This window comes from Streptomyces nymphaeiformis, from assembly GCF_014203895.1.
In the GTDB taxonomy this organism is placed as follows: Bacteria; Actinomycetota; Actinomycetes; order Streptomycetales; family Streptomycetaceae; genus Streptomyces; species Streptomyces nymphaeiformis.
This window is the reverse complement of record NZ_JACHJY010000005.1, coordinates 57,672-114,094: the sequence shown is the minus strand read 5'-3', so window position 1 is coordinate 114,094 and position 56,423 is coordinate 57,672. Positions and strand designations below refer to the sequence as shown.

Here is a 56,423-nt window from a genome sequence, read left to right as displayed (position 1 = left end):
ATATCACCCTGGAGGAACTGCACGCGGTCTTCAGCCAGTTGTCCCTGGCGAACGTGGTCGCCCTGGAGGAGCTGCTGCACGTCGGGGGCGAGGGCGGAGACCGGCTCTCCCTCATGGACACCCTCGAGGACACCGCCGCCGACAACCCCGTCGAGGTCGCCGAGGACCGCGAGCTGCGCCGGCTGCTCGCCCGCGCCATCAACACGCTCCCCGAGCGGGAGAAGACCGTCGTCACGCTCTACTACTACGAGGGCCTGACCCTCGCCGAGATCGGCCACGTCCTCGGGGTCACCGAGAGCCGTGTCAGCCAGATCCACACCAAGTCCGTCCTCCAGCTCCGCGCCAAGCTGGCCGACGTCGGCCGCTGACCCTTGCGGGCCGGTCGTAGAGTGGAGCCGTGCCCAGGATTCGAGCGGCCTCGGTGGCCGAGCACCGGACGATGCAGCGCGGCGCCCTCCTGGACGCCGCGCGTTCCCTGCTCTCCGAGGGGGGTACGGACGCGCTGACCTTCCCCGCCCTCGCCGAGCGCACGGGCCTGGCCCGCTCGTCGGTCTACGAGTACTTCCGGTCGCGCGCCGCCGTCGTGGAAGAGCTGTGCGCCGTCGACTTCCCCGTCTGGGCCGCCGAGGTCGAGGCCGCCATGGCCGGCGCCGAGACGCCGCGCGGCAAGGTCGAGGCGTACGTCCGCACGCAGCTGGACCTCGTCGGGGACCGGCGCCACCGGGCGGTCGTCGCCATCTCGGCGAGCGAGCTGGACGACGGCGCCCGCGAGAAGATCCGCGCGGCCCACGGCGGCCTCGTCGCCATGATCGTCGAAGCCCTCGCCGCCCTCGGCCAGCCCCAGCCCCGCCTGGGCGCCATGCTCCTCCAGGGCGTCGTCGACGCCGCAGTCCGCCGCATCGAACTCGGCGCGGCCGAGGACCCCGCGACCATCGCCGAGGCGGCGGTCACGATGGCCCTCCACGGAGTGGCAGGTCCCCAGACCTGACCTGAAGGAGCACCCCCCGCCCCCCCCGCCCCCCGCCCCCTCCCCTCCCCCCCCGCCCCCCTCCCTCCCCTTTGGTCTCAGTCGTCGTCGAGGGGGAGCAGTCGTGACGGGGCCCTTCTCGTCAGGAGGAGTGGGTTCAGGTACTCCTCCCCCCTGAGCAGGCCCCAGTGGAGGCAGGATCTCGGGCAGTGGGTGCCGGCCGTGACCTCGGCGATCGGGGTGCCCGGTGTGACCACGGTGCCGGGCGGTACCAGTGGGGTCACCGGGGTGAAGGTCGTGCGGAGCGGGGGAGTGCCCGTGTCCGGGAGGGTGAGGGTGACGGCGCCGCGGCCGCCCACCGGGCCCGCGAACGTGACCGTGCCCGCGGCCGGGGCGAGCACCGGGGTGCCCGGGGGCGCGGCGAGGTCCACGCCGCGGTGGCCGGCGGCGTACGGGCCGGGCGGGGGCTGCCAGCCGCGGAGGATCTCCGGCGGGGACGGACTCACCGGCCACACGAGGGCCGGGGGTGGGCCCGCCGGCCACACGGGGACCGGCGGGCCCGGCCACGCGAGGGCCAGGGTCAGGAGCAGAGGGATCAGGTTCAGGTGCATGGGGGAAGGCTCCCCCGGGCGTCCGGATCGGGTGGGTCACGGGCGGTATCCGTGGATTACTCGCCGGTTGTGGACAGCGCCGTCACCCAGCGCTCCCGGGGTCCCGTACACTTCCTATGGCGACTCGGGTCACCGGGTCGACTTCGCACGCCCCGCCACCTGCTCTCAGAGGCGGGCGGCAGCGCCTTTCGGTCCTTCGTGGCACGGCGCGCCGGGGCGTCAGGAACACAACCGAGAAACCCAAGGAGATACGGCCATGGCCGTCGTCACGATGCGGGAGCTGCTGGAGAGCGGCGTCCACTTCGGTCACCAGACCCGTCGCTGGAACCCGAAGATGAAGCGCTTCATCTTCACCGAGCGCAACGGCATCTACATCATCGACCTGCTCCAGTCGCTGTCGTACATCGACCGCGCCTACGAGTTCGTCAAGGAGACCGTCGCGCACGGCGGCTCCATCATGTTCGTCGGTACGAAGAAGCAGGCCCAGGAGGCCATCGCCGAGCAGGCGACGCGTGTCGGCATGCCGTACGTCAACCAGCGTTGGCTCGGTGGCATGCTCACCAACTTCTCCACCGTCTACAAGCGTCTGCAGCGCCTCAAGGAGCTCGAGCAGATCGACTTCGAGGACGTCGCCGCCTCGGGTCTCACCAAGAAGGAGCTCCTGGTCCTCTCCCGCGAGAAGGCCAAGCTGGAGAAGACCCTCGGTGGTATCCGCGAGATGCAGAAGGTGCCGAGCGCCGTCTGGATCGTCGACACCAAGAAGGAGCACATCGCCGTCGGTGAGGCGCGCAAGCTCCACATCCCGGTCGTCGCGATCCTCGACACCAACTGCGACCCCGACGAGGTCGACTACAAGATCCCGGGCAACGACGACGCGATCCGCTCCGTCACCCTGCTCACCCGCGTGATCGCCGACGCCGTCGCCGAGGGCCTCATCGCCCGCTCCGGCGCCGCGACCGGCGACTCGAAGCCGGGCGAGAAGGCCGCCGGCGAGCCGCTCGCCGAGTGGGAGCGCGACCTGCTCGAGGGCGAGAAGAAGGCTGAGGAGGCCCCGGCTGCCGAGGCCCCCGCTGCCGAGGCCCCCGCCGCCGAGGCTCCGGCTGCCGAGGCCCCCGCCGCCGAGGCTCCGGCCGCGGACGCCGAGCAGGCCTGACCCTTCAGGACCTTCGGGTGACGACGGCGGGGGCTCACGAGGCTCCCGCCGTCCACCCGTGGACCCGCCCGATCTTTCAGACTTCGAGAGAGAAACAGACTCATGGCGAACTACACCGCCGCTGACGTCAAGAAGCTCCGCGAGCTCACCGGCGCCGGCATGATGGACTGCAAGAAGGCCCTGGACGAGGCCGACGGCAACGTCGACAAGGCCGTCGAGGCGCTCCGTATCAAGGGCCAGAAGGGCGTCGCCAAGCGCGAGGGCCGCTCTGCCGAGAACGGCGCCGTGGTCTCCCTCATCGCCGACGACAACACCTCCGGCGTCCTCGTCGAGCTGAAGTGCGAGACGGACTTCGTCGCCAAGGGTGACAAGTTCCAGGCCGTCGCCGCCGAGCTGGCCCAGCACGTCGCCGCCACCGCGCCGGCCGACATCGAGGCCCTGCTCGCCTCCGAGATCGAGGCCGGCAAGACCGTCCAGGCGTTCGTCGACGAGGCCAACGCCAACCTCGGCGAGAAGATCGTCCTCGACCGCTTCGCGCAGTACGCCGACGGCTTCGTCTACGCGTACATGCACCGCACGATGCCCGACCTGCCGCCGCAGATCGGTGTCCTCGTCGAGTTCGACAAGGCCGACGCCGACGTCGCCAAGGGCATCGCCCAGCACATCGCCGCCTTCGCGCCGAAGTACCTCACCAAGGAAGAGATTCCGGCCGAGGTCGTCGAGTCCGAGCGTCGCATCGCCGAGGAGACCACCCGCGCCGAGGGCAAGCCCGAGGCCGCGATCGCCAAGATCGTCGAGGGTCGCGTCAACGGCTTCTTCAAGGACGCCACGCTGCTCGGCCAGCCGTACGCCCTGGACAACAAGAAGTCCGTCCAGAAGGTCCTGGACGAGGCCGGTGTCACCCTGAAGCGCTTCACCCGCATCAAGGTCGGCATCTGAGTCCGTACGCAGACGCGACGGACACCGGACCCCGGTAGGGTCTGAGGCAGTCGTCCGCGCCCGCGCAGGACGACCGCAGATCTGACGAGGAGGCCATTGCCGCACGGGATACCGAGAGGACCCAAGGCAATGGCCTCCTTCGTATGTGCACGAGGAGATCTCCATGAATCAGGGCGCCGTACAGGGCGACGACAACAACGGCAAGAAGGCCGGCCGCTACATGCTGAAGCTGTCCGGAGAAGCCTTCTCCGGCGGTACCGGCCTGGGCGTCGACCCCGACGTCGTGCACGCCATCGCGCGTGAGATCGCGGCCGTCGTCCGCGACGGCGCGGAGATCGCGATCGTGATCGGCGGCGGCAACTTCTTCCGCGGCGCCGAGCTCCAGCAGCGCGGCATGGACCGGGCCCGCTCCGACTACATGGGCATGCTCGGCACCGTGATGAACTGCCTCGCGCTCCAGGACTTCCTGGAGAAGGAGGGCATCGACTCCCGCGTCCAGACCGCCATCACCATGGGCCAGGTCGCCGAGCCGTACATCCCGCTGCGCGCCGTGCGCCACCTGGAGAAGGGCCGCGTGGTCATCTTCGGTGCGGGCATGGGCATGCCGTACTTCTCCACGGACACCACCGCCGCCCAGCGCGCCCTGGAGATCGACGCCGAGGCCCTGCTCATGGGCAAGAACGGCGTGGACGGCGTCTACGACTCCGACCCGAAGGCCAACCCCGACGCGGTCAAGTTCGACGCCCTCGAGTACGGCGAGGTGATCTCCCGCGACCTCAAGGTCGCCGACGCCACCGCCATCACCCTGTGCCGGGACAACAACCTCCCGATCCTCGTCTTCGAACTGCTCACCGAGGGCAATATCGCTCGCGCGGTGAAGGGTGAGAAGATCGGCACGCTCGTGAGCGACCAGGGCACCCGGGCCTGACCCGAACCGGGGAACCGCCCCGCAAGGGGATGGACAGAGCCCTGCCGGTCGTACACCGTGCAGGACACAACGCGACGACACGCAGGAGCAAGTGGTGATCGAAGAGACCCTCCTCGAGGCCGAGGAGAAGATGGAGAAGGCCGTCGTGGTCGCCAAGGAGGACTTCGCCGCGATCCGCACCGGCCGTGCGCACCCGGCGATGTTCAACAAGATCGTGGCCGACTACTACGGTGCCATCACCCCCATCAACCAGCTGGCGTCGTTCTCGGTGCCGGAGCCGCGCATGGCCGTGGTGACCCCGTTCGACAAGAGCGCGCTGCGCAACATCGAGCAGGCCATCCGCGACTCGGACCTCGGCGTCAACCCGAGCAACGACGGCAACATCATCCGCGTGGTGTTCCCCGAGCTGACCGAGGAGCGCCGCCGGGAGTACATCAAGGTCGCCAAGGGCAAGGCCGAGGACTCGAAGATCTCGATCCGCTCGGTGCGCCGCAAGGCCAAGGAGACCATCGACAAGCTCGTCAAGGACGGCGAGGTCGGCGAGGACGAGGGCCGCCGCGCCGAGAAGGAGCTCGACGACACCACCGCGAAGTACGTCGCGCAGGTGGACGAGCTGCTCAAGCACAAGGAAGCCGAGCTGCTCGAGGTCTGATGAACGACTCTTCCTGGGGGGCCCCGGCCGGTTCCGGCTACGGGGGACCCGACCAGGGGCCTGCCCCGGCGGGTCCCGCATACGATCGGCAGCAGGCGGCGCAGACTCGGCCCATGCCCATCGTGCCCGACGTTCCCGCCGGCGGATTCCAGGACGGTCACGGTCGGGGGGCCGCTCACCCGAGCGGTCCCCTGTTCCGTGACGAGACGCCGCACGAGCACCCGCAGGAGCCCATGTCCAGCCCCACCCCGCCTCCGCCGCCCGCGCCGTCGCCGGCGCCCCGGCAGAAGAAGAGCGCGGGCCGTGACCTGGGCGCGGCCATAGGGGTCGGGGTCGGGCTCGGCGCCGTCATCATCGCGTCGCTGTTCATCTGGAAGCCGGCGTTCGTCGGAGTGATCGCGGTCGCCGTGGTCGTCGGCCTGTGGGAGCTCACCTCCCGCCTCCAGGAGCGCAAGGCGATCAAGGCTCCGCTGGTGCCGCTCGCGGTCGGCGGCGCGGCGATGGTCGTCGCCGGCTACGTCCGGGGCGCCGAGGGCGCCTGGGTGGCGATGGCCCTGACGGCGCTCGCGGTGCTCGTCTGGCGGATGACGGAGCCGCCCGAGGGCTATCTGAAGGACGTCACGGCGGGGGTCTTCGCCGCGTTCTACGTGCCGTTCCTGGCGACCTTCGTGGCGCTGCTGCTGACCGCGGACGACGGGGCGCAGCGGGTGCTGACGTTCCTGATCCTCACGGTCGTCAGCGACACCGGGGCGTACGCCGTCGGCTGGCGCTTCGGCAAGCACAAGCTGGCCCCGCGGATCAGCCCCGGCAAGACCCGCGAGGGCCTGGTCGGCGCGGTGACGTTCGCGATGGCGGCGGGCGCGCTGTGCATGCAGTTCATGATCGACGACGGTGCCTGGTGGCAGGGCCTGATCCTCGGCCTCGCGGTGGCGGCGAGCGCGACGCTCGGCGACCTCGGCGAGTCCATGATCAAGCGCGACCTCGGCATCAAGGACATGGGCACGCTGCTGCCGGGCCACGGCGGCATCATGGACCGGCTGGACTCCCTGCTGCCGACGGCGCCGGTGGTGTGGCTGCTGCTGGCGCTGTTCGTCGGCACCGGCTGACGGGCCACGGCGCCACGCGGCGGAGCCGCACGTCGATACAGCATGGACCGGCTGGACTCCCTGCTGCCGACGGCGCCGGTGGTGTGGCTGCTGCCGGCCTTGTTCGTCGGAACGGCTTGACGGACAGCGGGTACTCTGGAAGGGCTCGTGGCGCGTGCGCTGCGGGCCCTTCCGTCGTCCCCGCCGCTGCGGGGACGGTCCAGTGAGGTCTCCTGGCTTCGGCATCGTGATGCCGCCCTACCCGCCGCCGCGGGGGTCCCGGACCTCGTGCCGTCTGAGGAGACACCCGATCGTGGCCCGTCCAGTGCCCGGAGAACTCACTTTCGTCGCCCCCCGCGGAGCCAAGAAGCCGCCGCGGCACCTCGCCGACCTCTCGCCCGCCGAGCGGAAGGAGGCCGTCGCCGCGATCGGCGAGAAGCCCTTCCGCGCCAAGCAGCTGTCCACGCACTACTTCGCGCGGTACGCGCACGACCCCGCCGAGTGGACCGACATCCCGGCCGCCTCGCGGGAGAAGCTGGCCGGGGAGCTGCTGCCCGACCTGATGTCCGTGGTGCGGCACATCTCGTGCGACGACGACACCACCCGTAAGACCCTGTGGAAGCTGCACGACGGCACGCTCGTGGAGTCGGTGCTCATGCGCTACCCGGACCGGGTGACCATGTGCATCTCCTCGCAGGCCGGCTGCGGGATGAACTGCCCGTTCTGCGCGACCGGGCAGGCGGGCCTCGACCGGAACCTGTCGACCGCCGAGATCGTGCACCAGATCGTGGACGGGATGCGGTCGCTGCGGGACGGGGAGGTGCCCGGGGGACCGGCGCGGCTCTCCAACATCGTCTTCATGGGCATGGGCGAGCCGCTCGCCAACTACAAGCGGGTCGTCGGAGCCATCCGGCGGCTCACCGACCCCGAGCCGGACGGCCTCGGGCTGTCGCAGCGCGGCATCACCGTCTCCACCGTCGGCCTCGTGCCCGCGATGCTGCGCTTCGCCGACGAGGGCTTCAAGTGCCGTCTCGCCGTCTCGCTGCACGCGCCCGACGACGAGCTCCGCGACACCCTCGTGCCCGTCAACACGCGCTGGAAGGTCCGCGAGGTCCTCGACGCGGCCTGGGAGTACGCGGAGAAGTCCGGGCGCCGGATCTCCATCGAGTACGCCCTCATCCGGGACATCAACGACCAGGCCTGGCGCGGCGACCTCCTCGGCCGCCTCCTCAAGGGCAAGCGGGTGCACGTCAACCTCATCCCGCTGAACCCGACGCCCGGGTCCAAGTGGACGGCGTCCCGCCCCGAGGACGAGAAGGCCTTCGTCGAGGCGATCGCCCGGCACGGCGTGCCGGTGACCGTGCGGGACACCCGCGGTCAGGAGATCGACGGTGCCTGTGGACAGCTCGCGGCCGCCGAGCGCTGACCTTGTAGTCTGAGCTCGAACACATCTCCATATTCCGACAGGGGAGCGCCACAGCGCTGAGAGTGCGGTAACCGTAGACCGCAGACCCTCTGAACCTCGCCCAGGTCATTCTGGGTAGGAAGTTCGGTCGTAACTCAAGCTGTTGCGCCCTGCCCGCGTCCGGTCCGCCGGTCGTGGGCAGGGCCGCGTCTCTTCCTGGTCATACCCAGGAGGAATCCAGTGAGCATCAAGAAGGCCGCCGCCGTCGCGCTCGTCGCGGCGCTCGGCGTCACGAGCCTGGCCGCGTGCGGCACCGACGACGTGCGGGGCGCGGCCGGCAAGACCGACCAGCCCGCGCCGAAGACGGTGACGCTGGTGAGCCACGACTCCTTCAACGCCTCCAAGGAGGTGCTGGCGGACTTCACCAAGCAGACCGGCTTCACGGTCAAGGTGCTGAAGAGCGGCGACGCCGGCGAGGCCGTCAACAAGGAGATCCTGACCAAGGGCTCCCCGCAGGGTGACGTCTTCTTCGGCGTCGACAACACGCTCCTCTCCCGCGCCCTCGACAACGGGATCTTCGTCCCGTACGAGGCGAAGGGCCTGGACCGGGTCCCGGCGACGTACCAGCTCGACAAGGAGCACCGGGTCACCCCGATCGACTCCGGCGACATCTGCGTCAACTATGACAAGAAGTACTTCGCGGACAAGAAGCTCGCGCCGCCGGTCACCTTCGACGACCTCGCGAAGCCCGCGTACAAGAACCTGCTCGTCGTGGAGAACCCCGAGCTGTCCTCCCCGGGCCTCGGCTTCCTGCTCGGCACGGCCGCGAAGTACGGCGACGACGGCTGGCAGGACTACTGGAAGAAGCTCAAGGCCAACGGTGTGAAGACCGTCGACAGCTGGGAGCTCGCCTACAACCAGGAGTTCTCCGGCTCGGCCGGCGGCAAGCAGGCCAAGGGCGACCGCCCGCTGGTCGTGTCGTACGCCTCCAGCCCGCCGGTCGAGGTGCTGTACGGCGAGCCGCAGCCGAAGGTGGCGCCCACCGGCGTCTCCACCGGCACCTGCTTCCGGCAGGTCGAGTTCGCGGGCCTGCTGAACGGCGCGAAGAACCCCGAGGGCGGCAAGGCGCTGATCGACTTCCTGATCTCCAAGAAGTTCCAGGAGGACATGCCGCTCCAGATGTTCGTCAACCCGGTGGCGAAGGACGCGGCCCTGCCGGAGCTGTTCACCAAGCACGGCGTGGTGATCGCCAAGCCGGAGACCATGGCGCCCGAGAAGATCGCCGAGAAGCGTGACCCGTGGATCCAGCAGTGGTCGTCGCTCGTCCTGAAGTAGCGCGTCCTGAGGGAGCGCGTCCTGAGGTGAGGCGCGACCTCAAGGGGGACGCGACGCGGCTCGGGCTCATGGCCCTGCCCGTCGCGTTCTTCGGGGTCTTCTTCGCCTGGCCCGTCGTGTCCATCGTGGACCGGGGGCTCCGGCCCGACGGCGCCTGGCGGTTCGGCCGGATCGGCGAGACGCTGAGCCGGCCGGACATCCTCGACGTGCTCGGCTTCACCGTGTGGCAGGCGCTCGCCTCCACCGGGCTCACCCTGCTGGTCGCGCTGCCCGGGGCGTACGTCTTCGCCCGCTTCGACTTCCCCGGCAAGGGCGTGCTGCGGGCCGTCGTCACGGTGCCGTTCGTGCTGCCGACCGTCCTCGTCGGCACCGCCTTCCTGGCGCTCGTCGGCCGGAACGGGCTCACCGACGAGCTGTGGGGGCTGCGGCTCGACACCAGCGTGTGGGCGATCCTCCTCGCGCACGTCTTCTTCAACTACGCGGTCGTCGTCCGGACCGTCGGCGGACTCTGGTCGCAGCTCGACCCGCGCCAGGAGGAGGCCGCCCGGGTCCTCGGCGCCTCCCGCTGGCGGGCCTGGCGGACGGTCACGCTGCCCGCGCTCGCGCCGTCGGTGGCGGCCGCCGCCCTGATGGTCTTCCTCTTCACCTTCACCTCCTTCGGCGTCGTGCAGATCCTCGGCGGGGACCAGTACTCCACCCTCGAAGCCGAGATCTACCGGCAGACCGCCCGGCTGCTCGACCTGTCGACGGCGGCGGTCCTGACCCTCGTCCAGTTCGCGGCCGTCGGCGCGATCCTGGGCGTGCACGCCTGGACCGTACGGCGGCGGGAGACCGCCCTGCGGCTCGTGGCGCCGGAGCGGACCGCTCGCCGGCCGCGCGGCGCCGGGCAGTGGACGCTGCTCGCCGGCGTGCTGCTCTCCGTGGCGCTGCTGATCCTGCTGCCGCTCGGCGTGCTCGTGGAGCGCTCCTTCGCCGGACCGCACGGGTACGGGCTCGGCTACTACCGGGCGCTCGGCTCGCTCGACGAGTCCGGGACCTTCCTCGTCCCGCCCCTGGAGGCGATCGGGAACTCGCTGCGGTACGCGGTGGCCGCCACCGCCATCGCGGTGCTGATCGGCGGACTCGCGGCGGCGGCGCTGACCAGGCGGGCCGGGCGGCTCGTACGGGGCTTCGACGCGCTGCTCATGCTGCCGCTCGGGGTCTCCGCCGTCACCGTCGGCTTCGGCTTCCTCATCACGCTCGACGAGCCGCCGCTCGACCTGCGGGCCAGCTGGATCCTCGTACCGCTCGCCCAGGCCCTGGTCGGCGTCCCCTTCGTCGTACGGATGATGCTGCCGGTCCTGCGCGCGGTGGACGAGCGGCTGCGGGAGGCGGCGGCCGTGCTCGGCGCCTCGCCGTGGCGGGCCTGGCGGGAGGTGGACCTGCCGATGGTGCGGCGGGCGCTGCTCATCGCGGCCGGGTTCGCCTTCGCGGTGTCGCTCGGCGAGTTCGGGGCGACCGTGTTCATCGCCCGGCCCGACCGCCCGACGCTCCCGGTCGCCGTGGCCCGGCTGCTCGGCCGGCCCGGCGAGCTCAACTACGGCCAGGCCATGGCCCTCTCGACGATTCTGATGGTGGTGTGCGCGGTGTCCCTGCTGCTGCTCGAACGGCTCCGCACCGACCGGACCTCCGGGGAGTTCTGATGCTGTCGATCGAGGACGCGACCGTACGGTTCGGGGAGCGGGCCGTGCTCGACGCCGTGGACCTGGACGTCGCCGAGCACGAGATCGTGTGCGTGCTCGGCCCCAGCGGCAGCGGCAAGTCCACGCTGCTGCGGGCCGTCGCCGGGCTCCAGCCGCTCGACGCGGGCCGGGTGCTGCTCGGCGGCGCCGACCAGGCCGGGGTGCCGGTGCACCGGCGGGGCGTCGGCCTCATGTTCCAGGACCACCAGCTCTTCCCGCAGCGGGACGTCGGCGGCAACGTCGCCTTCGGGCTCCGCATGCGGGGCGCCCGGAAGGCCGAACGGGCCGAGCGGGTAGGGGAGCTGCTCGACCTCGTCGGCCTCCCCGGCGCCGAGCGGCGGTCCGTCGCCGCGCTCTCCGGCGGCGAGCAGCAGCGGGTCGCGCTCGCCCGCGCCCTCGCGCCCTCGCCCCGGCTCCTGATGCTCGACGAACCGCTCGGCCAGCTCGACCGGGGGCTGCGGGAGCGGCTCGTCGTGGAGCTGCGGCAGCTCTTCGGGCGGCTCGGGACGACGGTCCTCGCCGTCACCCACGACCAGGGCGAGGCCTTCGCGCTCGCCGACCGGCTCGTGGTCATGCGGGACGGGCGGATCGCCCAGTCGGGTGCGCCGGCGGACGTGTGGGCGCGGCCCGCGTCGGAGTTCGTGGCCCGGTTCCTCGGCTTCGACAACATCGTGGCGGCGCGGGTGACGGGCGCCGTCGCGCAGACCGCGTGGGGGAAGGTCCCGGTCCCGGACGGCTCACCGGAGGGCGAGCGGCGGCTCCTCGTCCGCCCGGGCGGGGTGCGGCTCGTGGAGGAGGGTCCGGCCTGGACCGTGGAGTCCAGGACCTTCCGGGGCAGCCAGGTCGTCGTACGGCTCCGGCCGGCCGAGGGGCCCGACCTGGAGGCCGAGCTCCCGCTCCGGGAGGCGCCGGAGGAGGGCGCCCGGGTGGGGGTGGAGTTCCGGGTGGAGGACGTGGTGGTGCTGGGGGACGACGGCCCGTAGAAAAATTCTGTGGCGGGTGCGATGAGTTCTCCCGTCCGGGGGAGTCTGCTCTTGTTGATTGACGTCTCTCTGTCGACCACGCAGGAGGAACAGCCATGAGCCAGTTGCTCAAGGTGCAGAACTTCATGGTCTCGTCCGACGGATTCGGTACGGGGGAGGGCCAGAGTCTGGAGCGGCCGTTCGGGCACGCGGATCCCACCGCGATGTTCTCGTGGGCCGGCGCCACGGCGAGCTGGCCGAACCGCACCGACCCCGGCGGCAGCCGGGGCCTCGACGACTACCTGACGCGGGACTTCCACCGGAACATCGGCGCCGAGATCATGGGCCGCAACAAGTTCGGGCCCCAGCGCGGGCCCTGGGAGAACGAGGAGTGGAAGGGCTGGTGGGGTGACGAGCCGCCGTTCCACACGCCGGTGTTCGTCCTGACCCACCACCCGCGCCCGTCGTTCACGCTCTCCGACACCACGTTCCACTTCGTCGACGCCGACCCGGTCACGGCCCTCGGGATGGCGCGGGAGGCGGCGCGGGGGAAGGACGTCCGGCTCGGCGGCGGAGCCACCACCATCCGGGAGTTCCTCGACGCCGATCTCGTCGACACCCTGCACGTCGCGGTCTCGCCGGTGAAGCTCGGGGCGGGGGTGAAGCTCTGGGACTCGCCCGACGAACTGCTCGACCGGTACCACCGCGATGTCGTGCCCAGCCCGGGCGGCAAGGTCACGCACCACCTGTACTGGCGGAAGTGACGGCCGTCCCGCACCGGCCGCACGCCCTCCGGGTCGCCCGCTGGTAGGCGCGGGTGGCCCGGGCGAGGGCGAGGCCGTAGCCGCAGAAGCCGCCGTACGCGACGGCGACCACCCAGGGGGCGTGGTCCGCCATGCCGACGGTGATCGCTCCCGTCCAGGCCAGCAGGCCGAGGGCGGCCAGGAACGCCCCGAACGGGGCGAGCGCGCCCGCCCCGGTCCACCCGAGCGCGAGCAGCGGAAGCCGGGGCAGCCGCCGGCCCCACGGGCGGGTCAGCGCGAGCGCGAGGGCCATGCCGAGGAGCGCCAGGACGGCGGTGACGTCGATCCCGTGGTCGTACAGCCGGATGCCCAGGTCGCTGGTGTACCTCGGGTCGACGCCGGGGCGGCCGGTGCCCGTGTAGCCGGGGGTGACGCCCAGGGCCCAGAGCGTCTTCAGGGCGGCGTACGGGACGAGGGCGGCGACGGCGACGAGACCGGCGCGGGTGGCGGGCCGGGCGGCCGTGGCTCCGGTGCGGTGGCCGCGCCCGCCGCAGTACGGGCACGTGCCCAGCGTCCGGCGCCGATGGGCGAGGGCCGCGCGGCTCCACACCACCGCACCCAGGACGGCGAGGAACTGGTTGACGAGAGCCGCCCAGTCGACCGGGTCCTGGTTGCGGGACAGGAAGAACAGCAGGTGGACGGGGCTGAGGAGGGCCGGGAAGCCCGAGGTCAGGCAGAGCGCGACGACCGCCCACGCCGCCGCCGGGAGCCACCGGACGCCGGGACGGCGCAGCAGGGCGTACGCGAGGACGGCGGCCGCCCCGTACAGCACCGCCGCGCCCGTCTCCGGTCCGGTGCCCGTGCCCTTGCCGAGGAGGGCGTAGCCGAAGGCGGGGCCCGTGAGCGCGGCGAGGGCCGCGCCCGTGGCGTACAGCAGCGACCAGACGAACGCGGCGCGGCCCGCCCAGGACGGCCACGTGGCCAGGAGTGTCTTCGGGGTCATGGTCCGAGACTGCCGCCGGAGGACTACCGGGGGCATCGGCCCCCGGGCGCGTCCGTCTCCGCCGCGCGGCGGAGGCCGGCTACCTCCCGAGTCGCTCCAGTGCCGCCGGGGCCTCGTCGATCGAGTCCACCAGGGCGATCCGGGCCGCCATCGGGCGGTCGGCGGCGAGGGACTCCAGGAGGGGCCAGGCCGGGAGGCGGGTGGTCCAGTGGGCGCGGTTCACCAGGACCATGGGGGTCGGGGTGCCCCGGGAGGCGTAGTAGTTCGGGGTCGCGTTGTCGAAGATCTCCTGGACCGTGCCCGCCGCGCCCGGCAGGAAGACGACGCCCGCCGTCGAGCGGGCGAGGAGGCCGTCCTCCCGGGTGGCGTTGGCGAAGTACTTGGCGATGTGCGCGGCGAAGGGGTTCGGCGGCTCGTGGCCGTAGAACCAGGTGGGGATGCCGACCGAGTCACCGCCGCGCGGCCACAGGGCCCGTACCGCGAAGGCGGCGCGGGCCCAGTCCGTCACCGAGGGCGTGAACGACGGGGCCTTGGAGAGCAGGTCGAGCGAGGCGGCGAGGTCCTCGTCCTCGTACGGGGCGAGGTACGCGCCCAGGTTCGCGGCCTCCATCGCGCCGGGACCGCCGCCGGTCGCCACCGTGAGACCGGCGCGGGCCAGCGTCCTGCCGAGCCGGGCCGCGCCCGCGTACGCCTCCGTGCCCCGGCCCATCGCGTGTCCGCCCATGACGCCGACGACCCGGGCCCCGTCGAGGAGTTCGTCGAGGGCGTCGGAGACGGCGTCGTCGTGGAGGGAGCGGAGGATCGAGGAGAGGATGTCGCCGTCGGCCCTGGTCCGGCCGAACCACGCGTACGAGCGGAAGTCCGGCGTCTGCTCGTAGCCGCCCTCGGTGATCCCCTCGAAGAGTTCCCCGGGCGTGTAGAGCCGCGCCCGGTAGGGGTCGAAGGGCAGCTCGGGGACGGGCGGGAAGACGAGTGCGCCGTCGGCGCGGACCTTGGCGGCGGCCTCCGGCTCCATGGGACAGCCGAGGAAGACGGCTTCGGTGGTGACCGCGGTGAGCAGGGCGAAGGTCCGGCCGGTGAGGTCGATCGACTGGACGCGCTGTCCGGCGAGCGAGCCGGGGCGGGCGACGGCCGCGTCGAACTCGGCGAGGGTGTGGATCTCGCGTGCGTGCCCGCGCGGTCCGGGCGGGCGGTGTGCCGGGGGGAGCGTCGCCATGGGCCCACGATAGGGGCCGCCGTCGTGGGCGGCCCCTCGGCGGGCGCCCGGGGACGTCCCGCCGCTCGCGCCGGGCGGGACGCTCCTGGACGGGGTCCTCACCGGCCCGGGACACCCCTGCCCTGGGTGCTCAGCCGCCTGGGGCGGCCCCGTCCGGGGTGCTCAGCTGCCCCGGGGCACCCCGTCCGGGGTGCTCAGCCGCCTGGGGCACCCCCGTCCCGGGTGCTCAGCCGCTAGGGGCACCCCATCCGGGCCGCTCAGCCGCCCGGGACACCCCCCTCCGGGCCGCTCAGCCGCGCAGTGGTGTGGCCGCCAGTTCCGCGATCGCCCAGGTCAGCGGGAGGAAGACGGCGAGGAGTGCGCCGGCGCGCAGCAGGGCCGCCGTGCGCAGGACGGTCGGCGGGGCGCCGAGGCGCAGCAGGGCCTCGGTGGTGTGGGTGCGGCCCTGCTTGGATTCGAGGGCGGCGGTCAGCAGGGTCGCGGTGGTGCAGGCCAGGACGAGGGCCGCGCCGAGGACGGTGAGCGGGCCGAAGGCCTCGGAGCCTCCGTCCGCCCCGTACAGCTCCGCCGCCGCGAGGGCGCCGGAGAGCACCGCGCTGACCACCCCGAGCGGGCGGCCGATACGGCGGGACTCGTCCATCAGGACGCGGCCGGCGAGCAGCCGGACGGCGCCGGGCCGGACCGCCTGGAGGAGCCGGCCGCAGCCGTGGGTGAGGCCCGGGCCCGCGAGGGCGAGGCCCACGGCGGTGAGGACCCAGCCGGCGAGGACGCCCGCCGGGTTGCCGTCGAAGCCGCCCGGCAGCGGGAGGCCGCCCCGGGAGGCGCCCTGGGCCGCGTACGTCTCGACGGCGAGGCCGACCGCGACCAGGGCGACGCCCCAGGGCAGCCCGGACGGCATCGCCCTCTCGGCGCCCTCGGGTGCGGCGGGCGCGGTGCGGGGCCGCAGCGCGAGGCCGGCCGCGGTGGCGGCGACGACCGGCAGGACGGCGAGCAGGGTGAGGGCGGCGGCGAGCGGGACCGGCTGGTCGGCGGCGAGGAGTTCGGCGGCGGCGCCGTCGAAGGGCAGGCCCGTGATGTCGCCGCGCAGGTGCAGGTAGAACAGGAGCGCGACCACGGAGCCGAGCGTGCAGGCGACGGCCGTCGAGGCGGCGGCGATCGCCGTGAGCCGGGCGGGGCCGAGGCCGATGGCGGAGAGTCCGGGGCGCGGCCGGGTGCTGGGGTCGGTGCGGGCCACCGCGACGGCGAACTGGACGGTCGCGGCGAGCGGCAGGACGCACCAGAGCAGCCGCAGCACGGAGGCCGAGGACTGCGCCGGGTGCCCGACGGCGTATCCGAGGGTGCAGAGCAGGAGGAAGCCCACCCCCGCGGCCGCGGCGGCGACGAGGAGCCGGCGCGTCAGGACGAGGGGGTGGGTCCCGCGGGCTAGACGGAGAGCGAGCACGCGGCGACGCCCTCCGCCCCTGACGCCGGGGGTACGGCGGCGACCCTGCGTCCGTCGAGGAGGGCGACGGTGCGGTCGGCGAGCGCCGCGACCTCGCCGTCGTGGGTGGCGAGGAGCACGGTGATGCCGTGCGAGCGTGCCGCGGCCGCGAGGGTGCGCAGGACCTGCGCGCCGTCGGCCCGGTGCAGGGTGGCCGTCGGTTCGTCGGCGAAGAGGACCGACGGCGTGGTGACCAGGGCGCGGGCGATCGCGATCCGCTGGCGCTGGGACTGGGTGAGGGCGTGCGGCCGCTTGCGGGCGCACCCGCCGATGTCGAGCCGCTCCAGCCACTCCTGGGCGGCGGTCTTCGCGGCCCGGTGGGAGGTGCCGCGGAGCAGCAGCGGCAGGGCGGTGTTCTCCCAGCCGGTGAGCTCGGGGACGAGGCCCGGCTCGGGGTCGATCCAGCCGAAGCGCTCGCGCCGGAGCCGCTCGCGCTGGGCGGGGGCCAGGGTGTGGACGGGGCCGCTGTTGAACCAGACCTCGCCCTGCTGGGCGGTGAGCTGGCCGGAGAGGCAGCGCAGCAGGGTGGTCTTGCCGCTGCCGCGGGGGCCGACGACGGCGAGGATCTCTCCTTCGCGGACGCCGAGGGAGACGCCGCTGAGCGCCTCCGAACCGCCCAGGGTGCAGTGCAGGGAACGCGCCCAGAGCACGTCGTTGTCCGGTGGGGCCATCGCGTACACCTCGATGTCGGATCCGATTCTCGCCTTCCCCCGCCCGGGGGAACGAAGGGACGGGCCTGTCGGTCACTCGGCACCGTAAGGATTCAGATCCGGTTGTACGGACAGCACACGGCCCGGGCCGCCGCCATCCACTCGGATGGCGGCATGCCCGGGCCGTGGGGGTCACGCCGTGAGGGCGGCGTGATGCTCGTCGGAGATCAGAGCTTGGTCCACGCCTCGGTGAGGGTGGCGCGGAGGATCTGCTCGATCTCGTCGAACGTGGACTGGTCCGCGATCAGCGGCGGCGCCAGCTGGATGACCGGGTCGCCACGGTCGTCGGCGCGGCAGTACAGGCCGTTGTCGTACAGCGCCTTGGAGAGGAAGCCGTACAGGACGCGCTCCACCTCCTCGTCGTTGAAGGACTCCTTGGTGACCTTGTCCTTGACGAGCTCGATGCCGTAGAAGAAGCCGTTGCCGCGGACGTCGCCGACGATCGGCAGGTCGTGCAGCTTCTGCAGCGTCGAGAAGAAGTTGCCCTCCTGGTCCAGCACGTGCTGGTTCAGGCCCTCCTTGTCGAAGATGTCGAGGTTCGCCAGGGCCACGGCCGAGGAGACCGGGTGGCCGCCGAAGGTGTAGCCGTGCAGGAAGGTGTTGTCGCCCTTGTAGAACGGCTCGGCGATGCGGTCCGAGACGATGCAGGCACCGATCGGGGAGTAGCCCGAGGTCATGCCCTTGGCGCAGGTGATCATGTCCGGCACGTAGCCGAACTTGTCACAGGCGAACATCGTGCCGAGGCGGCCGAAGGCGCAGATCGTCTCGTCGGAGACGAGCAGCACGTCGTACTGGTCGCAGATCTCGCGGACGCGCTGGAAGTAGCCGGGCGGCGGCGGGAAGCAGCCACCGGCGTTCTGCACGGGCTCCAGGAAGACGGCGGCGACGGTCTCGGGGCCCTCGAAGAGGATCTGCTGCTCGATCTGGTCGGCGGCCCAGCGGCCGAAGGCCTCGGGGTCGTCGCCGTGGATCGGGGCGCGGTAGATGTTGGTGTTCGGCACCTTGTGCGCGCCGGGGACCAGCGGCTCGAAGGGGGCCTTCAGGGCCGGCAGACCGGTGATGGACAGGGCGCCCTGCGGGGTGCCGTGGTAGGCGACCGCACGCGAGATGACCTTGTACTTGGTGTGCTTGCCCTGCAGCTTGAAGTACTGCTTGGCGAGCTTCCAGGCGGTCTCGACGGCCTCGCCGCCACCGGTGGTGAAGAAGACCTTGTTGAGGTCGCCCGGCGCGTAGCCGGCGAGACGCTCGGCGAGCTCGACGGCCTTGGGGTGCGCGTACGACCACACGGGGAAGAACGCGAGCTCCTGGGCCTGCTTGTACGCGACCTCGGCCAGCTCCTGGCGGCCGTGACCGGCGTTGACCACGAAGAGACCCGCGAGACCGTCGAGGTAGCGCTTGCCCTTGTCGTCGAAGATGTAGGTGCCCTCACCGCGGACGATGGTGGGGACGGGGTTGTTCTCGTAGGACGACATGCGGGTGAAGTGCATCCACAGGTGGTCGTACGCGGTCTTGGACAGGTCCTGGGTCACGATTATCGAGTTCCCCACATGTAGGTCTGCTTCTTGAGCTTGAGGTAGACGAAGCTCTCGGTGGAGCGCACGCCGGGGAGGGTGCGGATCCGCTTGTTGATCACGTCCAGCAGGTGGTCGTCGTCCTCGCAGACGACCTCCACCATGAGGTCGAAGGAGCCCGCGGTCATCACCACGTACTCGCACTCGGCCATGGCCGTCAGCGCCTCCGCGACCGGATCCAGGTCACCCTCGACGTTGATGCCGACCATCGCCTGCCGTCGGAAACCCACGGTGAGCGGGTCGGTGACGGCGACGATCTGCATGACGCCCTGGTCGAGCAGCTTCTGGACGCGCTGCCTCACGGCGGCTTCGGAGAGGCCCACGGCCTTTCCTATCGCCGCGTAGGGACGGCGGCCGTCCTCCTGGAGCTGTTCGATGATCGCCAGGGAGACGGCGTCGATCGTCGGGGACGAACCGGTTCCGGTTCTTGAGTGGTTGCTTTGACTTGCCACGACTTCACTGTGCACCGAGATTGTCAGTCGTGCAAGCCCAGACTGATGAAATTCGTTGTGAAGCGCTCTGGATCTCACTGAATCCGAAGGTGCGGGGGGTCGGGGCTGTTGAAAGCGTCAGTGGAGCGACTAGGCTGAGGTGTCTCGCCCATCGGGACACCGCACAAGGACGTGCGAAGACAGAACGTGACAGGAGGGGTGGCAAGTGACCACCGAGCTGCGCCGGCTGCGTAACTACATCAACGGGGAGTTCCGCGACGCGGCCGACGGCCGCACCATCGAGGTGATCAACCCGGCCGTCGGTGAGGTGTACGCCACCTCCCCGCTCTCCGGGCAGGCCGACGTGGACGCCGCCATGGAGGCCGCCGCGGCCGCCTTCCCCGCCTGGCGTGACAGCACGCCGTCCGAGCGCCAGAAGGTGCTCCTCAAGATCGCCGACGCCTTCGAGGAGCGCGCCGAGGAGCTCATCGCGGCCGAGGTCGAGAACACCGGCAAGCCGACGGCCCTCGTCGCCAGCGAAGAGATCCCGCCGATGGTGGACCAGATCCGCTTCTTCGCCGGTGCCGCCCGGCTGCTCGAAGGCCGCTCGGCCGGCGAGTACATGGAGGGCATGACCTCCATCATCCGCCGCGAGCCGGTCGGCGTCTGCGCGCAGGTCGCGCCGTGGAACTACCCGATGATGATGGCCGTGTGGAAGTTCGCCCCGGCCCTCGCCGCGGGCAACACCGTCGTCCTCAAGCCCTCGGACACGACCCCCGCGTCGACGCTCCTGATGGCCGAGATCATCGGGCAGATCGTGCCCAAGGGCGTCTTCAACGTCGTCTGCGGCGACCGCGAGACGGGCAAGGCCATGGTCGAGCACCCGACCCCGGCGATGGCCTCCATCACCGGCTCGGTCCGCGCCGGCATGCAGGTCGCCGAGTCCGCGGCCAAGGACGTCAAGCGCGTCCACCTGGAGCTGGGCGGCAAGGCCCCGGTCGTCGTCTTCGAGGACACCGACATCGAGAAGGCCGTCGAGGACATCGCGGTCGCCGGCTACTTCAACGCCGGCCAGGACTGCACCGCCGCCACCCGCGTGCTCGTGCACGAGTCCATCCACGACGAGTTCGTCGCCGCGCTCGCCAAGGCCGCGTCCGAGACCAAGACCGGCCAGCCGGACGACGAGGACGTGCTCTACGGCCCGCTGAACAACGCCAACCAGCTGAAGCAGGTCGCCGGCTTCATCGAGCGCCTCCCGGCCCACGCCAAGGTCGAGGCCGGCGGTCACCGCGTCGGCGACAAGGGCTACTTCTACGCCCCGACCGTCGTCTCCGGCCTCAAGCAGGACGACGAGATCGTCCAGAACGAGGTCTTCGGCCCGGTCATCACCGTCCAGTCCTTCACGGACGAGGCCCAGGCCCTGGAGTTCGCGAACGGCGTCGAGTACGCCCTCGCCTCCTCCGTCTGGACCAAGGACCACGCGCGCGCGATGCGCATGTCCAAGTCCCTCGACTTCGGCTGCGTGTGGATCAACACCCACATCCCGCTCGTCGCCGAGATGCCCCACGGCGGCTACAAGAAGTCCGGCTACGGCAAGGACCTCTCCGCCTACGGCTTCGAGGACTACACGCGCATCAAGCACGTCATGACCTCGCTGGGCTGATCGCTCCCGGACGCACCGCGCGGCCCCGACACCTTGATCGACAGGGTGTCGGGGCCGCGCGCCGTCGCTCGACGGACCGTCCATTGCCGCAGCTCGCGGCGGGCGGCGATGCTGCCCGTGTGAGAGCGACTGCCAGGAAACACGTGTCCCGCCGGTCCCTGCTGCGCGGTTTCGGCGGTGTCGGGGCCGCGACCCTGCTCGCCGGGTGCGGGGTCCCCGCCGCCTACGTCGAGGAGGGCGACCGGGCCGGCCGCGACCTCTCGGCCCGCGACCGCACGCTCGACTTCGCCAACTGGCCGCTGTACATCGACACCGATGACGACGACACGTCGAAGCGGCCGACCCTCGACGCCTTCCGGAAGCGCACCGGGATCTCCGTCCGGTACACCGAGGAGATCAACGACAACGACGAGTTCTTCGGCAAGATCAGCCCGTCCCTGATGAACCACCAGGAGACCGGGCGCGATCTGATCGTCGTCAGCGACTGGATGGCCGCCCGCTTCGTCCGCCTCGGCTGGGTCCAGGAGATGGACCGCGCCGCCCAGCCGAACGTCGCGAAGCACCTCGACCCGCAGCTGACGTCGCCCGCCTTCGACCCCGGCCGGCTGCACAGCGTGCCCTGGCAGTCCGGGATCACCGGCATCGCGTACAACCGCAAGAAGCTCGGCCGGGAACTGCGCTCCACCAAGGAGCTCTGGGCCGACGACCTGCGCGGCAAGGTCACCCTGCTGTCCGGGCTCGACGAGTCCTTCGTCCTGCTCATGCTGGGCCGGGGCGTCGACGTGACCAAGTGGACCGGCGACGACTTCCACGCCCTGTGCGAGCAGATCGAGGGGCTCGTCCGGAAGAAGCACATCCGGCGCTTCACCGGGAACGACTACATCAAGGACCTGTCCACCGGCGACGTCCTGGCCTGCCAGGCGTACTCCGGCGACGTCATCCAGCTCCAGGCCGACAACCCCGACATCGAGTTCGTCGTCCCCGAGGAGGGCGCCGAACTGTGGGCCGAGTCCCTCATGATCCCCAATCTCGCCCAGCACAAGACCAACGCCGAGAAGCTCGTCGACTACTACTACGAGCCCGAGGTCGCCGCCGAACTCGCCGCCTGGGTCAACTACGTCTGCCCGGTCCCGGCCGCCCAGAAGGTCCTCGCCGACTCCGGCGACGAGGAGCTCGTGGCGCTCGCCGAGGACCCGCTGATCTTCCCGGACGCCGACATGCGCGGCCGGCTCTCCATCGCCCGGGACATCACCACCGAGGAGCGCCAGGAGTTCGCCAAGCGGTGGAACTCCCTCGTGGGCCTGTGAGTTGAAACGATCATGACGGACACACGCCTCGACCCCCTTGTCACCTACGGCCTGTTCCTCGCCTGGGCCGTGCACGACGCCGAAGAGCTCGCACGCGGGCCGCGCTGGCTCCGGGAGAACCTGCCGGGCCTTCGCGAGCGCTTCCCCGGAGTCCCGGAGCGGGTGTGGAAGGCGATGGAGTCCGTCGACGAGCGCGAATTCGCCGCCGCCGTCGGGGTGATGGCGGTGGTCGTCGCCTCGGCGGCCGTCGCGGGCGCGCGCTCCGGCGGCCGGTCCGGCTTCTACCAGGGGGCGGTGACCGGCTTCGGTCTGCACGGGCTCGTCCACCTCGCGCAGGCCGCCGTGGCGCGGGACGTGACGCCCGGCGCGGCGACCTCGCCGCTCGTCGTCATCCCCTTCTCCCTGTGGGCCCGCGGCCGGCTGCGGCGGGCCGGGGTGCTGCGGCCGGTCAGCGCCGGGGGAGTGGCGGCGGGGCTCGCGGTGGCGGCGGGGGCGACGGTGGTGGCGCACGGCCTCGGACGCCGGCTCGCCGCGCGCTTCTGAACGCGCTCAAAAACAACCACCCCTCCTTTCTGAACACGTTCAAGAGGGGTGTACGTTGGTCCCATGAGCGACACGAACGGGCCGAGAGCCCTTCTCACGCGCATCCGCGTCTGGCTGGTCGTCTTCGTCGTCTGCCTGGTCCTGAGCGGGGCCACCGCGTTCCCGCTCGTGACCGAACTCCGGCTCCTCGACTCCGCGTTGACCGGTGGGGCCGCGCCCGTGGCGGACCTCCTCCCCGGGCTCGCCGAATGGATCCACCGGGTACGGGAGGGCGTCGCCACCGCCGACGAGCAGGCCCCGTACCTGCTCTACGGCACCGACTGGCTGGCCTTCGCCCACCTCGTCATCGCGGTCGCCTTCTACGGCCCGTACCGCGATCCGGTCCGCAACATCTGGGTCGTCGAGTTCGGCATGATCGCCTGCGTCGGCATTGTCCCACTGGCCCTGATCTGCGGACCGATCCGGGACATCCCCTTCTGGTGGTCGGTCATCGACATGTCCTTCGGCGTCATCGGGATCCTGCCGCTGCTCCACGTACGCAAGCTGATCAAGCGCCTCGAGGCGGCTCACTCCGGCAGGCCGTAGGCCGCCACCATCAGGCGCAGGGCCGTCTTGTTCATGTCCTGGCCCTTGGCGTCGGTGGCGTTGACGCTGTAGACGAGCGTGCGGGAGCCGTCGCGGGTCGAGGCGATGGCCGTGTTGTAGCCCCAGCGGCCGCCGGTCTTGCCCCAGACCTCGCGGCCGCCGAGCTTCTTCATCGACAGGCCGACGGAGAACGCGGCCGGGTCGCCCGACGGGAAGTCGGGGACCTTCGGGAGCGTGAACATCTCCTCCAGGAGCGGACCGCGCACCACGCGGCCCTTGAATAGGGCCTTCGTGAAGTGCTCCAGGTCGGCGGTGGTCGAGACGAGGTCCCCGGCGGCCCAGGCCTCCGACGTCCCCCACTCCGAGACGTCCCGCAGGCCCGTCGTGCCGTCGTCGAGCCTCATCGTCTGGTAGCCGTGGTTGTACGGGCCGGTGATCGCGGCCGCCCCGCGCGGGAAGTACGTGTTCCGCAGGCCGAGCGGCCTCAGGATCCGCCGCTCCACCTGGTGCTCGTACGAGTCGCCCGTGACCCGCTCCACGATCAGGCCGGCGATCGTGTACCCGATGTTCAGGTAGTGCTGCTTCGTGCCGGGCTCGAACTCGCGCGGCTGCGCCGTCGCCGAGCGGACCAGCTCCTCCGGGGTGTGGACGTCGAACCGGTTCGCGTACCACTCCTCGACCGTCTCTCCCGGCATGTCGGCGGCCGGGATGCCGTGGGTGTGGTTCAGGAGCTGCCGCACGGTCACCGTGGCGTACCGGCCGGGGATCAGGTCGGGGAGGTACGAGCGGGCCGTCCGGTCCAGGTCGATCCGGCCCTCGGCGGCCAGCTGGAGGACGGTCGCCGCCGTGAACACCTTCGTCACTGAACCGGCCCGGAAGCGGGCGGCCGGGTCCGCGGGGGCGTTCGTCTCCAGGTCGTGGACGCCCGCGCTGCCCTGCCAGGAACCCTCGGTGCCGCCGACCCGGACGAGGGCGGCCGTGGCGTCGGCGCGGGGGAGGCCCGCGATGACCGCCGACAGATCGGCGGGGGCGGCCTGAGCGGCCTGCGCGGCGGACACCGCCGGCCGCTCCGCGGCAAAGGCCGGCGTGAGGGCGGGGCCGGCGGCGACGCCCAGGACCAGGGCGGCGGCGAGCAGGGTGCGGGTGGGCTTCCTCATGGTCAACTCCGGTGGTGTGAGCCGTTGTTCTCGATGGCTCCATCCTGCTGACCGGCGGCGATCCGCGGATCGCCCGCACCGGCGGTCTTCGGCGGACCGGTTCCTCACCGGCGCGGGGGAGGAAACCGGCCGGCTCATCCCCCGGGCGGGGGAGAGCCCGCCGCGACCAACCCCGTCTCGTACGCGCAGATCACCGCCTGGATGCGGTCCCGCAGCCCCAGCTTGGCGAGCACGTTCCCCACGTGGGTCTTCACCGTGTGGTCGCTGACCACCAGCTCCGCCGCGATCTCCGCGTTCGACAGGCCCCGCGCGAGCAGCAGCAGGGTCTCGCGCTCCCGCCCGGTGAGGACGTCGAGCCGGGGATCGGTCCTGCGCGGCCCGCCCGCCGTGTACTGCTCCACGAGCCGCCGGGCCACGGACGGCGCGAGCAGCGAATCGCCCGCCGCCACCACCCGTACCGCGTGCACGAGGTCGTCCCGCCGCACGTCCTTCAGGAGGAAACCGCTCGCGCCCGCGTGCAGCGCCTCGTACACGTACGCGTCTGTGTCGAAGGTCGTCAGCATCACCGTCCGGCAGCCGGACTCCGCGCTGATCGCCCGGCAGGCCTCGATGCCGTCCGTCCGGGGCATCCGGATGTCGAGCAGCGCCACGTCCGGGGCGAGCCGGCGCACCGCCTCGACGGCCTCCGTGCCGTCCCCGGCCTCCGCGACCACCTCGATGTCCGGCTGCGCGTCCAGGATCATCGCGAAGCCGCTGCGGACCAGTTCCTGGTCGTCCGCCACCACCACCCGGATCGTCATCCCTCCCCTTCCCGTACGGGCAGCAGCACCCGCACCTCGAACCCCCGGCCGCCCGGCCCCGGGCCCGTCTCCGCCGTCCCGCCGTGCGCGGCGGCCCGCTCCCTGATGCCCACCAGACCGTGCCCGCCCGGACCGCCCTGCGGACCGCGCCCGTCGTCGGTCACCGTGACCCGCAGGACGCCGTCCGCGTGCGCGAGCCGCACGTCGACCGTACGGGCCCGGGCGTGCTTCACCACGTTCGTCAGCGCCTCCTGCACGATCCGGTACACGCTCGCCCCGGTCGCCGCGGGCAGCGCCCGCACCCCGCCCTCCGTCGCGTACCCGACGGACAGGCCGCCCGTCCGCACCCGCTCCAGAAGGCCCGGCAGGTCCGCGAGGTCCGGCTGCGGCTCGCGCGGAGCCGCCGACTCGCCGCCCTCGCGCAGCAGCCCCAGCATCTGCCGCAGCTGCACCATCGCCTCCCGGCCCGTCTCCGAGATCGCCTCGAACGCCGCCTCCGCGCGCTCCGGGGCGGCCCGCACCGCGACCGGGCCCGCCTCCGCCTGCACGACCATCAGGCTCACCGCGTGCGACAGGATGTCGTGCATCTCCCGCGCGATCCTGGCCCGTTCGCGCGCGGCCACCCGCTCGGCCTCCACCCGCTGCGCCCGCTGCCGGGCGTCCGTGAGCCGCCCGAAGACATAGGCCGCGCCGAACACGAAGAGGGAGAAGGTGAGTTCGCGCGCCGACTGGGTGTTGAGCCACACCGAGGCCGGCACCGCGACCACCATGAGCCCCGCCGTCGCGAACCGCTGCCACGCCGGCGAGAGCGCGGCGATCGTGTAGACGCAGACGAGCCCCGTGTACGGCAGCGGCTGCCCGGGACCCTCCACGGCCAGCTTGTACAGCGCGCTCGCCGCCAGGACCGCGAGGAGCACGGCGAGCGGCGCGCGCCGCCGCCACACCAGCGGCACCACGGTCAGCGTCGTCAGACCGTACGCCGGCCAGGTCGCCGGTTCGAGCTCGGGCCCGCGCGGCACCACGAACGGCATCGTCATCGCCGCCTGCACGAGCAGCGCGATCCCGGTGTCCACCGCCCACGGGTTCGCCGCACCCCAGGTCCGCGCCCGCTCCCACCCGCTGCGCACATCCCCCCGTATGCCCATTACGGCTTGCGGCCCACCGCGCCGAACTGCGCCACCACCTGCGACTCCCCGTCGGAGGGCCGCCAGCGCGAGCAGGACACGATGCCCGGCTCCAGGAGGTCGAGGCCGTCGAGGAAGGACGCGAACTCCTCCCGGCTGCGGGCGGTGATCGGCGGGGTCGCGTTCTCGTTCCAGAAGGCCATCGCGGCCTTGTTGCCCTCGCCGCCGAGCTCCGGTTCGAGCGTCGGGTGGGTCAGCACCAGGTGGCTGCCGGAGGGGACGGCGGCCATCAGGGTCCGCACGATCGACCGGGCCTCGTCGGTGTCCTGGACGAAGTTGAGGATGCCGAGCATCAGCACCGCCACCGGGCGGGAGAGGTCAAGGGTTCCGGCGGCCGCCGCGACGATCCGCTCCGGGTCGTGGGCGTCCGCGTCGACGTACTCGGTGACGCCCTCCGGCGCGCTCGTCAGGAGCGCACGCGCGTGCGTGAGGACGATCGGGTCGTTGTCGACGTAGACGATCCGGGCGTCGGGGGCGATCCGCTGCGCCACCTCGTGGGTGTTGTCGGCGGTCGGCAGGCCCGTACCGATGTCGAGGAACTGGCGCATGCCCGCCTCGGCGGCCAGATGCGTCACCGCCCGGCCGAGGAACGCCCGGTCCGCGCGCGCCACTTCGCCGATGCTCGGGTAGAAGCCGGTGACCTGGTCGCCGACCGCGCGGTCCACCGGATAGTTGTCCTTGCCGCCCAGCCAGTAGTTCCACACCCGGGCGTTGTGGGCGATGTCGGTCCTGATCCGGTCGTTCACGCGCGAGCCTTTCGCAGCAGGGCGGCGAGGGTGTCGGGCCGGTTCGTCGTGATCGAGTCGGCTCCGTTCTTGATCAGCTTACGCATCGTCCGCGCGGTGTCCGCCGTCCAGGCCGAGACGAGCAGCCCGTCCCGGTGCACCCGCTCGGCCAGCTCCCGACTCACCAGACCGAAACGGTAGTTGAGCCAGTGCGGCCGCACGGCGTCGAGCAGCACCCGCCGGGGCGGGGCGAGCGAGGTCCAGGTCAGGGCGATCTCCGCGGCCGGGTCGGCGGCCCGCACCTGGAGCATGGCGACGGCGCCCGCGCAGTAGTAGACGCGCTCCCCGGCCCCGCACTCGCGGACCGTGCCGACGATCCGGCGGACCGAGTCCTCGTTCCCGCCCGGCAGGTCCAGCATCAGCCGGTGGTCCCCGGCGGTCAGCAGCGCCTCGCGGAGCGTCGGCACGCCGTCGCCGGTCAGCTCGCGCAGCTGCTCGTACGGGAGCTCCGCGAGCGGCCGGTCGTGGCGCCACAGCCGCTTCAGGGTGTCGTCGTGGAGGAGGACGGGCACGCCGTCCTTCGTCAGCCGGACGTCGATCTCGACGGCGTCCGCCCCCCGCTCGATCGCCGAGGCGATCGAGGGGAGCGTGTTCTCACGGACGCGGTACGGGTCGCCGCGGTGGGCTACGACAGTGACAGGGCGCATGGCCCCATTCTCGTCGGCGTCAGCGCGCCAGCCAGTCGTTCGTGTACGTGTCGATCTCGGCGGCGATCCGGGCCTTGCCCTCCGCGTCGAGGAAGGAGGCCTCCACCGCGTTCTTGGCGAGGGCGGCGACACCGCGCTCGTCGAGGCCGAGGAGACGGGCGGCGACGGCGTACTCGTTGTTGAGGTCCGTGCCGAACATCGGCGGGTCGTCGCTGTTGATCGTGACGAGGACCCCGGCGTCGACGAACTGCCGGATCGGGTGCTCCTCCAGGGTGGCGACGGCCCGGGTCGCGATGTTCGACGTCGGGCACACCTCCAGGGCGATCCGGTGCTCGGCGAGGTACGCGAGGAGCTCGGGGTCCTGGGCGGAGCTGGTGCCGTGGCCGATGCGCTCGGCGCCGAGCTCGCGGATCGCGTCCCAGACGGTCTGGGGGCCGGTCGTCTCGCCGGCGTGCGGGACGGAGTGCAGGCCGGCCGCGCGGGCCAGGTCGAAGTACGGCTTGAACTGCGGGCGCGGCACGCCGATCTCCGGGCCGCCGAGACCGAAGGAGACCAGGCCCTCAGGGCGCAGCCCGTCGGTGGTGGCGAGCCGCGCGGTCTCCTCGGCGGAGGCGAGGCCGGCCTCGCCGGGGATGTCGAAGCACCAGCGCAGGATCGTGCCGAACTCGGCCTCGGCGGCCTTGCGGGCGTCCTCGATCGCCGCCATGAAGGCGCGCTCGTCGATGCCGCGACGGGTAGAGGAGTACGGGGTGATGGTCAGTTCGGCGTAGCGGATGTTCTGCCGGGCCATGTCCCGGGCGATCTCGAAGGTCAGCAGCCGGACGTCCTCCGGGGTGCGGACCAGGTCGACGACGGACAGGTAGACGTCGATGAAGTGGGCGAAGTCCGTGAACGTGAAGTAGTTGGCGATCGCCTCCGGGTCCGTGGGGACCTTGGAGTCCGGGTGCCGGGCCGAGAGTTCGGAGACGATCCGGGGCGAGGCGGAGCCGACGTGGTGGACGTGCAGCTCGGCCTTGGGAAGTCCCGCGATGAAGGGGTGCAGATCGGTCATCGGGTCATCGTAGGCCGGGCGCATCCCTCCCAGGGGCGAGGCCGTAGCATGACGTGACCACGATGGGGGAGGCCCATGTCTGACAACCGAGACCAGTCGCAGGGCGGGTACGACCCGACCGACCCATGGGCTCCGCCGAACCGCGACGGGGTGGAACTCAGCAAGCCGGCGACGCCGTCGCCCTCGCCGGTGCACGACCAGCCGACCATGACGTCCTTCCCGGCCGCGCCGGGCGGACCCGGCGCTCCTGCCGGGGACGTCCCGCCGCCTCCGGTCGCCCCCGGCGGCCCGGCGGTCACGCCCGGGTACGGCTACCCGGCGGCGAACACGGCCGGCGCGTACGGCTATCCGCCGGCCCCGACGCCTCCGGCCGCCACGGGGTACGGCTACCCGGCCCCGGGATACGGCCAGCCCGGCTGGCAGCAGCCGGCGAACAACGGGATGGGCACCGCCGCGATGGTGCTCGGCATCTGCGCGGTCGTCCTCGCCTTCTGCTCGTACGGCATCCTCGGCCTGATCCTGGGCGGGATCGCGCTGCCGCTGGGCATCGCGGGCCGCAAGCGGCACCTGCGGGGCGAGGCGAACAACAAGGGGCAGGCCGTCACCGGCATCGTGCTCGGCTCCATCGGCATCGCCCTGGGCCTCGCGGGCATCGCGCTCATCGTCTTCCTCGTCACGCACGCGGACGAGTGGAGCGACAGCGGCACCGACCCCTGGTCGTCGACGGAGACCTCGCTCAGCGCTCCCCGCTGACGAGCTCCTGGAGAGAGGGCCCCGCACCCACCGGTGCGGGGCCCTCTCGCGCGTCACCCGGCGCGCAGCCGCTCCCGCGCCTCCATGAGCGCGAAGCCCAGCAGGTTGAGCCCGCGCCAGCGGGAGGGGTCGTACGCCTCGGGGGCGTCGGCGGCGAGGCCGATGCCCCAGACGCGGTCCAGCGGGCTCGCCTCCACGAGGACGCGCTCGCCGGTCCCGACCAGGTACGCCCGCAGGGCCCCGTCCGAGGAGAACTTGTGGACGCTGCCCTCGACGACGATCCCGAAGCGCTCCCGCTCCCAGACCGCCTCGTCGAAGTCCCGCACGAGGCGCCCGGCCTTCTTGGCCTCCGCGGGGGTACGGGCGGTCAGCGCGGCCCGCTCGGCGTCCGCGTCCCGGAAGAGGCGGGCCTTGGCGGCCATCATCCAGTGCTCGGCGGTCGCGTAGGCCACGCCGTCGACCACGAAGGGTGCCGGCCACCACTGGCTGAGACAGCTCGCCGAGAGGCGGCCGTCGGGGTGCGGACGGTGCCCCCAGAAGTGCAGCCACTTCACTCGGTCACCACGCGTGACCTGCTGCGTCAGCTCTTCGATCTTGGTCATACATGCGAGTCTGGCAGCCACCACAGACATTCCGTACGGAGATTTTCCGGCCACCTCGACACATGGTCGACCGATTCCGTCGCGTAACCAAAAGGCAACAACGGAATCACTTGTTGGGCGGTCTTCCCTCTGTCAGGATCGGCACTCAATTCGAGCTGGGACAACGGAGAGCGCCATGACCAACCGCTTCCAGGTGACGGACCGCTTCGCGGACGGCGCGCAGTACATCGGCGGAAGGCTCCGCGCCGGAACCTCGGATCGGGAACACAGCGTGATCGACCCGGCCACCGGCGAGAGCGTCTACACGTACGCGCTGGCCTCCACCGCCGACGTGGACGAGGCCGTCGCCGCCGCCAAGGCCGCCTTCCCCGGCTGGGCGGGCGCCACCCCGGGCGAGCGCTCCGACGCGCTGCACCGCCTCGCCGGCGTCCTCGCCGACTGGGCGGAGGACATCGCCCGCGTCGAGTCGCTCCAGTGCGGCAAGCCGCTCAAGCTGACCACCGAGTTCGACGTGCCCGGCACGATCGACAACGCGGCCTTCTTCGCCGGGGCCGCCCGCCACCTCCAGGGCCAGTCGGCCGCGGAGTACAGCGGCGACCACACCTCGTACATCCGCCGCGAGCCGATCGGCGTCATCGGCTCCATCGCCCCCTGGAACTACCCGCTCCAGATGGCCGCCTGGAAGATCCTCCCGGCGATCGCCGCCGGCAACACGATCGTCCTGAAGCCGGCCGAGATCACCCCGCTGACCTCGCTGATGTTCGCGATGGCGGCGAAGGAGGCCGGCATCCCCGACGGTGTCGTCAACGTCGTCAGCGGCTCCGGCCGGGTCGTCGGCGAGCACCTCGTCGGCCACCCCGACGTCGTCATGACCTCGTTCACCGGCTCCACCCCGGTCGGCAAGCGGGTCGCCGAGGTCGCCACCGCGACCGTGAAGCGGCTCCACCTCGAACTCGGCGGCAAGGCCCCGTTCCTCGTCTTCGACGACGCCGACCTGGAGGCCGCCGCGCAGGGCGCCGTCGCCGCCTCCCTCATCAACAGCGGCCAGGACTGCACCGCCGCCACGCGCGCGTACGTCCAGCGTCCGCTCTTCGACGCCTTCGTCGCCCGGGTCGCCGAGCTCATGGAGTCCGTCCGCGTCGGCGACCCCTTCGCGCCCGGCACCGACCTCGGTCCGCTCGTCAGCCACCGCCACCGCGACAGCGTCGCCGGCTTCGTCGAGCGCGCCCGCGGCTACGCCACCGTCGTCACCGGCGGCGAAGCCCCTGGTGGAGAGCTCAAGAACGGCGCATACTACCGTCCCACCCTGATCACCGGCGCCGCGCAGGACAGCGAGGTCGTGCAGTCGGAGATCTTCGGTCCGGTCCTGGTGGCCCTGCCCTTCGACGGCGACGACGAGGGCATCCGGCTCGCCAACGACACCCCCTACGGCCTCGCGGCCTCCGCCTGGAGCCGTGACGTCTACCGGGCCAACCGTGCCACGCGGGAGATCAAGGCGGGATGCGTGTGGGTAAACGACCACATCCCGATCATCAGCGAGATGCCCCACGGCGGCACCAAGGCGTCAGGATACGGAAAGGACATGTCGGCGTACTCCTTCGAGGAGTACACGCAGGTCAAGCATGTGATGTTCGACAACACGGCGGTGGCGGCCAAGGACTGGCACCGCACGATCTTCGGGGACCGATAGCAGCTCGCCGCCCGACCAGCGGCCCACCCATCCCGAAAGGGCACAGCGCATGGAGCAGTACGAGCCCGACAGCCTGTCCGCGGCGCAGTTGGCGGCGATACGGCGCAGCATGACGAGCGGCCGGGGCGCCCTCACCCGCCGTTCGATGCTGCGCGCGGGCGGCGTCGGAGCGCTCACGGTCGGCGGTCTCGCCGGCCTGAGCGCCTGCGGCATTCCGCCGGCCAAGCGGGAGGGCCAGGGGCCCGCGTCCATCGACGTGTCGGCCAAGGAGAAGTCCGTCGCCTTCTCCAACTGGACCGAGTACATGGACGTCAGCGAGGACGAGAAGTCCCGCCCGACCCTGGAGGCGTTCACGAAGCGCACCGGGATCAAGGTCAAGTACACCGAGGACATCAACGACAACGTCGAGTTCTTCGGCAAGATCAAGCCGCAGCTCGCGGCCGGCCAGGACACCGGCCGCGACCTGATATGCGTCACCGACTGGCTCGCCGCCCGCATCATCCGGCTCGGCTGGGCCCAGAAGCTCGACCCGGCCAACCTGCCCAACGCGTACGCGAACCTGTCCGCCCAGTTCCGCCGACCCGACTGGGACCCGGGCCGCTCCTACTCGTACCCCTGGACCGGCATCTCGACCGTCATCGCCTACAACGTCAAGGCGACCGGCGGCAAGAAGGTCGACTCGGTCACCCAGCTCCTCGACGACCCGTCGCTCAAGGGCCGGGTCGGCTTCCTCACCGAGATGCGCGACTCGATCGGCATGACCCTGCTCGACATGGGCAAGGACCCCGGGAAGTTCACGGACGCCGACTACGACGCGGCGATCGGCCGCCTCCAGAAGGGCGTCGACAAGAAGCAGATCCGCCGCTTCACCGGCAACGACTACACCTCCGACCTGGACAAGGGCGACATCGCGGCCTGCCTCGCCTGGGCCGGCGACATCATCCAGCTCCAGGCGGACAACCCGGACATCAAGTACGCCATCCCGTCCGCCGGTTACATCACCTCCAGCGACAACCTGCTCGTCCCCGCGCAGGCCAAGCACAAGACGAACGCCGAGAAGCTCATCGACTACTACTACGAGCTTCCCGCCGCCGCCCAGCTCGCCGCGTACATCAACTACGTCTGCCCCGTCGACGGGGTGAAGGACGAGCTCACCAAGATCGACCCCGAGCTCGCGAGCAACACGCTGATCCTCCCGGACAAGGCCATGGCCAAGAAGTCGCACGCCTTCCGCTCGCTCAGCAGCGCGGAGGAGACGGCGTACGAGGAGAAGTTCGCCAAGCTCATCGGCGCCTGAGTCCGGCCTCGTCCACCTCTCTCACTCCCTGGGACCGCAACCCATGACTGACAAGAACACCGGCGGCGACGTCCGTCTCTCCGGGATCAGCAAGTCGTACGGCTCGTTCACCGCCGTCCACCCGCTCGACCTGACCGTCCCGCAGGGCTCCTTCTTCGCCCTGCTCGGCGCCTCCGGCTGCGGCAAGACCACCACGCTGCGCATGATCGCCGGCCTGGAGGACCCGAGCACCGGCACCGTCTTCCTCGGCGACAAGGACGTCACCGACCTCCCGCCCTACAAGCGGCCGGTCAACACCGTCTTCCAGTCCTACGCGCTCTTCCCGCACATGGACATCTCCGAGAACATCGCCTTCGGCCTGCGCCGCCGCGGCATCAAGTCCGTGAAGAAGCAGGTCGACGACATGCTGGAGCTCGTCCAGCTCGGCGACAAGGCCCACCACAAGCCGCACCAGCTCTCCGGCGGCCAGCAGCAGCGCGTCGCCGTGGCCCGCGCGCTCATCAACCACCCGCAGGTGCTCCTCCTCGACGAGCCGCTCGGCGCCCTCGACCTCAAGCTGCGCCGCCAGATGCAGCTGGAGCTCAAGCGGATCCAGACCGAGGTCGGCATCACCTTCGTGCACGTCACCCACGACCAGGAGGAGGCCATGACGATGGCCGACCAGGTCGCGGTGATGAACGGCGGCCGGGTCGAGCAGCTCGGCGCCCCCGCCGACCTCTACGAGAACCCGCAGACCACCTTCGTCGCCAACTTCCTCGGCACCTCGAACCTGATCGAGGCCGAGGTCCTGGAGACCGGCGCCGACGTGCTCGTCACGGCCGGCGGCGGCAAGCTCCGCATCCCCGGCGACCGCTGTACCTCCGCCGTCCGCCAGGGCGGCAAGGTGCTCGTGGGCGTCCGCCCCGAGAAGATCTCGCTCGCGCACGCCGACGACGCGGGCACGATCGCCGACGGCCGCAACCGGGTGACCGGCCGGATCGTCGACTCCTCCTTCATCGGCGTCTCCACCCAGTACGTGGTGAACTCGCCGGCGGGCGCGGAGCTCCAGGTCTACGAGCAGAACATCGAGCGGGACACCCGGCTCGTGCCCGGCGCCGAGGTCGTCCTGCACTGGAACCCGGCGCACACCTTCGGCCTCGACGCGGCGCAGGACATCGACGCGGGCGTGGAGACGGTGGAGGACGCCTCGTGACCGCGACCCTGACGGAAGAGGCTCCTCCGATAGAGGAACCGGTTCTGCGCAAGCCCTCCACCCGCAAGCGGCTCGTCCCGTACTGGCTGCTGATCCCCGGCATCATCTGGCTGCTCGTCTTCTTCGCGCTGCCGATGGTCTACCAGGCCTCGACCTCGGTCCAGACCGGCTCCCTGGAGAAGGGCTTCGAGGTCACCTGGCACTTCCAGACCTACTGGGACGCCTTCCAGGAGTACTGGCCGCAGTTCGTCCGCTCCCTGCTGTACGCCGGGACCGCGACCCTGCTCTGCCTGCTGCTCGGCTACCCGCTGGCGTACCTGATCGCCTTCAAGGCCGGCCGCTGGCGGAACCTGCTCCTCGTCCTCGTCATCGCGCCGTTCTTCACCAGCTTCCTCATCCGCACGCTCGCGTGGAAGACGATCCTGGCCGACGACAGCGTCGTGGTCGGCGCACTCAACGCCCTGCACTTCCTGGACGTGACCGACTGGCTCGGCTGGACCGAGGGCAGCCGCGTCCTCGCCACCCCGATGGCGGTGGTCACCGGACTCACGTACAACTTCCTGCCCTTCATGATCCTGCCCCTCTACACCTCCCTGGAGCGGATCGACGGCCGGCTGCACGAGGCCGCGCAGGACCTGTACGCCTCCCCGGCGACCACCTTCCGCAAGGTGACCTTCCCGCTGTCGATGCCCGGCGTCGTCTCCGGCACCCTGCTCACCTTCATCCCGGCGAGCGGCGACTACGTCAACGCCGAACTGCTCGGCTCCACCGACACCAAGATGGTCGGAAACGTCATCCAGTCGCAGTTCCTCCGGGTGCTCGACTACCCGACGGCGGCCGCGCTCTCCTTCATCCTCATGGCGATCGTGCTCGGCATGGTCACCGTGTACATCCGCCGTGCCGGAACGGAGGACTTGGTCTAATGCGGACGATGCGCTGGATACGGAAGAACCTCGTCGTCATCGCGGGCCTGCTGACGCTCGCGTACATGATCCTGCCCAACCTCGTCGTGATGGCGTTCTCCTTCAACAAGCCGAAGGGGCGCTTCAACTACTCCTGGCAGGAGTTCTCGCTCGACGCCTGGAAGGACCCCTGCGGCGTCGCCGACATGTGCGAGTCGCTCTCGCTCTCGCTCCAGCTCGCCGCCTGGGCGACGGTCGGAGCGGTCGTCCTCGGCACGATGATCGCCTTCGCGCTGGTCCGCTACCGCTTCCGGGCGCGCGGCGCGATCAACTCGCTGATCTTCCTGCCGATGGCGATGCCCGAGGTCGTCATGGCCGCCTCCCTGCTCACGCTCTTCCTCAACATGGGCGTCGAACTGGGCTTCTGGACGGTCCTGATCGCCCACATCATGTTCTGTCTGTCGTTCGTCGTGACGGCGGTCAAGGCCCGGGTCATGTCCATGGACCCGCGCCTGGAGGAGGCCGCGCGCGACCTCTACGCGGGACCGACGCAGACCTTCCTGCGCGTGACCCTGCCGATCGCCGCGCCCGGCATCGCCGCCGGCGCGCTGCTCGCCTTCGCGCTCTCGTTCGACGACTTCATCATCACCAACTTCAACGCGGGCTCCACCGTCACCTTCCCCATGTTCGTGTGGGGCTCGGCGCAGCGTGGCACCCCCGTTCAGATCAATGTCATCGGTACGGCGATGTTCGTCCTCGCGGTACTGATGGTCATGGCCGGGCAGATCATCACCAACCGGCGCAAGAAGACAGCAACAGCCTGACCGTTCAGAGGTCAGGCACCGAAGGAGTTGGAAACCATGGCCCCAGTCGCCATGCGTCTCGCTGCACAATCTCTCTCCGACGCCCAGCCCGTCCCCTTCTGGCTGGAAGACCCCGGCAAGCCCGGAGCCCTGCCCGCCCTCACCGGCACCGAGAAGACCGATCTCCTCGTGGTCGGCGGCGGATACAGCGGACTGTGGACCGCGCTCCTCGCCAAGGAGCGCGACCCCTCCCGGGATGTCGTACTCATCGAAGGCCGCGAGGTGGGCTGGGCCGCCTCGGGCCGCAACGGAGGCTTCTGTGCGGCCTCCCTCACCCACGGCTTCGGCAACGGGCTCGCCCGCTGGCCGGGCGAGCTGTCCAAGCTGGAGCGGATGGGCGAGCGCAACCTCGACGCCATCGAGGAGACCGTCGCCCGCTACGGGCTCGACTGCGAGTTCGAGCGCACCGGCGAGATCGACGTCGCCACCGAGCCGTACCAGGTGGAGGAGCTCCACGAGTGGTACGAGGAGGCGAACCGGCTCGGTCTCGCCGACGGCCTGGAGTTCCTGGACCAGGCCGCCGTGCGGGCCGAGGTCGACTCGCCGACCTTCCTCGGCGGCATGTGGGACAAGCGCGGCGTCGCCATGGTCCACCCGGCCAAGCTGGCCTGGGGCCTGAAGCAGGCCTGTCTCGACCTGGGCGTCCGGATCTACGAGAACACCCCCGGTCTGCAGCTGGTCGCGGTCGGCGCCGGCATGGGCGTCCGCACCCCGTACGGCAAGGTCGTCGCCCGCCGCGTCGCGCTCGGCACCAACGTCTTCCCGTCGCTGGTCAGGCGCGTCCGCGCGTACACGGTCCCGGTCTACGACTACGCCCTGATGACCGAGCCGCTCAGCCCCGAGCAGCTCGCCTCCGTCGGCTGGAAGAACCGGCAGGGGCTCGGCGACTCCGCGAACCAGTTCCACTACTTCCGGATCACCGCCGACCACCGCGTCCTGTGGGGCGGCTACGACGCGATCTACCGCTACGGCGGCAAGGTGCAGGCGGAGATGGACCACCGCCCGGAGACGTACCTCAAGCTCGCCGAGCACTTCTTCCGCTGCTTCCCGCAGCTGGAGGGGCTCCGCTTCAGCCACGCCTGGGGCGGCGCGATCGACACCTGCTCGCGCTTCTCGGCCTTCTTCGGCACGGCGCACCAGGGGAAGGTGGCGTACGCGGCCGGGTTCACCGGCCTCGGCGTCGGCGCGACCCGCTTCGGCGGGGACGTCATGCTCGACCTGCTCGCGGGGGAGCGCACCGAGCGCACCGACCTGGAGATGGTCCGCTCCAAGCCGCTGCCCTTCCCGCCCGAGCCGGTCGCCTGGGCCGGCATCGGCATCACCAAGTGGTCGCTCGCCCGCGCCGACGAGAACGGCGGCCGGCGCAACCTGTGGCTGAAGACGATGGACAAGCTGGGCCTCGGCTTCGACAGCTGACCCCTCGGCACCTCTGGTGTGACGTAGGTCACTATCGACTCGTCGTCGAAGCCGCGTAAGAGAAGCCCCCGTACCCGCTCTCTCCGTGTGGACATCCGGTCCACACGGAAGGAGAACGTCGCGATGACTGGTACGGGGGCTTCTGGCGCCAAGGCCGCGGTGGAATGGCTGGCCTCGGTCGCGCCGGATCCCGACGCCTGCCGGTGGGAGTGGGAGCGCAACCCCCACGGGGTCGCACTGCTGCCCGCCGGCCGGCGCTGGGACGTGCTGATCCTGCCGGGGGAGCTCGGCTACCCCACGTTCGACGTGCTGACCCGGCTCGTGGACCGGCCGGGCCCGGTCCTGGTCGACTTCGGCGAGGCCCGGATGGGCTTCTTCGTCCCTCCGGGAACGGCCGCGCGCTGGCTGGGCACCGGTGTGCGCGGCGCGGGCGCCGGCACCTGGATCGTCGCCCCGTACCCGGGGCGGGTCACCGGCCGGGTGCGCTGGCTGATCGCACCCGACGGCCTCGGGACCCTCACCGACGCCTCGCTCCTGGAACTGGCGATGCACGAGGCGGCGGGCCGACTGGCCAGGGGGGAGAGGGGAGTCGACTAGACCGTCTCCGCGGACAGAGGTCTTGACCACTCGATTGGTCTGGACCATGCTGTGGCGCGCTCCACCTCGATTCCCCCACACCCGGAGGCAGTTGTGGACCGCACCAGACCCCTCACCCTGCTGTTGGCGGGCTCCCTCGCCGCCGGCGGGCTCCTCGCACTCACCCCCGCGGCCCAGGCCGCCGACACCGAACTCGCCCGCAACGGCGGCTTCGAAGCGGGCCTCGACGGCTGGACCTGCACGGCGGGCAGCGGCGCCGTCGTCCCGTCACCCGTGCACGGCGGGACGAAGGCGCTCCAGGCCACCCCCGCCGGCAGCGACAACGCCAAGTGCTCCCAGACCGTCACCGTGAAGCCCAACTCCAGCTACACGCTCAGCGGCTGGGTGCGCGGCAGCTACGTCTACCTCGGCGCCTCCGGCACCGGCACCACCGACGTCTCCACCTGGACGGCCTCCGCCCCCGACTGGCAGAAGCTCAGCACCAGCTTCACCACGGGCGCCTCGACCACCTCGGTCACGATCTACACCCACGGCTGGTACGGCACCCCCGCCTACCAGGCCGACGACCTCTCCCTGTACGGCCCCGGCGGCGACCAGGTCCAGCTCCCGACCGCCCCCACCGGCCTCACCGCCGGCTCCCCGACCTCCACCTCCGTGCCGCTGAGCTGGACCGCGGTCCCGGGAGCCACCTCGTACAACGTCTACCAGGGGTCCACCAAGGTCCAGACGGTCACCGGCACCACGGCCACCGTCTCCGGCCTCACGGCCTCCACCCCGTACACCTTCCAGGTCACCGCCGTGAACAGCGCCGGCGAGTCCCCGAAGTCGGCCGCCGTGACCGCGACGACGACCTCCGGCGGCGGAGGCGGGGGCGGCGGCCTGCCCGCGCACGCCCTCGTCGGCTACCTCCACGCCAGCTTCGCCAACGGCTCCGGCTACACCCGCATGGCCGACGTCCCCGACTCCTGGGACGTCATCGACCTCGCCTTCGGCGAACCGACCTCGGTCACCTCCGGCGACATCCGCTTCACCCTCTGCCCGGTCACGGAGTGCCCGAACGTCGAATCCCCGGCCGAGTTCAAGGCGGCGATCAAGGCCAAGCAGGCCGCCGGCAAGAAGGTCCTCATCTCCATCGGCGGCCAGAACGGCCAGGTGCAGCTCGCCACCACGGCGGCCCGCGACACCTTCGTCACGTCGGTGTCGAAGATCATCGACGAGTACGGCCTCGACGGCCTGGACATCGACTTCGAGGGCCACTCCCTCTCGCTCCAGACCGGCGACACCGACTTCCGGAACCCGACCAGCCCGGTCATCGTCAACCTGATCCAGGCGGTCAAGACCCTCAAGGCCAAGTACGGCTCCGGCTTCGTCCTCACCATGGCCCCGGAGACCTTCTTCGTCCAGCTCGGCTACCAGTACTACGGCTCCGGCCCCTGGGGCGGCCAGGACCCGCGCGCCGGCGCCTACCTGCCGGTCATCCACGCCCTGCGCGACGACCTGACCCTGCTCCACGTCCAGGACTACAACTCGGGCTCCATCATGGGCCTCGACAACCAGTACCACTCGATGGGCGGCGCCGACTTCCACATCGCCATGACCGACATGCTCCTCACGGGCTTCCCGGTCGCCGGCAACGCGGACCGCTTCTTCCCGCCGCTGCGCCCCGAGCAGGTCGCCATCGGCCTCCCCGCCTCCACCCAGGCGGGCAACGGCCACACGGCCCCGGCCGAGGTGAACAAGGCCCTCGACTGCCTGACGAAGAAGACCAACTGCGGCACCTACCAGACCCACGGCACCTGGCCGGCCCTGCGCGGCCTGATGACCTGGTCGGTCAACTGGGACCGGTACAACCAGTGGGACTTCAGCCGGAACTTCGACGCGTACGGCTGGAGCTGACGGTCCCGGCTCACCCCGTCACCTCGCGGAACAGGCGGGCCGGAACGGAACGGGGGTCCGGCCCGCCCAGCTCCGCCAGCACCGCCCGCAGATCCAGCGGCACCGCCCGCACCCGACCCGTCACCGCCCCCTCCAGCGTCCGCACCGCCACCCGGTGGCCACCCGAGCCGGCCCGGCCCGGGTGGACCAGAACACAGGCGGGCGGCCCGCCGTCCGCCTGCCGCCCGAGGGCATGGGCGTAGAGCGAGGCCTGGTACAGGTCCTCGGGCGAGAGCTTCTTCTCCCCGTACAGCTTGTACTTGACGTCCACCGGCAGCCGGTAGGGCCGACCGAACCGCAGTCCGGACACCAGTACATCGGGCCGTACGGCGCCGTAGGACTTCCCCACCCGCTCGTCGAACAGCACTCCCGACCGCGAGGACTGGCCCTCCGCCCGCAGCCCGGAGCCCCTCGCCCCGTCCTCCAACAGCCGGGTCACGAAGGCCTCGAACAGGCGGTTCATGTCGATCAGGAAGGCGCGCGAGGCCAGCGGCCCCGGGGCGAACAGCCCGTCCAGGCCACCGCCCGTGAGCAGCAGCCCCGCCCACAGGTGCGCGGGCCGGTAGTGCTCGTTGTGCCGGTGGTACGTCACCGACGCCAACGCCGGCCGTACGTCCCCCAGCGGCGTCGGGGCGTGTCGCGCGAACGGCCCTGCCGTGCGCCGGGCCCGCGCCCGCACCCCGCCGTCGCGCGCCGTCCGGGCGGCCACCGCGAGGGCCTCCGCGCAGATCCGGTTGTCGAGGACGTCGGCCTCGTGCTCCTCGAACCGGCAGGCCAGCAGGTCCGGCCGGCCGTGGTGGACCAGCAGCTGCCGCACAGGCAGCAGCCTGCCCCGTACCACCCGCAGATCGTCCTCGACCGGCACGTAGTCGCGCCGCACGCCGTGCCGCAGCAGCCGCTCGCCGTGCTCGACGACCATGAGGCAGACCAGGTCCCGGAGAGAGGGCCGCCCGCCCGCCAGGCCCTGCGTCGTGGGCAGCAGCTCCCGCACACCGCCCCAGGCGTGGTCCACCATGCGAAGCACGTCGAGGTCTCCGCCCAGGTACTTCGGTACGACCCGGATCTCGGCGGCCTCCAGCCGCACCGTCCCCACGTACTGAGCGGCCGTCACCTCCAGCCGCTCGCCCCGCAGCTCCCGCAGCCGCAGACGCGCGTCCAGGGAGCCGTCGGCGAGCAGCCGCCGGTCGGCCTCCGCCAGCCGGATCCCGTCGAAGACCCGGGTGGTGTACTCGGCCAGTTCCAGGGCGGGCGGCGCGTCACTCCCCACCGGAACCGACCTGGAGTTCCTCGTACAGGCGGTTGATGAGGTCCTCGTCGGTGAGCTCCCGAAGGGTGTGGGCGACGACGTCGACCACACCCTCGCCAAGGAAGGCGGCGAGGAGTCCGTAGTCGTCGTACGCGTACTCCTGGAGCAGCGGCAGGATCTCGCCCCGCACGATCGCGGCGAACTCGGCGGCGGTGGAGACGGGAGCGCCCTCGGGGAGGAAGAAGGCGTGTCCTATCTGCTTCTCGCGGTCGAGGCGGGTCCTGATCCGCTCGTTGAGCCGGTCGAGGAAGACGGCAAGGTCCAGCTGGTCCACCTGGGCGCCGCGCAACGGGCCGGAATCAGGGAGGAGTTCGATGAACGCGAAGCGGCGGCGGATGGCCGAGTCGAGCATCCGGACGGACCGGTCGGCGGTGTTCATGGTGCCGAGGAGGCGCACGTTCGGCGGCACGCGGAAGGGCGTTCCCGTGAGCGGCAGTGTGACCGGGAGCCCCCGCTTGTCCTTCTCCACGACGGTGATCAACTCGCCCAGGATGCGCGGGAGGTTGCCCCGGTTCAGTTCGTCCACGACCATCAGGTACAGCTGGCCCGGATCAGCGGCCGCGGTCTCGCACACCCGCTTGAAGACGCCGTCCACCGGCTCGAGGATGAAGCCGGACGCGCCCTTGACGGGCCGCAGCCCCTCGACGAAGTCCTCGTACCCGTAGCTCGGATGGAAGGTGACCAGGGTCAGCCGCCGGGCCTCGGTCAGGGCCTCGATCGTCGCTGCGAACTCCGCGCTGCCCGGCTCGGCGAGCGGCTCGACCCCCGGCAGGTCGGCGGAGAGCTCACCGAGCCGGCGGACGGCGTAGCGCAGCGCGTGATACGTCTTGCCGGTGCCGGGCGGCCCGAACAGCACGGCCTGGCCCCGCCGTTCGAGGGCGTCGTCGATCTGCTGGAGGACGGCGTCGAGGGGCGGGATCTCGACGGAGTCGGTGGCCTCTTCCAGTTCCAGCAGGTTCACCACCCGGCCGAACATCATGAGCTCCCCGATCTTCAGCCAGAGGGGGCGGGGCACGTCGGAGACGAGCCCGCGGCCCCAGTCGGCCACGGGCTCGTCCAGCTTGCCCGCGTACTCCATGTCCCACTCGACGGTCACCGCGTGCCACGGCGGTCGGTCCGCGTCGAGGCGGGGCTGCCAGGCGTATCCGTCGCCGGTGACCCGGCCGACGCCCAGGACCTCGCTGCGGCCCCGGGTCGCCACCACCCGGTCCCCTTCCCGCAGGTCGAGCAGGCGCCACAGCCCGCCGGCGCGGGCGGCGAGCTGCCCGGCAGACGTGCCGCCGTCCGCGTAGGCCTCCTGGTACGCCTCGGTGAACTCCTCCTCGTCGGCGTACCGGCGCAGATCGCCGACCCGGTCCGCGTCGACGGCCGCGACGCCCTCGACCTGGAAGTAGTCCCAGTCGTCGTGGAGTTCGGAGACCCCGATCCGCACGGTACGGGGCGCGGTCCGGCGGGCCGGGGCCCACCAGTCGAGGAAGTGCCAGACGAGCTGCGGCGGCCAGCCCGCGAACCGGGGGTCCTCGGCGATCAGTGACTTCAGCAGCTCCTTGCGCCTGAACGGCTGGAGCTTCGCCGCCGTGTTCCCGGGGGCGAGCCGGTTCAGATAGTGCTGCGTGAAGCTGTCCGAGTAGACCGGAAGGACGGCGTCGGGGGCGTAGATCCGCAGGGTCTTCGCCACGACCATGATCCCGGAGCGGATCGAGGCGATCTCGTCGATGTCCCGTACCCGGCCCTCGCGGGCCGCCGTCACGGCGGCGACGAGCCCCGCCCGGACCTCCCGCCATGCCTCGTCGACATCCGCGTACCGCTTGTCGAACCACCACGCGCCGTGGTTCGTCCGGTAGACGAAGTGCTTCTTCGCCGTGCCGCCGGTGATGCTGCCGAGCGCCTTGCTGCCGAACTCCAGCAGATAACTGAACACCTGGTGGCCGGGCATGTCCGGCTGCCCGAGCGCGTACCGCTCCAGCGGCAGCTCCGGCCACTCCTCCCACGGGAACTCCGTATGGACGCGCTCGGCGTCCCGGTCAGCCGCCTCGACGGCCGCGCGGTGCCGCTCGCGGTCGAAGACCCGCAGTGCCTCGTCGACCGGCCAGTACGGCAGGGTCTCGGCATGGCTGTCGGTGACCGGCCGCAGGGCGCAGGAGCAGACGCCGGTGACGGGACGGTTCCGTCCGTTGAGCAGTCCGGCGGAGGCGGCGAACGCGGTCGGTTCCGCAGCGTCGAGCAGGCGCCGCCAGGTGAGTCCGTCGGGGTCGGGGCGACGCTGGAGACTGACGGAGTCCGTCAGGTGCTTGCAGTCCGGGGCGTGATGGATCTTGAACCCCTGCCCCGGGAGGATGACCTCCCCGGGCGACGGGTTCAGTTCGTACGCCCGTCCGTCGACCGTGACGGCGTACCGCCGCTCCCTGTCCGCCATGCGTCCCCTCCCCGGATCCGGCTGCGACCGTCCCGACCGTACCGCGACGCGAGGACGGGCCAGCGCAGCAGCGGCAGGCACAGGGCAACGGAGGCGAGCACGTCCAGGGGCCAGTGGAAGCCGCGCAGGACCAGCCCCGTGCCCGTCACCGCCGTCAGCAGGACGGCGACGGGGACGAGACGACGCGACACCAGGAAGGCGGCGCTGACGTAGGCGACCATCGCGGTCGCCGTGTGACCCGAGGGGTAGTAGCCCTGTGCCCAGGGCTCCAGCGGACCCGGACGCGCGGTCCACTCCTTCAACGGAATCACCAGGAGGGGTACGGCGGCCAGGGAGAGGCCCGCGTACAGGGCGGCGGCACGTCGGCCGCGCCACACCGCGTACGCCATCGCGCAGCCGAGGACCGGGAGGGCGACCGTCATGTTGCCGAGGTCGGAGGCGAGTTCGCTCAGGGACCGGGGGACCGAGTCCACCAGGGACCGGGACACCCGCTCGTCGAGCCTGGCCAAGGGGCCGTGGACGAGCACCTGCCAGGTCACGACGGCGAGGGCGACGAGCGCCGAGAAGAGAGCCGGCCGCCCTGGAACAGGGGGGGTGGTTCCAGGGCGGCCGAGGGGATCGGGCTGCCGCGCGCCCCGGGGGGTGTGGGGCGGGCGGCCATCCGATCGGTGAGGAGTCCCGGAGCACGAGGCGCCGGCGGTGTGCTCGAAGGCACGGTGTGGACGGTGCTGGGGAGGCTCCGCCCGGGGTGTTTCTCTCATCTGCGGAAACCGTACGTCACGCGGCGGGGGGCCGACAGCGGGAAACGCGTCCCGCCATCGGCCCCCCACAGAGTCTTCACACCGTGTGCCTGATCGGTCCTCAGACGGTCGCGAGTGCGGCCTCGATGACGTCCAGACCCTCGTTGAGCAGGTCCTCGCCGATGACCAGCGGCGGCAGGAAGCGCAGCACGTTGCCGTAGGTGCCGCAGGTGAGGACCAGGACGCCCTCGTTGTGGCAGTACTTGGCGAGCGCGGCGGCGGCCTCGGCGTGCGGCTCCTTCGTCGCCGGGTCCTTCACCAGCTCGATGGCGATCATGGCGCCGCGGCCACGGATGTCACCGATGACCGGGAACTTCTCCTGCATCGCGGTGAGGCGGTCCTTCATGACCTCCTCGATGCGCTTGGCCTTGCCGTTGAGGTCGAGCTCCTTCATCGTCTCGATGGCGCCGAGCGCACCGGCGCAGGCCACCGGGTTGCCGCCGTAGGTGCCGCCGAGGCCGCCGCCGTGGACGGAGTCCATGATCTCGGCGCGGCCGGTGACGGCGGCGAGCGGCAGACCGCCCGCGATGCCCTTGGCGGTGGTGATGAGGTCCGGGACGATGCCCTCGTCCTCGCAGGCGAACCACTGGCCGGTACGGCAGAAGCCGGCCTGGATCTCGTCCGCGACGAAGACGATGCCGTTGTCGTTGGCGAACTTCACGATCGCCGGCAGGAAGCCCTTGGCCGGCTCGATGAAGCCGCCCTCGCCGAGGACCGGCTCGATGACGATCGCGGCGACGTTCTCGGCGCCGATCTGCTTGGTGATGTTGTCGATCGCCTGGGCGGCGGCCTCGGGGCCGCAGTTCTCGGCACCGGTGGGCCAGCGGTAGCCGTAGGCCACCGGCACGCGGTAGACCTCGGGGGCGAACGGACCGAAGCCCTGCTTGTACGGCATGTTCTTCGCCGTCATGCCCATGGTGAGGTTCGTACGGCCGTGGTAGCCGTGGTCGAAGACGACGACGGCCTGGCGCTTGGTGTACGAGCGGGCGATCTTCACCGCGTTCTCGACGGCCTCGGCGCCCGAGTTGAACAGCGCGGACTTCTTGGCGTGGTCGCCCGGGGTCAGCTCGGCCAGCGCCTCGCAGACCTCCACGTAACCCTCGTACGGCGTCACCATGAAACAGGTGTGGGTGAAGTCCTGGAGCTGCGCGGACGCGCGGCGCACGACGGCCTCGGCGGAGGCGCCGACCGAGGTCACGGCGATGCCGGAACCGAAGTCGATCAGCAGGTTGCCGTCGACGTCCTCGATGATGCCGCCGCCGGCCCGCTTGGTGAAGACGGGCAGCGTCGAGCCGACGCCACCGGCGACCGTGTCGAGACGGCGGGCCTGAAGCTCCTGCGACTTCGGACCGGGGATGGCGGTGACGACGCGCCGCTCCTGCGGGACAGCGTTCATGCGGGGCTCCTGGGGGTGGTTCTGGACGCACTTGCGGGTTTCCTCCGCAGGCTAGGCGCGGCGGAGGGCCTCCGGCATGCGCCGTTCGGGAGTGGTGGCGGGTGTGTCGTTGTCCGGGATGGACATGGCGGCTCCGCTTCCGCGGGCGGGCGCGCTTCGGCCAGGCCGTGGCCGGTCCCCGACCCGTCGCTCCCGCTCTCGGCCGTACGGGTGGTCGAATCCCCTCCCGGGGGCGCCGGGCCCACTAGATTTGACGGTGGCACAGAGGCGGCGACCTGGCTGGTCAGGGGGCAGGGGTTCATGGAGACCGACGGCACGTACGAGTCACGCGACACGTCCGGCGGTGTGGCGCCGCCTCCCGCGAAGCCGGTTCCGCCAATCGCGCAGGCCCCATCGGTTCCGCCGGTCCCGAGGCCGGCGGGCCCGCCGCCGCAGGCGTTGCCATCCGTGCCGCCCGTGCCGTCGGTCCCCCCGGTCGCGGGAGGCCCGCCGTGGTCGGCGGCCGCCCCCGTCGGGCGCGCGGTCGACTGGTTGGACGCCCCTCGGCCGAAGGCCGGGCTCGGTGTCTGGCGGTTCATGCATGTGCCGACGCGGACTGCCGCCGTGCGCCTGGCGCCCGTGACCGTCCTCGGCATGTTGATCCCGATGGCCGTCGGCCTGCTCATCTGGTCGGCGTATCGGCGCGGGACCCTCCCGTACGTCTGGCTGGTGCTCCAGACCTTCACGCCCAGCGACTGGTGGATCGGTGGCACCGCCAAGCCGAGCGGCTGGCAGGGCTGGGCGGCCCGTGACGTCCTCAGCGGCGTGCTCTTCCTCGGGATCACCGTCGCGGTCGGCGTCCTCGGATCCTGGGGCCGGATCGCCCGGTACTACCTCGACCGCTTCCGGCCGCCCGCCCGTGCCGCGCTCGCGGGCGCCGGAGCCCTGATCGCTCTGGCGTTCGTCTGGCCCGAGGCGTTCGGACTCGGCTGGGACAAGCTTCCCGTCGCCATCCCCGTCCTTCAGCTGATCGCCCTGGTCACGGGCGGTTACGACGTCCTGACCTCGCCGTTCGTCGTCTACCCCGTCTACGCGGTGATCACGGCCCTCGTCGTCTGGCCGTTCGCCCGCGTAGGTGAATGGGCTGCCCTCTTCAAGAAGTTGCGTGCCCGATCCTCCCCGGATGTCATGCCCGCCCCCGTCCGCGCCGCCCCCGGTGCCTCCCGCTCGCAATGGCCCGAGCTCAGGGACGCCGGCGAGCACCGCGCGGCCGACGTCCTCGTCGGCGAACTGGCCGCCGGGCGCATGAACGACGTCGACGTGGCACGCGTCCGCCGCGTCTGGCAGGACACCGACCGGGACGCCGTCCGCCGTGCCGCCCTCGTCGAGGCGCTGCTCGAGCAGGGTGCCGCCGCGTACGCGCACCCCTCCGGCGACCGTGACGTGCCGAACCGCCGCGCCACCCACGACCTGCTCGTCGGCCAGGTCCGCATCGGCCGGTACACCGACGCCGAGCGCACCCCGCGGGCCTACCACGGCGCCGGCCTCGCACTGGACCCCGGACTCCTCGGCACCTCCCTCCTCGTCGTCGGCCCCTCGGGCGCGGGCAAGACCCGTGCCCTCGTCGCGCCCGTCGTCGAATCGCTCACCCTCCAGGCGCTCACCGGCGCGTGCGCCGTCGTCGCCGTCGGCGCGGCAGCGGCGCCCCTCGGCCCCGAAGAGGCGTACGACGTCGTGGTCCGGCTGGGAGACCCGACCTCCCCCTACGACCTGGACCTGTACGCGGGGTCCACCGATCCCGACGAGGCCGCCGCGTTCCTCGCCGAGGGGCTCGTCGGCGACATGGCGGGCGTGGAGCACCAGCGCGCCGCCACCGCCCTCGCGCAGCTCATCGGCCCCTACCGGACCGCGTACGGGCGCTTCCCGACCGTCCCGGTCCTGCGGGAGCTGCTCGAAGCCCGGCCCGAGACCCTCCAGGCGCTGCTCGATTTGCTGCCCGAGGACGAGGCCCCGGTCATGCGCCGCGAGCTGGACTCCTGGATCCGCCGGATCGGCACCGCGACGGACGTGGGGCCCTTCCTCGCCGAGCGGCTCGCCCTCCTCGACCGGCCCGTCTTCGCCGAGTTCTTCGGCGGCGGCCAGGAAGGCGGCCCGGACGTGCGGCCCTTCTCCCTGCGGGCCGTCGCCCAGCACCCGATGCGCGTACGCATCAGCCTGCCGCAGGGGAGTCACGAGGAGGCGGCGCGGCTCCTCACCCGGCTGCTGCTCGCCCAGTTCCAGCACGTCACCCGCGACCGTGCCGGGCGCGGGCACCTCGCCTGCCTCGTGCTCGACGAAGCTGCGGGGGCCCTCACGCCCGGAACCGTACGGGGCCTCCAGCGGCTGCGCCCGCAGAACGCGGCCGTCGTGCTGGCGCTCCGTACCCTCACGGAGGTCCCCGAGTTCCTGCACGGGCCGCTGCTCGCCTCCGTCGGCTGCCGGATGGCCATGGCCGGCGTGTCGACCTGGGACGGCGGCGCCTTCGCCGGGGCGTGGGGCACCGAGCGCGTGGAGACCACCGAGGTCGCCCACCACACCGTCTTCGCCGACCAGCCCATGACCCGCGCCATCCACGCCCTGCGCAAGCTGGTGACCGGCAAGGCCGTGACCACCGAGGCCGTCACCGTGCGGGAGGTGGAGCGGGAGCGCTGGTCCGCCTCGGACCTCGCGCACGCCGTGCCTCCCGGCCACGCCGTCCTCTCCCTGAGCCACGTACGCGGCGAGCACGTGCCGCCCATGCTGGTCGACCTGCGAGGCTGACCGTCTCACCCCGTCGCGTCGGCCTTCGGAGCCGACCGCTTCACCCCGTCGCGTCGACCTGCGAGGCCGACCCGTCTCACCCCTCGCGGCGCCCGAGCGGGCTGCCGGGGGCCCTGGCACAATCGGGGGCGCCGCTCAGCTGAGCGGCGCCTCCCCGCCTCCGTGCACGGCTCCCCCCGCGCGCGGTCCTCGCTCAAAGGTCCGACGGTCCCCCAATGCCGCCCACCCTCGCCTCGCTCGTCCAGCACTCCGCCCTCAAGCTCATCGTCCGCGCCGGTGAGGACCGCCTCGACACCCCCGTCCGCTGGGCCCACGTCAGCGAGCTCGCCGACCCCGTCCCGTACATGGAAGGCGGCGAACTCCTCCTCACCACCGCGCTCACCCTCGACGCGGAGGACCTGGACGCCATGCGCCGCTACGTGCGGCGGCTGCTCGCCGCCGGAGTGGTCGGGCTCGGCTTCGCCGTCGGCGTCAACTACGAGGAGATCCCGCCGGCCCTGCTCGACGCGGCCCGCGAGGAACACCTGCCGTTGCTCGAAGTGCCGCGCCGGACGCCGTTCCTCGCCATCAGCAAGGCCGTCTCGGCGGCCATCTCCGCCGACCAGTACCGCGCCGTCACGGCCGGTTTCGAGGCCCAGCGCGAGCTGACCCGCGCGGCGCTCGCCGAGGGCCCCGAGGCCGTCGTCGCCCGGCTCGCCGCGCACGTCGACGGCTGGGCCGCGCTGTACGACGCCTCCGGCGCCGTCGTCGCCGTCTCGCCCGAATGGGCGGCGCGCCGGGCCGCCCGCCTCACCCCCGACGTGGAGCGGCTGCGCGAGCGGCCCGCGCCCGCCAGCGCCGTCGTCGGCGGTACGGACGACCGCGTCGAGCTCCAGTCGCTCGGCACCGGGCGCCGGGTGCGCGGCGCCCTCGCCGTCGGCACGGGCGCGCCCCTCGGCACGGCCGAGCGGTACGCCGTGCACTCGGCGATCGCCCTGCTCACCCTCACGACGGAACGTTCCCGCTCGCTCCAGGCCGCCGAGCAGCGGCTCGGCGCCGCGGTGCTCCGTCTGATGCTGGAGGGCCGGCCCGAGCCCGCCCGCGCGGTGGCCGGCGACCTGTACGGAGGGCTGCTCGACGCCCCCTACCGGTTGCTCGTCGCCGAGCCCGCCGGGGGAGAACCGGCCGGGGAGCCGCCGCTGCCGGCGCTCGCCGAGGCCCTGGAGGCCGCTGCCGCCCGCGCGGGCGAGGCGGTGCTCACGGTCGCCGAGAGCGGCCGGCGGCTCGTCGTCCTCGCCGGGGACGGCGGCGCGGTCGTCGCCGCCTGCGAGGGCTACGCGGAGCGGGAGGCGGAGGACGCCGGTGTCGTCGTCGGCCTGTCGGCCCCGGCGGGCCCGAACGCCGCGGCAGCCGCGTACAAGCAGGCCGAGCAGGCCCTCTCGGTCGCCCGGCGGCGCGGCAGGGCGCTCGTCGAGCACGAGGACCTGGCGGCCGGCTCGGTGCTTCCGCTCCTCGCCGACGACGCCGTCCGGGCCTTCGCCGACGGGATGCTCCGCGCGCTCCGCGAGCACGACGCGACCGGCCGCGGCGACCTGGTGGCCTCCCTGCGCGCCTGGCTCTCCCGGCACGGCCAGTGGGACGCGGCCGCGGCGGACCTCGGCGTCCACCGGCACACGCTGCGCTACCGGATGCGCCGGGTGGAGGAGATCCTCGGCCGCTCGCTGGACGATCCGGACGTACGGATGGAGCTGTGGCTGGCCCTGAAGGCGACGGGGGAGGGCGGGCAGTAGCGGGAGTCTCCGGGCTCCCCGGGACTTCCCGGGATTTCCCAGGGCCCGGGTTTCCCCAGGCCCCTCGGGTTTCCCCAGGGCCCGGGTTTCCCAAGGGCTCCCGGGTTTCCCCAGGCCCCTCGGGTTTCCCCAGGGCCCGGGTTTCCCAAGGGCTCCCGGGTTTCCCCAGGGCTCCCCGGGTCTTCCCAGGCCCTCGGGTTTCCCCAGGGCTCCCGGGTCTCCCCAGGCCCTCGGGTTTCCCCAGGGCCCCCGGGTTTCCTCAGGGCTCCCCGCGAGCCGCTCCCTACGCGTCCGCGCCGCCGCCCATGATCCCGTCGTCGCCCCCGCCGCCCCGCTTCCCGCTCCGGCGCTGTCCGTCGCGGACCACCTCTCCGCCCAGCAGCGTCACGGTGGCCACCGCGCGGACCCAGCGGGGTCCGCCGCGTGCCGCCCACACCACCGAGGCGCAGCCGGCGACGGCCAGGACCAGGACGCCGATCAGTACGTAAAGGATCATGCCTACCCCCTGTGGTCGTGCGGTCCCGGACATCCTCCCACCCTCCGCAAGGACCCCGGGAAGGCTCTCCGACACCCGAATTCCGTTGGTCCTGCCCGAATTCGGGCAGTTTCCTTGGTCATCGGGGCTTTCAGTCCTTACTCTCCTGCTCATGACAAGCCCCGCCGTCGACCCGGCCCCCGAGACCCACCCGGCCGCCCCCGAACCCCGTACCGGAGCCGCCGGCGTCCCCGCCGCCCCCGCCCGCCGGATCACCGGCGCCGTCTGGGCCGCGCTCGGCATCGTGTACGTCGTCTGGGGGTCCACGTACCTCGGGATCCGGATCGTCGTCGAGACCCTCCCGCCGTTCCTCTCCGGCGGCGCCCGCTTCATCACCGCCGGCCTGCTCCTCGCCGCGATCGTCGCCTGGCGGCAGGGCCCCGCCGCCCTCAAGGTCACGCGCCGGGAGCTCGGCTCCGCCGCCCTCGTCGGCCTGCTCCTCATCCTCGGCGGCAACGGCCTCGTCGTCCTCGCCGAGACCTCCATACCCTCCGGCCTCGCCGCGCTCCTCGTCGCCGCCGTCCCCGTCTGGGTCGTCCTGATCCGCACGCTCTTCGGCGACCGCCCCGGCCTCGGTGCCCTCGGCGGCGTCCTGCTCGGCTTCGCGGGCCTCGCCGTCCTCACCGTCCCGGGCCTGAGCGGCGAGGTGAAGATCGGCGGCGTGGTGCTCGTCCTCGTCGCCGCCCTGCTGTGGTCCGTCGGCTCCGTCTCCTCCGCCCGGCTGCCCATGCCCGCCAACCCGTTCACGGCGAGCGCGTACGAGATGCTGGCCGGCGGCCTCGCCGCGCTCTCCCTCGGCCTCGTACGCGGCGAACACCACGGACTCGACCTGGGCGCCGTCTCCGGCCGCTCCTGGGTCGCCCTCGCCTACCTCGTCGTCTTCGGCTCGCTCGTCGCCTTCACCGCGTACGCCTGGCTCCTCCAGACCGCCCCGGTCTCCCTCGCCGCCACCTACGCGTACGTGAACCCGGTCGTCGCCGTCCTGCTCGGCGCCCTCGTCCTGAACGAGGCCCTGACCTGGCCGATCCTCCTCGGCGGCGCGATCGTCGTCGGCGGTGTCTGCCTGATCGTCTCGACCGAGCGGCGCGGATGATCATCCGTCCCCTCCCCTGACGGGGTTTCGGCGGTTTCGAGCCGGGGGTGGGGATCCGATGGCGACGCGTACGAACGGCGGCACGGCGCCCCTGGGGTGGCGGTGGGTGCCCTTCCTGCCGATCCTGATCGGCGTCCCGCTCGCCCTCGTCGGAGGGCTGCGCCACCGTCGCCGCGATCGACCTGAAGGACGGCCGCGAGCTGTGGCGCACCGCCCGCAGGCCCTCCGGCCCGTACGACGACGACCACGTCCTGGCCACCGGGGCGGGTCTCGCCGTGATCCTCGACGAGGACGACCGCTGGAAGGACGCGGACGCCGAGGGCGCGGGGCCCGTCCTCCGCGGTGACCAGGCGGTACGCGCCCTCGACCTGCGGACCGGCGCACCGCGCTGGAAGGCCGCCGTTCCGAAGGGGTGCCTCCCCCGTGAGGTCGCCGTCGGGCTGAAACAGGTCCTCGCCGCCCTCGCCTGCGCCGGCGACGAGGCGAAGCTCGCCGCGTTCGACCCGGCCGACGGTACGGCGCGGTGGACCGTTCCCCTCGGCGGGCGGCGCCCCGTCGCCTCGGACGCGTCCATGTCCTTCGTGTCCGCCGATCCGGTGGTGCTGAAGGTCGGCGAGCCGAGGCGGCAGGGCGTGAACGCCTTCCTCGCCTTCGGACCCGACGGCCGCCGCCAGGGGCTGGTCGACGCCTTCGGCTCCCATGCGGCGGTCGCCGACGGGAGGCTCTTCCTCGGCGCCGGGGGCGGCGTCGTCGCCTTCGACCTGGTGACCGGGGACGAGGCCTGGCGGTCGGGCTCGGAGGACCCCAAGCGGAGCGTCACGGCGATGCACGCGGGAGGCGGCCGGGTGACTCTCCTGACCCGGCACAGGCGGGGCCACGACGAGCTGTACGTCTTCGACTCCGCCACCGGCGACACGGTGGACGAGCGCACCTTCTCCCGCGACGAGGACGACGGCAACGGCGAGCTCACGGGCCTGTCCCGATACGAGGACCTGTTCGTCGCCGTCCGCCGGGGCGACGGGAGGCGGCAGCCGTTCTCGGCGTTCCGGGGCTGGTGACCGCCCGACGACCCGTCGTCCGCTTCGGCCAAAGCGGACAGCGCCGGTGCCACCACCACTCCACACCGGACAAACCCACGTTCGCCCGCTCGGCCCTAACGTGTCACGAGAGCAAACGCTCGCACCCCGAAACGGAAAGGGCCGGGACGCAATGACGACCACCCACGCCTTCTGGCTCGCCGGCCGCGAGGCCACCGGCGACACCACCTTCGACGTCACGAACTCGTACGACGGACGTCTGGTCGGCAAGGTCAGCGTGCCCACCGAGGCCCAGGTCGAGGAGGCCGTCGCCGCCGCGCACGCCGTCGTCGACGAGTTCGCCGCGACCCCGGCGCACGTCCGCGCCGCCGCCCTCGACCACGTGTCGAAGCGGCTCGCCGAGCGCACCGAGGAGATCGCCCAGGTGATCTCCGCCGAGAACGGCAAGCCCATCAAGTGGGCCCGCGGCGAGGTCGGCCGTGCCGTCTCCGTCTTCCGTTTCGCCGCCGAGGAGACCCGCCGCTGGAACGCCGGCGAGGCCCAGCGCCTGGACACCGAGGCCGGCGGCGTGGGCCGCCTGGCGCTCGTCCGCCGCGTCCCCAAGGGCGTCGTCCTCGGCATCGCGCCGTTCAACTTCCCGCTGAACCTCGGCGCCCACAAGGTCGCCCCGGCCATCGCCGTCGGCGCCCCGATCATCCTCAAGCCGGCCCCGGCCACCCCGATCTCCTCCATGATCCTGGGCGAGATCCTGGCCGAGACCGACCTCCCGGCCGGCTCCTGGTCGGTCCTGCCGGTGCCGAACGACCGCATGCCCGCCCTCGTCCAGGACGAGCGCCTCCCGATCATCTCCTTCACCGGCTCCGACACGGTCGGCTACGCCATCAAGGAGTCCGTGCCGCACAAGCACGTCACCCTGGAGCTCGGCGGCAACGCCGCGGCCGTCGTCCTCCCGGACTGGTCCTCCGAGGCCGACCTGGACTGGGCCGCGACCCGCATCGCGACCTTCTCCAACTACCAGGGCGGCCAGTCCTGCATCTCCGTGCAGCGCGTGATCGTCGACGCCTCGGTCCACGACCGCCTGGTGCCGAAGATCGTCGCCGCCGTCGAGGCGCAGGTCACCGGTGACCCGGCGGACGGCGCCACCGACGTCGGCCCGCTCGTCGACGAGAACGCCGCCAAGCGCGTCGAGTCCTGGGTCGACGAGGCCGTCGCGGCCGGCGCGAAGCTCCTCGCCGGCGGCAAGCGCGAGGGCGCGACCTACGCCCCGACCGTCCTCACCGAGCTCCCGGCCGACGTCACCCTGGCCCGCGCCGAGGTCTTCGGCCCGGTCCTGACCATCGCCAAGGTCGACGGCGAGGCCGAGGCCTTCGCCGCCGTCAACGACTCGGACTTCGGCCTCCAGGCCGGTGTCTTCACCCACGACCTGCAGACCGCGTTCCGCGCCCACCGCGCGCTCGAGGTCGGCGGCGTGATCGTCGGCGACGTCCCGTCCTACCGCGCCGACCAGATGCCGTACGGCGGCGCCAAGCGCTCCGGCGTCGGCCGCGAGGGCGTCAAGTACGCGATGGACGACTACACCTACGAGCGCGTGCTCGTCCTGACGGGCCTCGCCCTCTAAGGCGCACGCCTCACGAGACCAGGCGGTCCGAGCCCACTGTGCGGGGGCTCGGACCGCCTTTCGTCATGCGCCGGGAGAGCCGACGGGCGCGTCGACGAGGCGCACGACCTCCGCGGGGCCCGCGCGGAAGGCCTTGTTCGCGGCGCCGGCCGCGACCATGTGCGGGGCGACGTCGTGCGCGGCGAGGGCCTCGGCCGAGGCCCAGCGCTCGATCAGGGCGAAGCGGTCGGGATCGTCGGCCACCCGGTGCAGGTCGTACTGCAGGCAGCCCTCCTCCGCCCGTACGAGAGGCGCGAGCGCCTCGAAGGCGGCGACCTGTTCCTCGCCGCGGCCGGGCAGGGTGCTGACGAGGACGATGAGCTTGATCGGCTGCTGAGACATGCCGCGGACCCTACGCGCGGGCCGACCGGGGCGGTCGGGCCGTCTCACCAGAAGGACGTACCCGGAGGATTCCCCTCCTCTTCCGTTCCTCTTTCCGGACCCGCCGATATCGGGTACGACGGACAGGAAGCCCAAGGAGGTGTCCATGTCCGCACCCACCCAGCGGCCCAAGGTCACCGAGCGCGAGGCCCGGCAGGTCGCCGAGGCCGCGCGCGAGCGGGACTGGCGCAGACCGAGCTTCGCCAAGGAGCTGTTCCTCGGCCGCTTCCGCCTCGACCTCATCCACCCGCACCCGCTCCCCGCCGCCGAGGACGTCCGCCGCGGCGAGGCCTTCCTCGCCGTCCTCCGCGAGTTCTGCGAGACCCGGATCGACGGCGCCCGCATCGAACGCGAGGCCCGCATCCCCGACGAGACGATCGCCGGACTCAAGGAGATCGGCGCCCTCGGGATGAAGATCGACCCGAAGTACGGCGGGCTCGGCCTCACCCAGCTGTACTACAACCGGGCCCTCGCCCTCGTCGGCTCCGCCAGCCCCGCCGTCGGCGCCCTGCTCTCCGCGCATCAGTCGATCGGAGTACCGCAGCCGCTGAAACTCTTCGGCACCCAGGAGCAGAAGGACGCCTTCCTGCCCCGGCTCGCCCGCACCGACCTCTCGGCCTTCCTGCTCACCGAGCCCGACGTGGGCTCGGACCCGGCGCGCCTGGCCACCACCGCCGTGCCGGACGGGGACGCGTACGTCCTCGACGGCGTGAAGCTCTGGACCACCAACGGGGTCGTCGCCGACCTGCTCGTCGTCATGGCCCGCGTCCCCGCCGCCGAGGGCCACCCCGGCGGCATCACCGCCTTCGTCGTCGAGGCCGACGCGCCCGGCATCACCGTGGAGCACCGCAACGCCTTCATGGGCCTGCGCGGCCTGGAGAACGGCGTCACCCGCCTCCACCGGGTCCGGGTCCCCGCCGCCCACCGCATCGGCCCCGAGGGCGCCGGCCTCAAGATCGCCCTCACCACCCTCAACACCGGGCGGCTCTCCCTCCCCGCCGCGTGCGCGGGCGCCGCCAAATGGTGTCTGAAGATCGCCCGCGAATGGTCGGCGGAGCGCGAGCAGTGGGGCAGGCCGATCGCCCGCCACGAGGCCGTCGGCACCAAGATCTCCTTCATCGCGGCCACCGCCTTCGCCCTGGAGGCCGTCGTCGACCTCGCCTCCCAGCTGGCCGACGAGGACCGCAACGACATCCGCATCGAGGCCGCCCTCGCCAAGCTGTACGGCTCCGAGAAGGCCTGGCTGATCGCCGACGAACTCGTCCAGATCCGCGGCGGGCGCGGCTACGAGACCGCCGACTCGCTCGCCGCCCGCGGCGAACGGGCCGTCCCCGCGGAGCAGTTGCTCCGCGACCTGCGCATCAACCGGATCTT

Annotated in this window: 50 protein-coding genes and 1 pseudogene (2 of these 51 cut by a window edge); 31 read left to right on the top strand and 20 right to left on the bottom strand. The window is 72.0% G+C overall.

Going from position 1 to position 56,423, the window contains the following annotated elements; translation table 11 throughout:
* Positions 1-368: the final stretch of an RNA polymerase sigma factor WhiG gene (gene whiG, locus GGE06_RS18090; RefSeq protein WP_116158615.1), read on the top strand. Its footprint begins 469 nt before the window's first position; only the last 368 of its 837 coding nucleotides appear in the window; the start codon falls outside the window, past its left edge; it ends in the stop codon at positions 366-368.
* Positions 369-421: 53 nt separating this feature from the next.
* Positions 422-988, top strand: coding sequence for a TetR/AcrR family transcriptional regulator (locus tag GGE06_RS18085; RefSeq protein ID WP_116158614.1), 567 nt, complete (start codon positions 422-424; stop codon positions 986-988).
* Between the two features lie 77 nt (positions 989-1,065).
* Here GGE06_RS18085 and GGE06_RS18080 read toward each other — a convergent pair whose 3' ends face one another.
* Entirely contained in the window at positions 1,066-1,578 is a 513-nt protein-coding gene (locus tag GGE06_RS18080) for a M23 family metallopeptidase (protein WP_184931271.1), read from the bottom strand.
* A 256-nt stretch (positions 1,579-1,834) separates the two neighbouring features.
* Between GGE06_RS18080 and rpsB the strand changes: the two genes are divergently transcribed.
* The 10 genes from rpsB (at position 1,835) to GGE06_RS18030 (ending at position 12,522) form a co-directional block, all read left to right on the top strand.
* Positions 1,835-2,731: a 30S ribosomal protein S2 gene (gene rpsB, locus GGE06_RS18075; protein ID WP_116158612.1), complete on the top strand. Its 897-nt coding sequence runs from the start codon at positions 1,835-1,837 to the stop codon at positions 2,729-2,731.
* Positions 2,732-2,833: 102 nt separating this feature from the next.
* Positions 2,834-3,670 carry a translation elongation factor Ts gene (gene tsf, locus GGE06_RS18070; RefSeq protein ID WP_116158611.1) on the top strand — a complete coding sequence of 279 codons (837 nt, stop codon included), beginning with the start codon at positions 2,834-2,836 and terminating at the stop codon, positions 3,668-3,670.
* A 163-nt stretch (positions 3,671-3,833) separates the two neighbouring features.
* Positions 3,834-4,598, top strand: coding sequence for a UMP kinase (pyrH, locus tag GGE06_RS18065; RefSeq protein WP_015036487.1), 765 nt, complete (start codon positions 3,834-3,836; stop codon positions 4,596-4,598).
* Between the two features lie 94 nt (positions 4,599-4,692).
* Entirely contained in the window at positions 4,693-5,250 is a 558-nt protein-coding gene (gene frr, locus GGE06_RS18060) for a ribosome recycling factor (protein WP_026057589.1), read from the top strand.
* On the top strand, positions 5,250-6,356 hold the full coding sequence (locus GGE06_RS18055) for a phosphatidate cytidylyltransferase (protein WP_116158610.1): 1,107 nt from the start codon (positions 5,250-5,252) through the stop codon (positions 6,354-6,356). Before frr ends, GGE06_RS18055 begins: the two co-directional genes overlap by 1 nt.
* Positions 6,357-6,648: 292 nt before the next feature.
* Positions 6,649-7,761, top strand: coding sequence for a dual-specificity RNA methyltransferase RlmN (gene rlmN, locus GGE06_RS18050; RefSeq protein WP_181924493.1), 1,113 nt, complete (start codon positions 6,649-6,651; stop codon positions 7,759-7,761).
* Positions 7,762-7,980: 219 nt separating this feature from the next.
* Positions 7,981-9,075, top strand: coding sequence for a thiamine ABC transporter substrate-binding protein (locus tag GGE06_RS18045; RefSeq protein ID WP_184931270.1), 1,095 nt, complete (start codon positions 7,981-7,983; stop codon positions 9,073-9,075).
* Between the two features lie 68 nt (positions 9,076-9,143).
* On the top strand, positions 9,144-10,757 hold the full coding sequence (locus GGE06_RS18040; protein WP_184931424.1) for an ABC transporter permease: 1,614 nt from the start codon (positions 9,144-9,146) through the stop codon (positions 10,755-10,757).
* Positions 10,757-11,779 (top strand): ABC transporter ATP-binding protein, encoded by a 1,023-nt coding sequence (locus GGE06_RS18035; RefSeq protein WP_116158608.1) that lies wholly within the window; start codon positions 10,757-10,759, stop codon positions 11,777-11,779. Before GGE06_RS18040 ends, GGE06_RS18035 begins: the two co-directional genes overlap by 1 nt.
* 95 nt (positions 11,780-11,874) lie before the next feature.
* Positions 11,875-12,522, top strand: a complete 648-nt coding sequence (locus tag GGE06_RS18030; RefSeq protein ID WP_116158607.1) for a dihydrofolate reductase family protein — start codon at positions 11,875-11,877, stop codon at positions 12,520-12,522.
* Here the strand turns inward: GGE06_RS18030 and GGE06_RS18025 are convergent.
* The 6 genes from GGE06_RS18025 to GGE06_RS18000 form a co-directional block, all read right to left on the bottom strand.
* Entirely contained in the window at positions 12,494-13,504 is a 1,011-nt protein-coding gene (locus GGE06_RS18025) for a hypothetical protein (RefSeq protein ID WP_184931269.1), read from the bottom strand. The two genes, GGE06_RS18030 and GGE06_RS18025, sit on opposite strands and share 29 nt — an antisense overlap.
* Before the next feature lie 79 nt (positions 13,505-13,583).
* The gene (locus tag GGE06_RS18020; RefSeq protein WP_116158605.1) at positions 13,584-14,720 is read right to left on the bottom strand and encodes an LOG family protein; all 1,137 of its coding nucleotides are present in this window, start codon (positions 14,718-14,720) and stop codon (positions 13,584-13,586) included.
* Positions 14,721-15,009: 289 nt separating this feature from the next.
* Positions 15,010-16,161: a hypothetical protein gene (locus GGE06_RS18015; RefSeq protein ID WP_116158604.1), complete on the bottom strand. Its 1,152-nt coding sequence runs from the start codon at positions 16,159-16,161 to the stop codon at positions 15,010-15,012.
* Complete coding sequence (locus tag GGE06_RS18010; protein WP_116158603.1) at positions 16,143-16,871, bottom strand: ABC transporter ATP-binding protein; 729 nt, start codon at positions 16,869-16,871, stop codon at positions 16,143-16,145. The genes GGE06_RS18015 and GGE06_RS18010 overlap by 19 nt, the downstream gene beginning before the upstream one ends.
* 206 nt (positions 16,872-17,077) lie before the next feature.
* Positions 17,078-18,457 (bottom strand): aspartate aminotransferase family protein, encoded by a 1,380-nt coding sequence (locus GGE06_RS18005; protein WP_116158602.1) that lies wholly within the window; start codon positions 18,455-18,457, stop codon positions 17,078-17,080.
* Positions 18,442-18,933, bottom strand: a complete 492-nt coding sequence (locus GGE06_RS18000) for an Lrp/AsnC family transcriptional regulator (protein ID WP_181924492.1) — start codon at positions 18,931-18,933, stop codon at positions 18,442-18,444. Before GGE06_RS18000 ends, GGE06_RS18005 begins: the two co-directional genes overlap by 16 nt.
* A 205-nt stretch (positions 18,934-19,138) precedes the next feature.
* Here GGE06_RS18000 and GGE06_RS17995 point away from each other — a divergent pair, with 205 nt between their 5' ends.
* The 4 genes from GGE06_RS17995 (at position 19,139) to GGE06_RS17980 (ending at position 23,010) form a co-directional block, all read left to right on the top strand.
* Positions 19,139-20,575 (top strand): gamma-aminobutyraldehyde dehydrogenase, encoded by a 1,437-nt coding sequence (locus GGE06_RS17995; protein ID WP_116158600.1) that lies wholly within the window; start codon positions 19,139-19,141, stop codon positions 20,573-20,575.
* A gap of 143 nt (positions 20,576-20,718) precedes the next feature.
* Positions 20,719-21,882 carry an ABC transporter substrate-binding protein gene (locus tag GGE06_RS17990; protein ID WP_184931268.1) on the top strand — a complete coding sequence of 388 codons (1,164 nt, stop codon included), beginning with the start codon at positions 20,719-20,721 and terminating at the stop codon, positions 21,880-21,882.
* A 12-nt stretch (positions 21,883-21,894) separates the two neighbouring features.
* Positions 21,895-22,425, top strand: coding sequence for an HXXEE domain-containing protein (locus tag GGE06_RS17985; protein WP_116158598.1), 531 nt, complete (start codon positions 21,895-21,897; stop codon positions 22,423-22,425).
* Positions 22,426-22,488: 63 nt separating this feature from the next.
* Positions 22,489-23,010 carry a hypothetical protein gene (locus GGE06_RS17980; RefSeq protein ID WP_116158597.1) on the top strand — a complete coding sequence of 174 codons (522 nt, stop codon included), beginning with the start codon at positions 22,489-22,491 and terminating at the stop codon, positions 23,008-23,010.
* On the opposite strand, the gene GGE06_RS17975 is transcribed toward GGE06_RS17980, so the two are convergent.
* The 6 genes and pseudogenes from GGE06_RS17975 to GGE06_RS17950 all read right to left on the bottom strand — a co-directional run bounded on the left by GGE06_RS17975 (position 22,992) and on the right by GGE06_RS17950 (position 28,658).
* Complete coding sequence (locus GGE06_RS17975; RefSeq protein ID WP_116158596.1) at positions 22,992-24,167, bottom strand: serine hydrolase domain-containing protein; 1,176 nt, start codon at positions 24,165-24,167, stop codon at positions 22,992-22,994. The genes GGE06_RS17980 and GGE06_RS17975 overlap by 19 nt on opposite strands.
* A gap of 102 nt (positions 24,168-24,269) precedes the next feature.
* Positions 24,270-24,967: pseudogene (locus GGE06_RS17970) on the bottom strand (response regulator); the annotation flags it as partial.
* Positions 24,964-26,112 carry a sensor histidine kinase gene (locus GGE06_RS17965; RefSeq protein ID WP_116158594.1) on the bottom strand — a complete coding sequence of 383 codons (1,149 nt, stop codon included), beginning with the start codon at positions 26,110-26,112 and terminating at the stop codon, positions 24,964-24,966. The gene GGE06_RS17965 and the pseudogene GGE06_RS17970, both read right to left, overlap by 4 nt.
* Positions 26,112-26,897, bottom strand: a complete 786-nt coding sequence (locus tag GGE06_RS17960) for an SAM-dependent methyltransferase (RefSeq protein ID WP_116158593.1) — start codon at positions 26,895-26,897, stop codon at positions 26,112-26,114. The genes GGE06_RS17965 and GGE06_RS17960 overlap by 1 nt, the downstream gene beginning before the upstream one ends.
* On the bottom strand, positions 26,894-27,583 hold the full coding sequence (locus GGE06_RS17955) for a glycerophosphodiester phosphodiesterase (protein WP_116158592.1): 690 nt from the start codon (positions 27,581-27,583) through the stop codon (positions 26,894-26,896). The genes GGE06_RS17960 and GGE06_RS17955 overlap by 4 nt, the downstream gene beginning before the upstream one ends.
* Positions 27,584-27,602: 19 nt before the next feature.
* The gene (locus tag GGE06_RS17950) at positions 27,603-28,658 is read right to left on the bottom strand and encodes an adenosine deaminase (protein WP_376773560.1); all 1,056 of its coding nucleotides are present in this window, start codon (positions 28,656-28,658) and stop codon (positions 27,603-27,605) included.
* A gap of 51 nt (positions 28,659-28,709) precedes the next feature.
* Between GGE06_RS17950 and GGE06_RS17945 the strand changes: the two genes are divergently transcribed.
* A complete protein-coding gene (locus GGE06_RS17945) occupies positions 28,710-29,387 on the top strand; it encodes a DUF4190 domain-containing protein (protein WP_116158591.1) in 678 nt (225 codons plus the stop codon).
* 53 nt (positions 29,388-29,440) lie between these two features.
* Here the strand turns inward: GGE06_RS17945 and ybiA are convergent, their stop codons facing one another.
* Complete coding sequence (gene ybiA, locus GGE06_RS17940) at positions 29,441-29,989, bottom strand: riboflavin biosynthesis intermediates N-glycosidase (RefSeq protein ID WP_116158590.1); 549 nt, start codon at positions 29,987-29,989, stop codon at positions 29,441-29,443.
* A 175-nt stretch (positions 29,990-30,164) separates the two neighbouring features.
* On the opposite strand from ybiA, the gene GGE06_RS17935 reads away from it, so the two are divergent.
* From GGE06_RS17935 to GGE06_RS17900, 8 genes are all read left to right on the top strand, one after another.
* On the top strand, positions 30,165-31,679 hold the full coding sequence (locus GGE06_RS17935) for a gamma-aminobutyraldehyde dehydrogenase (protein WP_116158589.1): 1,515 nt from the start codon (positions 30,165-30,167) through the stop codon (positions 31,677-31,679).
* A 49-nt stretch (positions 31,680-31,728) separates the two neighbouring features.
* Entirely contained in the window at positions 31,729-32,976 is a 1,248-nt protein-coding gene (locus GGE06_RS17930; protein WP_116158588.1) for an ABC transporter substrate-binding protein, read from the top strand.
* A 43-nt stretch (positions 32,977-33,019) separates the two neighbouring features.
* Positions 33,020-34,168: an ABC transporter ATP-binding protein gene (locus GGE06_RS17925; protein WP_116158587.1), complete on the top strand. Its 1,149-nt coding sequence runs from the start codon at positions 33,020-33,022 to the stop codon at positions 34,166-34,168.
* Positions 34,165-35,091, top strand: a complete 927-nt coding sequence (locus tag GGE06_RS17920; protein ID WP_116158586.1) for an ABC transporter permease — start codon at positions 34,165-34,167, stop codon at positions 35,089-35,091. The genes GGE06_RS17925 and GGE06_RS17920 overlap by 4 nt, the downstream gene beginning before the upstream one ends.
* Positions 35,091-35,894 (top strand): ABC transporter permease, encoded by an 804-nt coding sequence (locus tag GGE06_RS17915; protein ID WP_181924490.1) that lies wholly within the window; start codon positions 35,091-35,093, stop codon positions 35,892-35,894. Before GGE06_RS17920 ends, GGE06_RS17915 begins: the two co-directional genes overlap by 1 nt.
* Positions 35,895-35,930: 36 nt before the next feature.
* A complete protein-coding gene (locus GGE06_RS17910) occupies positions 35,931-37,349 on the top strand; it encodes an NAD(P)/FAD-dependent oxidoreductase (protein ID WP_184931266.1) in 1,419 nt (472 codons plus the stop codon).
* Between the two features lie 123 nt (positions 37,350-37,472).
* Positions 37,473-37,946 (top strand): hypothetical protein, encoded by a 474-nt coding sequence (locus GGE06_RS17905; RefSeq protein ID WP_116158584.1) that lies wholly within the window; start codon positions 37,473-37,475, stop codon positions 37,944-37,946.
* 93 nt (positions 37,947-38,039) lie between these two features.
* Positions 38,040-39,842: a chitinase gene (locus GGE06_RS17900; protein WP_116158583.1), complete on the top strand. Its 1,803-nt coding sequence runs from the start codon at positions 38,040-38,042 to the stop codon at positions 39,840-39,842.
* 10 nt (positions 39,843-39,852) lie between these two features.
* Here the strand turns inward: GGE06_RS17900 and GGE06_RS17895 are convergent, their stop codons facing one another.
* From GGE06_RS17895 to gabT, 4 genes are all read right to left on the bottom strand, one after another.
* A complete protein-coding gene (locus GGE06_RS17895) occupies positions 39,853-41,148 on the bottom strand; it encodes an McrC family protein (protein ID WP_181924489.1) in 1,296 nt (431 codons plus the stop codon).
* Positions 41,138-43,603 (bottom strand): McrB family protein, encoded by a 2,466-nt coding sequence (locus tag GGE06_RS17890; protein ID WP_116158581.1) that lies wholly within the window; start codon positions 43,601-43,603, stop codon positions 41,138-41,140. Before GGE06_RS17890 ends, GGE06_RS17895 begins: the two co-directional genes overlap by 11 nt.
* Positions 43,546-44,364 carry a phosphatase PAP2 family protein gene (locus GGE06_RS42650; protein ID WP_246532630.1) on the bottom strand — a complete coding sequence of 273 codons (819 nt, stop codon included), beginning with the start codon at positions 44,362-44,364 and terminating at the stop codon, positions 43,546-43,548. Before GGE06_RS42650 ends, GGE06_RS17890 begins: the two co-directional genes overlap by 58 nt.
* A gap of 100 nt (positions 44,365-44,464) precedes the next feature.
* The gene (gene gabT, locus GGE06_RS17880; protein WP_116158580.1) at positions 44,465-45,799 is read right to left on the bottom strand and encodes a 4-aminobutyrate--2-oxoglutarate transaminase; all 1,335 of its coding nucleotides are present in this window, start codon (positions 45,797-45,799) and stop codon (positions 44,465-44,467) included.
* A gap of 300 nt (positions 45,800-46,099) precedes the next feature.
* Here gabT and GGE06_RS17875 point away from each other — a divergent pair, with 300 nt between their 5' ends.
* Positions 46,100-48,577, top strand: coding sequence for a type IV secretory system conjugative DNA transfer family protein (locus tag GGE06_RS17875; protein WP_184931265.1), 2,478 nt, complete (start codon positions 46,100-46,102; stop codon positions 48,575-48,577).
* A gap of 215 nt (positions 48,578-48,792) precedes the next feature.
* A complete protein-coding gene (locus GGE06_RS17870) occupies positions 48,793-50,346 on the top strand; it encodes a PucR family transcriptional regulator (protein ID WP_116158578.1) in 1,554 nt (517 codons plus the stop codon).
* 283 nt (positions 50,347-50,629) lie between these two features.
* On the opposite strand, the gene GGE06_RS17865 is transcribed toward GGE06_RS17870, so the two are convergent.
* Positions 50,630-50,842 (bottom strand): hypothetical protein, encoded by a 213-nt coding sequence (locus GGE06_RS17865; RefSeq protein WP_116158577.1) that lies wholly within the window; start codon positions 50,840-50,842, stop codon positions 50,630-50,632.
* A 151-nt stretch (positions 50,843-50,993) separates the two neighbouring features.
* On the opposite strand from GGE06_RS17865, the gene GGE06_RS17860 reads away from it, so the two are divergent.
* The 3 genes from GGE06_RS17860 to GGE06_RS17850 all read left to right on the top strand — a co-directional run bounded on the left by GGE06_RS17860 (position 50,994) and on the right by GGE06_RS17850 (position 54,629).
* Complete coding sequence (locus GGE06_RS17860) at positions 50,994-51,974, top strand: EamA family transporter (RefSeq protein ID WP_116158576.1); 981 nt, start codon at positions 50,994-50,996, stop codon at positions 51,972-51,974.
* A 176-nt stretch (positions 51,975-52,150) separates the two neighbouring features.
* Entirely contained in the window at positions 52,151-53,032 is an 882-nt protein-coding gene (locus GGE06_RS43755) for an outer membrane protein assembly factor BamB family protein (protein ID WP_312883210.1), read from the top strand.
* A 151-nt stretch (positions 53,033-53,183) separates the two neighbouring features.
* A complete protein-coding gene (locus tag GGE06_RS17850; protein ID WP_184931263.1) occupies positions 53,184-54,629 on the top strand; it encodes an aldehyde dehydrogenase family protein in 1,446 nt (481 codons plus the stop codon).
* 63 nt (positions 54,630-54,692) lie between these two features.
* On the opposite strand, the gene GGE06_RS17845 is transcribed toward GGE06_RS17850, so the two are convergent.
* A complete protein-coding gene (locus GGE06_RS17845; RefSeq protein WP_116158572.1) occupies positions 54,693-55,010 on the bottom strand; it encodes a putative quinol monooxygenase in 318 nt (105 codons plus the stop codon).
* A 145-nt stretch (positions 55,011-55,155) separates the two neighbouring features.
* Between GGE06_RS17845 and GGE06_RS17840 the strand changes: the two genes are divergently transcribed.
* On the top strand, positions 55,156-56,423 hold the 5' portion of the coding sequence (locus GGE06_RS17840; protein WP_184931262.1) for an acyl-CoA dehydrogenase family protein. The gene runs 655 nt beyond the window's last position; 1,268 of the gene's 1,923 nt are visible here — the first part of the coding sequence; it begins with the start codon at positions 55,156-55,158; its stop codon lies beyond the right edge, outside the window.

Excerpts from the sequence above, each read along its gene's own strand:
- GGE06_RS18080 (WP_184931271.1), bottom strand. The coding sequence starts at position 1,578 with ATGCACCTGAACCTGATCCCTCTGCTCCTGACCCTGGCCCTCGCGTGG.
- rpsB (WP_116158612.1), top strand. The coding sequence starts at position 1,835 with ATGGCCGTCGTCACGATGCGGGAGCTGCTGGAGAGCGGCGTCCACTTC.
- tsf (WP_116158611.1), top strand. The coding sequence starts at position 2,834 with ATGGCGAACTACACCGCCGCTGACGTCAAGAAGCTCCGCGAGCTCACC.
- pyrH (WP_015036487.1), top strand. The coding sequence starts at position 3,834 with ATGAATCAGGGCGCCGTACAGGGCGACGACAACAACGGCAAGAAGGCC.
- GGE06_RS18055 (WP_116158610.1), top strand. The coding sequence starts at position 5,250 with ATGAACGACTCTTCCTGGGGGGCCCCGGCCGGTTCCGGCTACGGGGGA.
- GGE06_RS18040 (WP_184931424.1), top strand. The coding sequence starts at position 9,144 with ATGGCCCTGCCCGTCGCGTTCTTCGGGGTCTTCTTCGCCTGGCCCGTC.
- GGE06_RS18035 (WP_116158608.1), top strand. The coding sequence starts at position 10,757 with ATGCTGTCGATCGAGGACGCGACCGTACGGTTCGGGGAGCGGGCCGTG.
- GGE06_RS18030 (WP_116158607.1), top strand. The coding sequence starts at position 11,875 with ATGAGCCAGTTGCTCAAGGTGCAGAACTTCATGGTCTCGTCCGACGGA.
- GGE06_RS18025 (WP_184931269.1), bottom strand. The coding sequence starts at position 13,504 with ATGACCCCGAAGACACTCCTGGCCACGTGGCCGTCCTGGGCGGGCCGC.
- GGE06_RS18020 (WP_116158605.1), bottom strand. The coding sequence starts at position 14,720 with ATGGCGACGCTCCCCCCGGCACACCGCCCGCCCGGACCGCGCGGGCAC.
- GGE06_RS18010 (WP_116158603.1), bottom strand. The coding sequence starts at position 16,871 with ATGGCCCCACCGGACAACGACGTGCTCTGGGCGCGTTCCCTGCACTGC.
- GGE06_RS17985 (WP_116158598.1), top strand. The coding sequence starts at position 21,895 with ATGACGGACACACGCCTCGACCCCCTTGTCACCTACGGCCTGTTCCTC.
- GGE06_RS17980 (WP_116158597.1), top strand. The coding sequence starts at position 22,489 with ATGAGCGACACGAACGGGCCGAGAGCCCTTCTCACGCGCATCCGCGTC.
- GGE06_RS17975 (WP_116158596.1), bottom strand. The coding sequence starts at position 24,167 with ATGAGGAAGCCCACCCGCACCCTGCTCGCCGCCGCCCTGGTCCTGGGC.
- GGE06_RS17965 (WP_116158594.1), bottom strand. The coding sequence starts at position 26,112 with ATGGGCATACGGGGGGATGTGCGCAGCGGGTGGGAGCGGGCGCGGACC.
- GGE06_RS17955 (WP_116158592.1), bottom strand. The coding sequence starts at position 27,583 with ATGCGCCCTGTCACTGTCGTAGCCCACCGCGGCGACCCGTACCGCGTC.
- GGE06_RS17950 (WP_376773560.1), bottom strand. The coding sequence starts at position 28,658 with ATGCGCCCGGCCTACGATGACCCGATGACCGATCTGCACCCCTTCATC.
- GGE06_RS17945 (WP_116158591.1), top strand. The coding sequence starts at position 28,710 with ATGTCTGACAACCGAGACCAGTCGCAGGGCGGGTACGACCCGACCGAC.
- ybiA (WP_116158590.1), bottom strand. The coding sequence starts at position 29,989 with ATGACCAAGATCGAAGAGCTGACGCAGCAGGTCACGCGTGGTGACCGA.
- GGE06_RS17935 (WP_116158589.1), top strand. The coding sequence starts at position 30,165 with ATGACCAACCGCTTCCAGGTGACGGACCGCTTCGCGGACGGCGCGCAG.
- GGE06_RS17930 (WP_116158588.1), top strand. The coding sequence starts at position 31,729 with ATGGAGCAGTACGAGCCCGACAGCCTGTCCGCGGCGCAGTTGGCGGCG.
- GGE06_RS17925 (WP_116158587.1), top strand. The coding sequence starts at position 33,020 with ATGACTGACAAGAACACCGGCGGCGACGTCCGTCTCTCCGGGATCAGC.
- GGE06_RS17915 (WP_181924490.1), top strand. The coding sequence starts at position 35,091 with ATGCGGACGATGCGCTGGATACGGAAGAACCTCGTCGTCATCGCGGGC.
- GGE06_RS17910 (WP_184931266.1), top strand. The coding sequence starts at position 35,931 with ATGGCCCCAGTCGCCATGCGTCTCGCTGCACAATCTCTCTCCGACGCC.
- GGE06_RS17905 (WP_116158584.1), top strand. The coding sequence starts at position 37,473 with ATGACTGGTACGGGGGCTTCTGGCGCCAAGGCCGCGGTGGAATGGCTG.
- GGE06_RS17890 (WP_116158581.1), bottom strand. The coding sequence starts at position 43,603 with ATGGCGGACAGGGAGCGGCGGTACGCCGTCACGGTCGACGGACGGGCG.
- GGE06_RS42650 (WP_246532630.1), bottom strand. The coding sequence starts at position 44,364 with ATGAGAGAAACACCCCGGGCGGAGCCTCCCCAGCACCGTCCACACCGT.
- gabT (WP_116158580.1), bottom strand. The coding sequence starts at position 45,799 with ATGAACGCTGTCCCGCAGGAGCGGCGCGTCGTCACCGCCATCCCCGGT.
- GGE06_RS17875 (WP_184931265.1), top strand. The coding sequence starts at position 46,100 with ATGGAGACCGACGGCACGTACGAGTCACGCGACACGTCCGGCGGTGTG.
- GGE06_RS17870 (WP_116158578.1), top strand. The coding sequence starts at position 48,793 with ATGCCGCCCACCCTCGCCTCGCTCGTCCAGCACTCCGCCCTCAAGCTC.
- GGE06_RS17865 (WP_116158577.1), bottom strand. The coding sequence starts at position 50,842 with ATGATCCTTTACGTACTGATCGGCGTCCTGGTCCTGGCCGTCGCCGGC.
- GGE06_RS17860 (WP_116158576.1), top strand. The coding sequence starts at position 50,994 with ATGACAAGCCCCGCCGTCGACCCGGCCCCCGAGACCCACCCGGCCGCC.
- GGE06_RS17850 (WP_184931263.1), top strand. The coding sequence starts at position 53,184 with ATGACGACCACCCACGCCTTCTGGCTCGCCGGCCGCGAGGCCACCGGC.
- GGE06_RS17845 (WP_116158572.1), bottom strand. The coding sequence starts at position 55,010 with ATGTCTCAGCAGCCGATCAAGCTCATCGTCCTCGTCAGCACCCTGCCC.